Consider the following 56,257-nt stretch of genomic DNA (forward strand, 5'->3'; position numbering starts at 1 on the left):
ACCAGCCCTGAATCTCCGCCCGAAGATCAGAGCCACCGTCATCTGCATCCGCGGCAAGAGCGTGCTGCTCGTGTCGAAAGATGGCACACGCTGGGCCCTCCCCGGCGGCCGCCCCGATCCCGACGAGAGCATCGAAGACACGGCCGAGCGGGAATTGCTCGAAGAAACCGGGCTGAAGACGAAGAAGCTGGCCTTCCACTCGGAGTTCCTTGGCGCCACGACGGTCCATCACGTGTTCACGGCGACCGTGGCCAAGTCGGCAGAGCCTCGGCCGTGCAACGAGATCAAGGCCTGCCGCTGGGTCGATACTGGCGCGCTCGACGAACTCATCGTCAGCCCTACGACGCGGTACCTCGCATCTCAAGCGCTCGCATCGGAAGCGCCCAAGGCTTAGGCTCGCTCAAATCCACTGATCGTTTTCAACCGTCCGCTCGCTTGACGGCCCGTCGCCCGTGTTCACGACCCCTCGCGGCTCGATCAGCAGCATTTTGACTTCCACGCGCGGCAGGCGCGGCGGAATGGTTTGAAGACATCGTTCGCTCCGTTCGAAGATTGATGCCCTCACAATACGCAAGACCGACGGCGTTGTATTGAACGATCGTGGGTCGAACGATGGTGGGTCACGTCAACCGCGCCACGGCGCCCGCGGTCCGGAGCCAGCGCCCCGGCGTCAGGCCAAAGGCCCGGGAGAAATGGCGCGTCATATGGCTCTGATCGGCAAATCCGGCCGCCGCGCTGGCATCGGCGAGCGCGGCGCCATGGAGCAGAAGGTGGCGCACGGCATCGAGGCGTCTCATCGTCAGATACCGGTACGGGCTCGTGCCGTAGAACGTGCGAAAGTCATGCGACAGACTCCACCGATCGCGACCCGTCGCGGCTTCGAGTTCGTCAAGCGTGACGACGCGGGCGCGGTGCGCGTGCAGATAATCCCGCGCGCGCCGCGCCGCGAGGAAGTCGCCCTTCGCCGTCCGCGCGGGCGTACCGGTCGCGGCGGCAAGAGCGTTCGCCAATTCCGCCAGCGCATCGCTTTGCTCCAGCGACTCGAGCGTGTAGCCGACCGGCGGCAACAACGCATGGGTCGCCGCCGCGAGCCGCGGGTCGGTCGTGACCCCACCCTCGAGAAACGGCAGCGCGCGCCCGCCCAGCACCTCCTGAAACAGCGCGGGCTCGACGTAAATCATCCGGTATTGAAACCCTTCCTCGGTTCCAGCACGACCATCGTGAGGCTCGTCCGGATGCAAGACGATCGTGTTGCCGGGCAAACTATTCCGCTGCCCGTGCCGATAGCGGAAACTCTGCACGCCCGCGAGCGTGCGCCCGATCGCATAGGTATCGTGGCGGTGCATCGCATAGGCATTGCCGTGGAACCACGCCTCGATGCGCTCGATCCCTTCGATCGGCGCGGCGTGCTTTACCCAGTCGGACGGCAACACTGGTTTTCTTGTGGGCATGATGTTTCGACCTCCGGCCGGTAGTCTACTGCCGCAACACCGTCGAGGCATAGTGAGCGCGCCATTCTCATCGAGCAAAGGAGCGTCACGCATGCGCTTTGCAATGATTTCCGACATTCACGGCAATATCTGGGCCCTGGAAGCCGTTCTGGCCACCATTCGTGCAATGGGCGACATAGACATGATCGTGAATCCCGGCGACATTCTGTCGGGACCACTGGAACCGTCCGCCACGGCGGACCGACTGGGAGAAGGCCGCGAAGGTAGCGGGCAGGAACGGACGGCCGGATTGGGAGCGGTGGTAATTAACGGGGCGGGTATAGCCGGAGAGTTTGCATTTGCAATCCACCAAAATACAGGTATTCTGGCGCTGATTTGATATCCTCGACCATCGTGCGTGACTTGGCCCGCCGGCATCCATGGATTGCCGGATTCCTTCTGGTTGTGTTTCTGTCAGTTCAGCTGGCAACGGCGGCCTACGCCTGCAAGATGGGCGAAAGCAGGCCAACGGAACAAGCGTCGATGGAAGCCATGGTGTCCTGCGCCGATATGGCCGAACTGGATGCCACGCCGAGCGACAGCCAAAAGGCGCTTTGCATGGGCCATTGTCAGGCCGATACAAAGCACGCCGACCACGCCGCGCCGCAGATTCCCGCATTCATCCCGGTTCTCGCGAGCATCATCGTCGAGCCCACTGTGGAGGACGCCGCGCCGTTCTTCGCACTGCGCGCGAAGCACCAGCCGCGTGCGCCACCGCCTCCGCACGCCATCCTCCACTGCTGTTTGCGCACCTAGCCTCCGAAGCTACGCCACATTCGTCTCGCTCCCTGTATCGAGGGAGCGGTGGTCGTCGTTTCCGGAGGCTTTATGTCATTCCCTCGTTGCCTGAGGCTGGCGCTGTTATGTGCGTCCACCCTCGGCATGTCGGTGGCGCTTGCCGCGCCCCCGCTTGCCGCCCCCACTTTATCCATTGAAGAAGCCGCCGCGCTGGCCTCGGCGCGTGCGCAAGATGCCGAGAACTCGCACGGCGCCATCGAAGCGGCCGTGCAGCAGTCCGTCGCCGCAGGCCAGTTGCCCGATCCGATTCTGAAGGTCGGGCTGAACGATGTCCCCGTCAGCGGTTCGGACAGCGGCTCGCTGAGCCGAGATTCCATGACCACGCGGTCGATCAGCCTACTGCAGGAATTCACGCGCGCCGACAAGCGGCGGGCACGCACCGCACGGTTCGAGGCCGAGGCTGATTCCGCCGATGCGCGGCGCATCGTCGGCGTGACGAATGTTCAGCGCAGCGCCGTCGCCGCCTGGATCGATCGCTGGTACGCGGAGCGGGCGCGAGCCCTGCTTGGCCACCACGCGCACCCACTGAACCTCGCGCTCGAAGCCGCCAACGCTGCCTATCGCAGTGGCCGCGGCACGCGCGCCGATGTACTGTCCGCCCAACTGGAAGTCCAGAAGTTGCAGGACCGCGAAAGCGAAAACCAGGCGGTGCTCGATGCTGCCACTGTCAATCTCTCGCGCTGGATCGGCGCGGATGCCACACGCCCGCTCGGCGCCCCGCCGGCCCTCGGCGTCCCGGATCGTGTCGAGCAACTCGTCCGTGCGCGTTATGACAGCGTGCCGGAAATCGCCGCGGCGCAGCGCGACGTGACACTTGCAGAGAGCGAGGTACGCCTGGCGACGGAAGCGCGCAAGCCCGATATCAGCGTGGAGCTGATGTACAGCCAGCGCGGGGCGGCCTACTCGAACCTGGCGTCGATCAACGTGAGCTTCCCGGTACCGTGGGATCGTGCCAACCGTCAGGATCGTGAAGTGTCCGCGCGACTCGCGCAGGCCACCGAGGCGCGCGCCAAAGCGGAGATTGTCCAGCGCGATACCGACGCCGTCGTTGGCGCGCGCGTCGCGGAACTGCGCCGCAACCTCGAACGGCTCAAGCGCTATGACGACGCCACGCTGCCGCTGGCCAATGCGCAGGCGGAAGCTGCCCTGACAGCCTATCGCACCAACACGGGTTCGCTGCTGGCGGTGGCGGAGGCCAATCATCGCGCCATCGATACGGCACTGGAACGGCTGACCCTGGAACGACGCACGACCAGGCTCTGGGCCGAACTGACATTCCTGACGCCACTGCCCACCGCACAAACCCAACCAGCCTCCAAGGACTTCAAATGGACCCGCGACTGACACTTGCCGCTGCGTGCGTGGTCATGATCGGTGCGGCCGGGTATGCCGGCTATCGCTTCGGCGTTGCGCAGGGTACGTCGACGATGCATGGCGAACCGGCGACGGGCGCGATGGCGAAAACCGGCGATACCGATCCGCGAACGGGCAAAAAAGTTCTCTATTGGCACGATCCGATGGTGCCCGGCCAGCGCTTCGACAAGCCCGGAAAATCGCCCTTCATGGATATGCAACTCGTGCCGGTGTATGCCGACGGTGACGGCTCCGGGGACGGCGGAGTCTCCATCGACAGTCGCGTGAGGCAGAACCTGGGCATTCGCACCGCTGAGGTGAAGGCCGCTCGCATGGGAGCCACGCTCGAGGCACCAGGCAATGTCGTTATCGATGAGCGCAGCATCCAGGTGATCCAGGCTCGCACCACCGCCTTCGTGCAGCATGTGGGCGTGCGTGCCACGCTCGATGCCGTCCGAAAGGGGCAAACGCTGATCACGCTCTATGCCCCCGAGTGGGTAGCGGCGCAGGAGGAGTACCTGGCCGTCGCCCGAATGCCCCAAGCGTTGCGGGGTGACCTCGCGGATGCGGCAAAAGCGCGCATGCGGCAAGCCGGCATGACCCCGGGGCAAGCCGATGCCGTCGCCCGTTCGGGCACACTGCAGACGGGGCAAGGGATCGTCAGCCCGCTGGACGGCGTTGTCACCGAGATCGCCGTGCGCGAAGGCATGACGGTCACCCCGGGCATGACGCTTTTCCGGTTGGCGGATCTCGGTCAGGTCTGGGTGATCGCCGAAGTGCCGGAAGCGCAGGCGCGCCGTATCGCACCGGGACAATCGGTCACGGTATCGGCCACCGCCGCCCCGGGACCCGTGAACGGCAAGGTGGATGCGATCCTGCCCGACGTCAGCGCCTCCACGCGCACCCTCAAGGTACGCATCGTCCTGCCCAACCCGCAACACCGGCTGGTCCCCGGCATGTTCGCCAGCGTGCGGTTCGACGGCGGCGATCGCCAGGACGTCCTGCAGATTCCATCCGAGGCCGTGATTCGCACGGGCCAGCGCAACGTCGTGATGGTCGATGCGGGGGCGCAAGGTTATGTGGCCACGGAAATCCGCACCGGCCAAGAATCCGATGGCATGACCGAAGTCGTCTCCGGACTGACTGCCGGGCAAAAGGTGGTGACGTCGGGCCAGTTCCTGATCGATTCCGAAGCCAGCCTGCGCGGCACCTCGGGCCGGCTGGCATCGCCGGCCGATCCGTCCGCGCCCGCCGCCGCTGTGCCGGAGCATGAGGGGATCGGACGCATCGAAGCCGTGAACGCCGCGGGCCTGACCATTTCGCATGAACCGATTCCTTCGGCACAGTGGGGTGCGATGACGATGGATTTCAGCACGCATGACCCTGCGATGCTAACGGGATTGAAACCGGGCGACCGCATCCGGTTCCGCTTCAAACTGGATCGAGACGGTGCCGCCGCGCTGTCATCGGTACAGCCGACGGGGGCTGACGGAGTCAAGCCATGATCGCGCGCATCATCCTGGCGTCCATACGTCATCGCTTCCTGGTGCTGCTGGCCACGGTCATGCTCACGGCGTGGGGGCTATGGGCGGTGCGCAGCACGCCGTTGGACGCGTTGCCAGACCTGTCCGATGTGCAGGTGATCATCCGCACGCCGTTTCCCGGGCAGGCACCGCAACTGGTCGAAAACCAGGTCACCTATCCGCTGACCACGACCATGCTGTCCGTGCCGGGGGCCAGGACCGTGCGCGGATACTCATTCTTCGGGGATTCGTTCGTCTACGTCCTGTTCGAGGACGGCACCGACCCGTACTGGGCGCGATCGCGCGTGCTGGAGTACCTGAATCAGGTGCAGTCACGCTTGCCGGCAGCCGCCAAACCTGCGCTGGGGCCGGACGCCACCGGCGTCGGCTGGATCTATGAGTACGCGCTGGTGGACAAGACCGGGCAGCACGATCTCTCGCAGCTCCGCGCGCTGCAAGACTGGTTCCTGCGCTTCGAGTTGAAGTCGCTGCCCAATGTCGCCGAGGTCGCTCCCATCGGCGGGATGGTGAAGCAGTATCAGGTCGTATTGCAGCCGGACAAGCTGCGCGCCTACAACATCCCCCAGTCGAAGATCCTGGAGGCTCTGAAGGGCGCGAACCAGGAGGCCGGAGGCTCGGTACTTGAACTTGGCGAGGCCGAGTACGCGGTGAGAGCGTCGGGGTATCTGAAGACGCTCGATGATTTCCGGCAGATTCCGCTAGTGACCCGCGAAGCCAGCATTCCTGTGCGACTCGGCGATGTGGCCACGGTCCAGTTCGGTCCCGAGTTGCGGCGCGGTATCGCCGAACTCGATGGCGAAGGCGAGGTCGCCGGCGGTGTCATCGTGATGCGCTCGGGCAAGAACGCGCTGGAAACCATCGAGGCAGTCAAGGCCAGGCTCGCCGTGCTCGAGAAGAGCCTGCCGGCAGGCGTCGAGATCGTCGCCACGTACGACCGCTCGTCCCTGATCCATCGCGCGGTGGACAATCTGACGCACAAGCTCGTCGAAGAGTTCATCGTCGTCGCGCTGGTTTGTCTGATCTTCCTGTTCCACCTGCGCTCGGCACTGGTGGCCATCGTTTCGCTACCGTTGGGCGTGCTAGCCGCGTTCCTGGTCATGCGCTATCAGGGCGTCAATGCAAACATCATGTCGCTGGGGGGCATCGCCATTGCCATCGGCGCGATGGTCGACGCCGCGGTCGTCATGATCGAGAATGCGCACAAGCACCTCGAACACTGGCATGCGGACCATCCCGGCAGGGCACTCTCCGGGGAGGAGCGCTGGCGTGTGATCGGCGAATCGGCGGCGGAGGTAGGCCCTGCGCTGTTCTTCTCGCTGCTGATCATCACGCTCTCCTTTGTGCCGGTGTTCACGCTGGAAGCGCAGGAGGGACGGCTATTCTCGCCGCTGGCATTTACCAAGACTTACTCGATGGCCGCTGCCGCGGGGTTGTCGGTGACCCTGGTGCCAGTATTGATGGGATATATGATCCGGGGCAGGATTCCCAGCGAACAATCCAATCCGCTCAATCGATGGTTGATACGCGCCTACCAGCCGATATTGGCCAAGGTGCTGACTTACCCGAAGACCACGGTCGCCATTGCAGCGGTTTTGCTGGCCGCGACCGTCTGGCCGATTTCGCGCGTTGGCGGCGAGTTCATGCCGCCTCTCGACGAGGGTGACCTGCTGTATATGCCCTCCGCGCTGCCCGGCCTTTCCGCGGGCAAGGCCGCGCAATTGCTCCAGCAGACGGACAGGCTGATCAAGACAGTCCCAGAAGTTGCCACCGTGTTCGGCAAGGCGGGCCGCGCGGACTCCGCGACCGATCCCGCGCCGCTGGAGATGTTCGAAACCACGATCCAGTTCAAGCCGCGGGATCAATGGCGCGCGGGCATGACGCCGGACAGGCTCGTCGAAGAACTCGATCGCGTGGTGAAGGTGCCGGGCCTGTCGAACATCTGGGTACCGCCGATCCGCAACCGGATCGACATGCTGGCCACCGGCATCAAGAGCCCCGTGGGCATCAAGGTGGCGGGCACGGACCTGAAGGAGATCGATCGGCTTGCCACGCGCATCGAGGAAGCCGTGAAAACCGTTCCGGGTGTCACCTCTGCATTGGCCGAGCGGCTGTCTGGCGGGCGCTATATCGACGTCAATATCGACCGGATGGTGGCGGGCCGCTATGGCCTGAATATCGACAACGTCCAGAGCATCGTGTCCTCGGCGGTCGGTGGCGACAACGTTGGGGAAGTAGTCGACGGATTGGCGCGCTTTCCCATCAATGTCCGTTACCCGCGCGATTACCGCGATTCGGTGGAGCAATTGCGCGCCTTGCCCATCGTCACGGATCGAGGGCAGCAGATCACCCTGTCCGACGTGGCACGCCTCGAGGTGGTGCAAGGCCCGCCGATGCTGCGAAGCGAAAACGCGCGGCTGTCCGGCTGGATCTACGTGGACATTCGCGGACGCGACTTGCGTTCGGCGGTCCGTGACATGCAGGCAGTCGTGGCGAAGGCGGTGCCAATGCCAGCCGGCTATTCCCTCAGTTGGTCGGGGCAGTTCGAATACCTGGAGCGGGCCACCGCAAAGCTGAAGGTGGTGGTGCCCTTCACACTATTGATCATCTTCGTCCTGCTTTATCTGGTGTTCGGCCGTCTTGATGAAGCACTGCTGATCATGGGCACGTTGCCGCTCGCGCTGATCGGCGGCTTCTGGCTGCTCTATGGGCTTGGCTATAACTTGTCGGTTGCGGGCGTGGTCGGGTTCATCGCATTGGCCGGCGTGGCGGCCGAGTTCGGCGTGATCATGCTGCTTTACCTCAAGCACGCCTGGAGCGCGCGCGAAGCCAGCGGCGAGGCAAACCTCCCCATGCTGCTGGAAGCCATTCAGGAAGGCGCGGTGCAGCGTGTCCGTCCCAAGGCCATGACGGTCGCGGTCATTCTCGCTGGCCTGGTTCCGATCATGTGGTCGCATGGCACGGGCTCGGAGGTCATGCAGCGGATTGCCGCGCCGATGGTCGGCGGCATGGTGACCGCGCCCTTGCTTTCCCTGTTTGTTGTCCCGGCGGTGTACCTGCTGATACGCCAACGCCAGGCAAAACCTGGCTCCCTTTCCACCCACCCCTCGCTTCAAGAGAAAACGCAATGAAACACGTCAACACGCTCGCACTGGTTCTATCGCTGACGGCCACCTCGGCGGCATTCGCGGCCGGCCCCATGGACGGCATGGACATGAAGCCATCTGCTGCATCACCAAAGGCTCCGCAGCCTGTCGCAGCGGAAGTCAGGAAGATCGATGTCCCAACCGGGAAGGTAACGCTCAAGCACGGCCCGATTGAAAACCTCGGCATGCCCGCCATGGTGATGGCATTTCCTGTCAAGGACCGTGCATCGTTAAAGAACTTCAAGGAGGGCGACGCGGTTTTCGCTACGTTCGACAAGGTCAACGGCGAACCGGCCATCGTGGACATGAAGCAACGGTAGGCGCGGCGGGCATAGCACGAATCGCAACAGAACACTGCTCCACGTTGAGTGCAGAATTACAGGTATGCGGGCGCAAAAATGCCGCGCCAACGAGATTTATGGGAAAAGCGATGCAATCGAAGACTCATTGGGAACAGGTCTACGCGGCGAAATCGCCGAGCGACGTAAGTTGGTATCAGCCCCGCGCAACGCTGTCGCTAGGCCTGATTCAACGAATCGGCACAGGACCGGATGCGGCGATTATCGATGTCGGCGGCGGCACCTCGACCTTGACCGACGATCTGATCGGTCTCGGCTACCACAACCTTTCCGTGCTGGATCTCTCCGGCGAAGCGCTGGCCGTGGCGCGACGGCGGCTCGGCCAGAAATCTGATCTCGTGAACTGGGTTGAAGCTGACGTCACATCTGCGACCTTACCAGAGCGGTTCTTCGATGTCTGGCATGACCGGGCGGTGTTTCACTTCCTCACGGACGAGGCAGACCGCCGCACGTATGTCGAACAGGTAGTGCGAGCAGTCAAGCCGGGGGGCCACGTAATCGTCGCAACCTTTGCTCCTGATGGTCCCGCTCAGTGCAGCGGTCTTCCCGTAGTCCAGTACGACGCGGATTCTCTACACGGTGAATTCGGCCCGGCATTCGAACTAGTCGAACACGACGAAGAAGCCCACGTCACGCCGGCAGGGCGCGTCCAGCATTTCATCTATTGTCACTGCGTTAAACCGCATTGAACCGAGTCTGTAAGCACCGTCGGGACGCACGAGTCAATTCGATGCGCGTCTGGACGGGATACCGATGCCGCGTGCAGCGTGGAGCAACCCTTGGACATTCTGACCGTGCACGTCTTCGGGTAAATGCGCGGGACACGGCTCAATGCATCGACCTTGTTACCGCGCCATTGTGGGTGTCTGAAAACTGCCCGACGGCCGAGTTATCGATGCAAAATCTCAGTGCTCCCGGTGGCCGTACGCCCTCAAAACAATAGAGTCGTTGTCAGGACCGATGCATACCCCCGCTTCGATCGCCGGCCATCCTCTCCATCCAATTCATTTGCGACGATGGTGGGCGGAATCATTGGCGCGCTAGTAGCACATGGCAATGTGGAGTGGGAAGAAACCCTTCTCCCGACATACCCGGCGCACCGAGACCAATCGCGGCAGGGCCCCCGTCGTTCGTGAACCTTCGACAGCGCCCGCAAAAGCGGAGCGCTACGGCGAATTGAGGCGCTCAGTCGCCGCGCGCGCCGATGCCGTCGAGCATAGCGATTGCTTCTGGAGACAGCCTCAACGCGGCAGCGGCGACATTCTGCTGGAGGTGTGCGACCGAAGAGGTTCCCGGAATCAACAAGATGTTGGGCGAGCGTTGCAGCAGCCAGGCCAGCGCGGTTTGTAGCGGCGTCGCCCCGCACTCTGCCGCCACTCGCTCGAGCGCTGACGACTGTAGGGACGAGAAGCCGCCCAGCGGAAAGAACGGCACGAATGCAATACCGTCGCCGGCAAGCTGCGTCACGAGCGCATCGTCGGTCCGGTGGGCCAGGTTGTACTGGTTCTGGACGCATACGATATCGACGATGCTCCTCGCCTGCGCGATCTGTCTAGCCGTCGCGTTACTCAGACCGATGTGCCGCACCACGCCCTTTCGCTGCAACTCCGCTAGCGCGGTTAATGGCTCCTCCAGATCTCCCTCCGCAGGACCCATCACGTCGAACATCAGCCGCAGGTTCACCACATCCATCCGCTCCAGGCCCAGATGATTCAGATTGTCATAGACCGCCGCCTCCAGTTCGGCCGGGGCCATCGCCCGCTGCCACGAGGCATCGGCGCCGCGGCGCGCGCCGACCTTGGTGACGATGACCAGGTCGTCGCGGTACGGATGCAGGGCCTCCCGGATGATCTGGTTGGTGACGTGCGGGCCGTAGAAGTCGCTGGTATCGATGTGGTTGACGCCCAATTCCAGCGCGGCGCGCAGCACGGCGATCGCTTGCTGGCGATCTCTGGGCGGGCCGAAAACATGCGGGCCTGCCAACTGCATGGCGCCATAGCCCATCCGGGTAACTTCAAGATCGCCGAGCCGGAAATTGCCGGCGCTTTTGGCTGGTGTCATTCTTTCGCTCCTTGTGTGAACAGTTGACAGGCAGTCTAGAAGCTCGCACGCTGTCCCACAATTCGGCACAATGGAACAACCTGTGCGGAATTCAGGACAATACGAACAAACCCATGGCCGACCTTCAAGACATTGGCGCCTTCGTCGCCGTCGCCACGCATGGCGGCTTTCGTGGCGCAGCGCGCGTGACTGGAGCCAGTGCTTCGCAACTGAGCGAAGCGGTGCGCCGCCTCGAGGCGAGCCTTGGCGTGCGGCTGTTCAACCGAACTACACGCAGTGTGGCCGCCACCGATGCCGGCCAGCGTCTGCTGGAGCAACTGACACCGGCGCTTGGGGCCATTGAAACGGCGCTAGACGTGGTCAACGGCTTCCGCGACCGGCCCGCTGGGCGACTGCGGCTGAACGTCCCGTTATCTGCGTCCAAGCTGGTGCTGCCGCGCATAGTCCCCCCCTTCCTCGCCGCCTATCCCGAAATCTGCCTCGAAGTGGTCGTGGAGGACCGTTTTGTTGACCTGCTGCAATCTGGCTGCGATGCCGGTATTCGCTATGAAGAAAGTATGGAGCAGGACATGGTGGCGATTCCCATTGGTCCCAGGCGTCAGCGCATGGCGCTAGCCGCTTCGCCGACCTACATCGCCCACCATGGCCGACCGCGCCATCCCGACGATCTACGCAAGCACATCTGCATTCGCGGACGCTTTTCCAGCGGCGCGATGCCAGCCTGGTTCTTCGAGCACAAGGGCAAATCTGTGACGGTGGAGACGGATGGTCCGTTGATCGTCAATCTCGGCGCGGCCGCCGATCTGGCGGTCGATGCGGCAGTGGCCGGTGCCGGCCTGGTCTATCTGTTTGAGGAATGGTTGCAACCCTACATCGATCGCGGTGAACTAGAGCCGCTTCTCGAACGCTGGTGGCCGAGTTTCAGCGGCCCCTCGCTGTACTATCCTGGCCGCCGCTACCTGCCTGCGCCACTGCGCGCGTTCGTGGACTTCGTGCAGACTGTCCGCTGGTAGTACGCAGCAGCGTCAGGTAGGCCTAGTGCCGGCTCGCAACTAGCGGTTCACCAGCCCGCGCAGAAGGACAATCTGTTGCGATGACGAGCTGCGCAGCCACGGATTGATCAATCCGCCTGGCGTTCGTACTGGCGCCCCATGGACGGGAATCCATGAGCCTTTGCTCGCCACGCCGCCGTCATGCCAATCATCAATAGCGACGCGACCACCCAGGGGATAGAGGCAACACCCGCGGTTTCCAGCAGTATCCCGCCCACAATGCCGCTGCAGGCAAACGATAGATTGAAAGCCGTTACCAATGCGGACTGGGCAAGCTCCGCGCCTTCGCCCGCCGCATCGGCCAGCGCAGTCTGGAGGAGTGTCGGCGCCCCGCCAAAGGTGAAGCCCCAGATCGCGACGCCGACGGATGTGATTGCATATGTCTTCGCATACAATCCAAGCACCACCGAAGCGACGGCAAAAGCTCCGATCCCGAGGAGTATCAACTGGCGCAGCCACACGTCTACGAGACAGCCGGTCACCCAGATTCCGATCACGGAGAAGACGCCAAAGATCAGCAGCACAGCTTCTACATCGTGGGCAAGTCCAACGGATGCCAGGTACGGCGCAATGTATGTGTAAAGGATGTAGTGGGGGAGAATCCAGGCCATCACCACGCACAGCACAGGGCGTACCCCCTCCATCACTAGCACTTGCCGCATTGGAAAACGGTGTCCCGCCCTCTTCCCGGGATAGTCGGGAACCTTCCAGCACACCCAGGCCATCAACGCGAGCGACATCGCGGACATGATGCCGAAGATGCTGCGCCAACCGATGGCACGACTTATTCCAACGCTTAGTGGCACCCCTACCGACAACGCCAGAGGGATACCGATCATAGCTATTGCGAGCGCGCGCCCCTGCATGGAAGCGGGAGCAATCCGTCTCGCGTATGAGGCCAATTGACACCATGCGAGTCCGGTGGCGAGTCCGACGGCAAAGCGCGTAGCCAGCGTCAGCACGAAACTCGTTGACACCGCAGTGATGGCATTGCAAACAAGGAATGCCGCCAACACCAGCAACAAGACGGTCCGTCGTTTCCATCTGCGAACCATCGCGGTCAAAGGGATGGCTGCCAGTCCGGATCCTAACGCGCACGACGTCACGAGCTGGCCGGCCCACGCTTCGCTCATATGGTACCCGCTGGCTATGTCTGGGAGTAATCCCGCTGGCACGGTTTCGTTCGCTGTGGCGATGAAGCTGGTCATGGCTAACGCCAGCAATGCCGACAGAGGCAAGCGATTCGCTGCCCCACCATGTCGGATACCAAGAGTCGTTGCCCCGGAGTCGTTGTCCATCTTGCTTCCCCTCTTCTATCGATCGCCCTGATATTGGGCTTGCAGATTGGCAGTTTGCTTGATAGATATTCGATTGATAATTGGCCTGGCATTTGAATACTTTCCAAATCTGGATGAAGAATGGCAACCGATCGACTAGGTGACATGCGTCTGTTCGTGGAAACGGCGGCACTGGGAAATCTGTCCGCCGCTGGTCGCAAGCTTGGGTTCTCCCCGGCAGCAGCGAGTGCGAGGCTCAGCAAGCTGGAGGCGGCGCTTTCGACGCGGTTATTGGACCGCAATACCAGGCAGGTACGGCTGACCGAAGAGGGTCGGCTATACCTTCATCACTGCCGCATCGCATTGACAGCTATCGATGACGCGGAGGCCGCACTGAGCGCGGGCCACGGAGCACCACGCGGTAAGGTCAGGATCTCGGCTTCGGCGGATTTCGGCCGTTACATGCTGAGTCAATGGCTGGAAGCGTTCGTCCGAGCGCAGCCAGAGCTCAAACTCGCACTGAGCCTGACCGACTCCATCTCCGACTTACTGCAAGACGACGTGGATCTCGCAATCCGGTTTGGACGACCAACCAACCCTTCATTGGTCGCGCGGAAGCTGGCACCTAACTGGCGTGTGCTATGTGCATCGCCCGACTATCTCGCCAACTATGGCACGCCGCGGACCCCGACCAATCTGGACGCGCACCAGTTCGTCGTTTTGGTGACGGCTGCAGGTCCACTGAACCAATTTCGCTTCGTTTCCGACGGCCAATGCTGGGATCACACCGTCGCAATGGAGAACGCGTGGGAAACAAACGATGGTGCCATGGCACGTGCATGGACACTTGCCGGATTAGGCATAGCTCGCAAGACGATCTGGGACGCGGCAGCGGATATTCGCGCGGGCAAACTTAAGGTTGTGCTTCCGGAGTGGATCGAGGAAGAGCCCGGCATCTACGCAGTGTTCAATCGCAACCGGTATATGAGCCCTCGCGTAAGAGTATTGCTCGATTTTCTTCTCCACCGTTTCCAGGATGCGCTATCCGATGGCATCCTGGAAGGAATGCCGACGCCGTCCTCGTCGAGAGCCTGAGCCAGCTCCCGAAGCCCGTCGCCGTGGATTCCACCCATAGTGAGATTTGCGACGAGAAGCGAAGACGAGCGTCGGCCTGGCGACCCTAACCCGGAGCCGCGCCACGATTCAAGAAAGCTAACTCCGAAACGGGCGCTCTCCCGCTGCTGAGGGACGACGCTGCAGCAGATAGACACCGCACACGATGCAGCTGGCCGCGACGATGTCGACCGGACGCAGAGGCTCGCCGGCGAACCCCGCGCCGATCATTAATGCTACAACCGGCGGGATATATGTGACACTCGCCGCCGTCAATGCGCCAAGCTGGCCCACGATGTAGTAGTAAATCACATAGGCGATACCCGTGCCGCAGACACCGAGGCCGAGCACCGTGCCAACTAAAGTGCGCGGGTCATCGGCGACGCGACCTATAACGCCGAAATCGGTCAGCGCGGAAATGATGGCGAGCGCAATACCGATCTGCCACGTGCAAAGAGCAAGCGGCGACATGTCTAGTCCGGAGAGATATCGACGTGCGTACACGAACGAGCAGCCTACACTCACACACCCGAGCAACATATAGGCGACGCCCGTGAGACTGACGCCTGCAACGCTTACTCGCCATGGTTGCGCAATCAAGACAACGCCCGCGAGGCCGAAAGCTATTCCGGCCAACATCCGCGACGTCGGCTGTTCGTGCCGAAGCAAAGCCCATGTACAGAGTGCAGACACGAGCGGAATCGCACCGCTGAGCATGCCCGCGACACCGGATGGCAGCAGACCCGAGCCTTTTGCGAACGCGTAATAGTAGATGACGGTCGCCAGCAGCGACATCACCGCGAAATGGTGGATATGACGCAATTGCTGCCAGCGCAGCGCACGCTTCGCCAACGCGAACACGAGTACCGGCACGAAGCCGCAAAGCACGCGAAGGAATACGATCTGCGTCGCCGACAGGCTGACGCTAGCCCATTTCATGAACAGGAAATTGGTGCCCCAGATCAGGCCGAGGGCGGCTAAGGCAAATTTGGGAAGGTACATGGTGCGAGCACACGGTTGAATCTTACCCATTGTGTGCCCCCGGAAATCAGAGTACAAACCATTTGATCTGCCCTACGATATAGAAAAGCTGCATCATGTCCACCATTCCACCGCTGAAAGCCGTAGTTGCATTCGAAGCTTCGATGCGGCATTCCAGTTTTTCTCTCGCAGCGGACGAGCTTGGCGTGACGGCCGGCGCGGTGGGGCAGCAGGTGCAGAAGCTCGAGCAATGGCTGGGTGTGCCGCTTTTCGTTCGCCAGACACGACAGGTCACTCCCACACCAGAGGCGCGAATTTACATGGCGCAGGTACAGCCTGCGCTCGCGGAGATCGTGCATGCCAGCCGCCGCATGAGGGAACGACGGCATAATGCGGTACGACTATCGATGCCGCCAAGCTTTGCGGCCAAATGGTTCGCACCGCGCATGGCGCATTTCCTACAGCATCATCCGGGTATCTCGCTTAGCCTAAGCACTTCTACGGCCCTCGTAGACTTCGAACTCGAAGGCATCGACCTGGCCGTGCGTCATTTCAGCGGCGAAGACCCACGACTGGCGGTCCGATTGCTACGGGCGGACGAGGCACGCGCCTATTGCAGCCCCGCGTACGCGCGGAAAGCAAAACTCGGCGCTCCGGACGCATTGCTATCGGCGACGCTGCTGCACAACTCACTGCATCCGCACTGGGCGGCGTGGCTCGCCCGATACAGCGGCTTGACCGCGCGTCGCATCGGATCGATCGCTGGGATCCAGTTCGATCAGTCACTGATGGCCATCGACGCCGCAGTGCGTGCGCAGGGAGTCGTGCTGACGAGCGCGATCCTTGTGGAGGAAGAGGTGGCGAGCAAACTACTGGTTGATCCCTTCGGGGTCGGGCTGCCACTGCCGAGCGGCTACTACCTCGTCCACCCGCGCGCTGCTTCATTGAACGACGGCGCGAGGCAGCTCAGTCAATGGCTTTGCGCGCAGTTTTCCGTCTCTTGTCTTCAGCCGTCAGGAGCAGACCCTGCTGACCGTGGTTGCTAGCCTCTCACCCGCGCCGCAAGAACGAAGCCCCACGCCAAGCCAAGCAGCCCGGCGGCAATTGAGCCGATCAGCACGCCGATCTTGGCGGCACCGACGTGACTCTCGTCGCTGAACGCAAGCATGGCGATAAAAATGGACATCGTGAATCCGATGCCAGCCAGCAGGCCGATCAGCATCACCCACGGCCAAGTCACGCCCTCCGGCAGCCGGCACAGACCGAGCCTGACCACGAGCCAGGATATGGTGAAAACGCCCAATGGCTTGCCGACGCACAGCGCAACGGCGATACCCGCCGTGATTCACAGTGGTTCTGTGGCTGCGATACTCACACCGCTCAGACTCACCCCCGCATTCGCAAGCGCGAACAATGGCATGATCCCGTAGGCAACCCACGGGTGCAGGGCTGACTGCACGCGCACCACGGGCGGAAGAATCTCTCGTTGCGCGACGCGCAGTTCCTTCACGGGTTGTCCGAGCTGATGCGCATCGCCCGGCTCCGCCGCGATTTTCTCGTCCAGTTCGTTTGCCACGCGCGAGACGATGTCGATCGGGCGCTCTCGCATCGGCGTCGATGTCACTGGCGTGAGCAGCCCCAGCAGAACACCCGCCAACGTGGGATGGGCGCCCGTCTTCAGCAGCCCGATCCACACGATTGCACCGGGGATGACGTAGGCATTGGCCGAACCGATGCCCATACGCTGCAGGGAAAACACCAGCGCGACGCCCGCGCCAATGACCAGAAAGCCGGTGTAGTCCAGCCCACCCGAGTAGAAAAGCGCGATGATCAGCACGGCGACGATGTCATCGATGATGGCCAGCGTCAGCAGGAACACGCGAACATTGCCGGGAATCGACCGGCCAAGCAGCGCCAGCACCCCCACGGCGAACGCAATATCGGTCGCGGTTGGTACGGCCCAGCCATCGCGGCCTGGCGGTTCGTGATTGAGCGCGAAATAGATGCAAGCAGGCACCGCCACGCCACCGAGGGCGGCCGCGATAGGCAAGGCCGCCTGCCTGGGGTCGCTTAACGCGCCTTCATGAATTTCCCGCCGAATCTCCATCCCGACCACGAGAAAAAAGATGGTCATCAGCGCATCGTTGATCCAGAAATGCAGAGGCTGCACAAACTGAAAGCTGCCGAGACCAAGCGTCAGCGGCGTATGCCACAGGTCGTAATAGCTTCGATTGTCGGGAAGATTCGCCCACAACAGCGCGATGGCCGCGGCGACCAGCAGCACGATGCCGCTTCCGGATTCGATATGGAGAAAGCGCTCAAGCGTGGCAAAGGCACGTTCGGCAAGAAGTTGAGCGCGCGGGAGATCCCGCGGCGAAGGCGAGCGATCGTTCATGGGACGTGTGTACGCCGCGCGGCGGCCCGACCTGCGCGATTTACCTGTCCCGTTGCACCCACGCGCAACTAACACCCGTAGACGATTATAACTTCTGACTAAGCAAGTCCGAAGCGCACGACAGCGTGAATGGGCTAAATGTTGCGCGAATGACTCTTGAAGGCTAATCGTGTCCAGGTCACACCCATGTTCCTGTTCACTTGCTGAATGGACTCGGCACGGAGATTGAGAATGGGCTGCAAACCCTGGATGCGCGCGAGTTGGATTGTTTCTTCGGCCGAAACGGCAAACATGCGCCGGCCTTCGGGAACGGGTCCATGCCGCAGAGACATGATCAGAATGCCGCCCTCTCTCACAAGTGAGGCTATGTTCGGCATCGCGCGGCGCCGTTGCGCTTCATCAAGATGCATCCAGACGGCTGTTAGCATCACTACGTCAAATGTCTCGTTCCTTGAAAGCAGGATTGCAAGATCCGGGAGGCTGTCATTGATCCATTCAACGCGCGACGTTGGATGCAGCTCGATCCCGGCAACGCGCAGTTCGTCGACCGGCTCAACCGCTACGACGGTGTGACCCAACGCCGAAAGCGCCGCCGCATCCGTGCCCACTCCTGAACCAACATCGAGAATTCTTGACGGGACCCGTGGTATCAAGTGCAGGACTGGCTCGTGTCGGGCGGCAAAAGAGATGTTCCGCCATTGCTTGACAAAGGACTGCGCATTCTCGGCGTAGCCTTCTGTGCCGCTCACTTTAATGGACATCGACTACGCCTTGAATTTCACTAGTCAGGAATTCTGACAGATTGTCCCCAAACCCGGGCCTTGAGTGATGAAGGCCTGCGGCTACAACATGATGATGGAGCCGACCGACTCGATGCTGCTCAACGGTATTGCTGGCGCGCAATCGTGCATGATCGAGCAGCAGTTCAAGTATGCGCGGCCGGCTAACAGCCTGCTATGCAAGAACACGCCAGGTTTGCCCGCCTGCCACAATCGCCCCATCGACGCCGAGCGCTGTTGCGTTCGGCCGAAAGCCGCAGGTCAGCCCTGATCCGCGGCACACTTAAGTCATGACGGTAGAGAACGTCGTTCTTCCCCCCTCGGCATGGCGGGGTTTTATGTGTCCACTCCACTTATAATCCGCAACCATAGGCGGCGTACCGACCCGCGGCGCCGAGCTTCTTATCCCATTCCTGCCACCTGCCCTCTCCCATGCGCCCCTTTCGCCGACGTAGCGCCCACGCTGTTCTCTCGCTTGCGCTGACCACTGGTATTGCCATCGCGGTACCCGCGCTTCTTGTGCCCGCTGCCCATGCGCAGCCGTCGCCCGTGGTGTGGCAGATGGCCACCGAGTATCCAGCCACGTCGATGCCCGGCGAGGGGCTGAGTACGTTTGCACAGGAAGTTGCCGCACGCACGCAGGGTGCGCTGGCCCCGCAGCCAACGTTTGACGCGGCAGCGGGCTTCAAATCTGCGCAGATGCCGGCCGCGATCCGCGATGGCAAGCTGCAGGCCGGCGATGCATTCGGCGGGGCATTGGGCGAGATCGATCCGATCTTTCTGCTGTCCTCGCTGCCGTTCGTTGCCACGACAGTGGATCAGGCCCACCGACTTGCCGATCTGGCCCGCGCCGATTACGCCCGGGCCTTCGCACGGCAAGGCCAGCATCTGATCTACATCACCCCCTGGCCGCCGACTGGCTTGTGGTCGCGCAACGCGGTGGGCTCGCTCGATGCACTGCGAGCGCTTTCCGTGCGCGCCTATGACGAGACCTCGGCCGAAGTCATGCGCGCAGCCGGCGCCAAGGCGCAGAACCTGTCGTTTGCCGATGCCATGCCGCGCCTCAAGGACGGCTCGGTGAATGCCGTGCTGTCGTCGGGCGATGGCGGCGCCGGGCGAAAGTTGTGGGATTACCTGCCCCACTTCACAGCCATCGGCTATGCCATGCCGCTGTCGTTTACGACGATCAACCTCGCCGCGTGGCAGGCGCTGACGCCCGCCCAACGCGATGCCGTCGCCGCCGCGGGCCGGGCAACCGAAGACCGGCAGTGGGCGCGCCTCGACACGCGGCTGGCCGAGAACACGGCTCGCATGCGCGCCAACGGCGTCACGATCGAAGATCATCCCGCGCCAGCCGTGCAGCAGGCGCTGCGCGACGCGGGCATGAGCGCCGTGGGGGCCTGGCAGGCGCGCGTCGGCGAACGCGGCGCGGCCTTGCTGAAGACCTATCTGGGCACCGAGCCGGGGTCCTCGCGCTAGGTCGTGGAGCGCGTTCGCGGCCCAGCGCCGTTCCGGCCGGATGATGATCCGGCCGGCTCGTCCCGCCCTCTCCCTCCCGTCCTCTCCCCCCGCTCCTTCGCCTCCCCCGTCCCGGCGCCAATCGCGCACGAATCCGTACAACGATGATCGGTGGCGGAACACCCGTTTTGGGCTAGCATCGCGGGTGTCCCGATTCCGAGCTGGAGCCCATGTCATCGTCCCTATCCGGCCCCGCGCGCCTCGCGCTGGCCACCATGACCCTGATCGCGGTATCCACGGTCACGTTCGCCGCAGGCACGGCAACGTCGATCGACAAGGTCCCCGGCAAGCTGACCACGCCCGAGGGCCGCGCCGTGTTCGATCGCGAGATTCGCGGAACGCCGCAGGCGGATGGATTCGGCACGCAATTGCCCGAAGGCTTCACGGCGGCCCAGCTGGTGCGCCAGATGGTGCCCGGCGCCAACCCCGCCGCGCTGGTGCTCGCGGGCGTCAAGCCATGGCCTGGGCAGCCCGACCGGTATGTCGCCGTGGTGTGCCTCGCCGAAACACCGGAGCGCGCCACGAACGAACGCAAGTACTGGAAGGATCAGTGCCGCACCGATTCGACCGAAACATGGTTCGCGATCTTCGGGCGCGCGGCGGGCGCGGAACCGAGGCTGATCGCGCGCACGATGGAACCGGTCCGGACGCCGACCGACTGGAACGGATCGAACCTCGACGCCCCGCAAGCCATTGACGACGGCGGCGGCCCGCCAGAATCGTGGCTGCGCTTCGACCTCGCCGCCTACAAGCTCGGCGACGGCCACCCCGCGTTTGGCGTGCGCGCCGGCTGGAGCGAAGGCTACGCCGGTGGCGGCGCCTCGTTCGAGGCGCTCTACCTGTTCATGCAGGACGGCAAGACGCTGCGCCCGGTATTTGCAGCGCCGATGTCCTTCATGAAGATGATTGCCGGAGACTGGAACAAGGACGGCACCCGCAATCACGACGTCACCGACGGCAGCAATGTGCTCGTCGTCTCGGACCGCGCCACCGCGGGCTACAGGGATCTGCAACTGCGCGAACGCAAGGGGTCGTGGCGGAAGACCTATCGCTGGTCGGAGAAAGATGGCCTGTACGTGCGTCAATGATCTTGCGTGGCGGCAGGCGCCTATACGCCTGTACGCCCATGCCTGTACCTCCAAGCCAGTGCGCGATTGCAGCGCTATCCCGACATCGTCGTTGGCATGCTGCTGATCGGCCTGCTCGGCATGGGCAGCAGCGCGCTGGTGCGCGTGGCGGGCCGGCTGGTCACGCCCTGGCTGGCGGCATCGGGGAGCGCGCGATGAGGCCGTAGGCGTGCTCGGGTGGCTGCGTCACGAACCGTCCCTGCCCGCGCTGTCCGCGCTAGCGAGCAGCGACAGCGATGCCGATGTGCGCCGCGCCGCGATCGGCGCGCTCGGCTTTGCCCATGACGACAGCGTGCTGCCACCGCTGCTCGGCGCGCTGCGCGATGCGCACTGGCAGGTACGCGAGGAAGCGGCCGTGACCCTTGGCAAGCTGCGGCTGCGTGCCGCGCGCGCGGGACTCGAGGCCGCGCTCGACGACGAATACTGGCAGGTCACGCTGCAGGCCGCGCGGGCGCTGGGCCGCCTCGGCGAACGCGCCAGTGCGGCGCCGGTGGCAAGTCTGCTCGCGTTTCCGCTCAGCAACGTGCGCAAGGAGGCCGCGCTCGCGCTCGGCGAGCTGGCCGAGGCACGTGACACGGCTATCCTCGCAGTGCTCGAGGCCGCGCTGGGCGATGGCGATCCCGAGGTACGCAAGTCCGCGCGCATCGCCATCGCGCAAATTCGCGAACGAGTGTCGGCCGCTTAGGGGAGCCTTGCTGCGGGCCGCGCCCACCAACTACCGTTTCTGCTTCCGCATGCTTCCGCGTACCCTCAGCTCACGCTTTGCTGTGGCATCGAAACTTTCCGCGTAGCCAAGTCGGCGAAAGCGCTCGATCAGGAAGTCCACAAAGACGCGAGTCTTCCCAGGCAGCAAACGCCGGGACGCGTAGTAGAGCGATATCATCCCGGCATCCGCATGCCAGTCTGGAACGAGCCGGACCAGCCGGCCTTCGGCCAGATCGGCAAGGACGTCAGGCAGGGCGAGTAGGGCCACACCCAGTCCGAGGCGCGTGGCTTCGCGTACCGACGCGGGATCGTTCATCACGATGTCCTCATTCAGCGCCACTGCCGCTTGCTCGCCTTCGGGGCCGAGCATCGTCCATTTGCGGATGCGTCCAGTTGCGGTGCTTCGCATCGCGATGCCACGCAACTGTCCCAGTGCTTCGGGGTGTCCAGGTATGTCCGCGACGCCCTGCAAATACGCAGGCGAAGCCACAGCGACGATATGCGCTGGCGCAAGCCCCCTGGCGACGATACCGGGCGACAGTTCGAAGCCGCCCCCGATAGCCAGGTCGTAACCCTCATGAACGAGGTCAACCTGGCGGCTCTCGAAATGCCATTCTGGCCTGACACGCGGATATCGCCGCAGGAAGTCAGGCAACAACGGCAGGATATAGGCCTGACCCAACGTCGGACTCAGGCTAACCCTCAAAACCCCTGCCGGCTCGGCCGCGCCCGATGCGGTTTCTTCGATGGCGGACTGCAGCGTATCCAGACTGCCTCCGATCGAATCGAGAAAGCGCTCGCCTGCCTCGGTCAGCGTTATCCGGCGCGTAGACCGCTGCAGAAGGCGCACGCCGAGGTTGCGTTCCAGCATGGCGACGTTGCGGCTGACGGCAGCGGGTGTCAGTCCTAACCGGCGCGCCGCTTCAGAAAAGCTCCGCAGTTCCGCGCTCTTCGCGAAGCTTTCCAGATTGGCCAGCGTTTCCATGGATTTTCAACGATCGCTTGAAGATGGATCAAGTTTAAACCATCTAATCAAGCCGCTATCCGCGCTCTAAGCTTCGTACCAATGCAACGCCATTCAACCCGAAGACACGCAACGCACAGGAGCAAAGATATGAACACGCTGAACACTCAAATCCAAGGCCGCCCCCTGGCTGGCAAGGCCGCTATCGTCACCGGCGGATCCCGCGGCATCGGCGCTGCCATCGTTCGACGACTTGCGCGCGACGGCGCAGCCGTGGCATTCAGCTATGCCGCGTCGGCCGACCGCGCGAATGCGCTGGTCGCCGAAGTCGAGGCAGCCGGCGGCCGCGCCATCGCCTTCCGCGCCGATCAGGCGAATGCGGACGAAGTCCGGCAATTGGTCGCGCAAGCCCATGCGGCGCTAGGCCAGCTCGATATTCTCGTGAACTCCGCCGGCGTGTTCGTCACCGGCCCCGTCGACGATCCGGCCGCCGATCTCGCCGCGTTCGACCGGCAGCTCGACGTCAATGTGAAGGGCGTAGCGACCGCCGTGCGTGCCGCCGTACCCCTGCTGCGCGAAGGCGGCCGCATCATCTCCATCGGTACAACGGGCGCCGTGCATATTCCCTTTGCCGGCGCGGCGGACTATGTCGCATCCAAGGCCGCCGTGGCCGCCTATACGCGAGGTTGGTCGCGAGATCTGGGTCCGCGCAATATCACCGTCAACCTGATCCAGCCTGGCGCGATCAACACGGAAATGAATCCGGAAGACGGCCCCTTTGCCGACACGCTCAAGGGCATGGCATCGCTTGGACGGTACGGCCAGCCGGAGGACATCGCAGCCGCCGTGGCATTTCTGGCTGGCCCCGACGCGTCCTATATCACCGGTACCACGCTGAACGTAGATGGCGGCCAATCGGCCTGATCAACCAAGTCGAACCTACGTGGGAGCACGACGATGGCACAGCTTATTCGCATGTACGAGACAGGCGCACCGCAGGTGTTGCGGGTGGAACGAGAAGACCCCGGCATGCCCAGCCGCGGCGAGGTACGCATCAGCCAGGACGCCATCGGCGTCAATTTCGTGGACACCATGGTGCGAAACGGCAGCTATCCCGTGCCGCTGCCCACAGTGCCTGGCTTCGAAGGCGCGGGTACGGTCACCCACGTCGGGGCGGATGTCAGCGGCTTCGCGGTCGGCGATCGCGTAGCGTATTTCTTTGCCGCGGGCGGATATGCCAGCGAGCGACTGGTCCCGGCCGAATCTCTCATTCGGCTTCCCGACGACATCTGCACGTTCACCGCTGCAACGTTCCTCGCAAAGGGGTTCACAGCCTGGATGGCGCTGCGTGCCTTGTACCGGCTCGCGCCAGGGGAGACGGCGTTGGTCACGGGCGCATCGGGGAGCGTTGGCAGCATCTTGTCACGGTGGGCGAAGTCGCTGGGTGCTACCGTTATTAGCGTCGCTGGCTCTCAGGACAAGCTGGCGAAGGCCCGCGCCGGCTCGCATCACGCGCTATACGCCGGGGATGCAAGTCTCGACAAAAAAATCAGCGCGTTGGCGCCGCAAGGCGTGAATGTCGTGTTCGATCTGGTGGGACAGGCCACCGCGGACGTGGCTGCGCGATCCGTGCGAAGCGGCGGCACCATTGTCGCCATCGGCGGCGCCTCAGGCAGCCCACTGGCCGCATCCGCCGAGTTGGCAGAGCGCGGCGTTCACATCAAACGGGGAGGGACACCTCAGTTCGTCAATGGCGTCACCATCGGGGAGGCGTCGAGCGAGTTGTTTGCTCTGATCCGGTCTGGCGTCTTTCGGGACATCGACGTCGTTCACTTCGAGCTCACCGATGCGCCTTTGGTCCACCAGTCGATCGAACAGCGGGCTATCGGCGGCATACCGCTGCTGGTGACAAACCGCCGCCAGCTTGCCGCGATCTCGCCTTGAGCCGGCCTGCCCGAACTCTGCGTCGCATGCAACGCCAGCCGACGCGCACGGCGTCCGAGCCCATCAACGGAAGACGCTAACCGCTTCCACCAGCCGGGTTGCCTGTTGCCTGAGGCTTTCCGCCGCGGCGGCGCTTTCCTCGACCAGTGCCGCGTTCCGCTGCGTGATGTCGTCCAGTTCGCTGACGGCCTGGCCGACCTGGGTAATGCCGCTGCTTTGTTCGTTGGTCGCGGCGCTGATATCGGCGATCAGATCGGAGACGCGCTTCACTTGAGCGACGATGTCGTCCATCGTCTTGCCAGCCCCGTCCACCAGCTTTGCACCGGAGTCGACCTTTCCGACGCTTTTGCTGATCAGCGCAGCGATCTCCTTCGCCGCGCCGGCGCTGCGCTGCGCCAGCGCGCGAACCTCTCCGGCGACCACCGCGAAGCCTCGCCCCTGCTCACCGGCACGCGCGGCCTCTACCGCGGCATTCAGCGCGAGGATGTTCGTCTGGAAGGCGATTTCATCGATGATGGCGATGATGTCGGCAATCTTTTGCGAACTGGCCGTGATCTCGTGCATCGTGGTCACGACCTCGGACATCGCCTGCCCGCCCCTGGTTGCCGCCACGCTCGCCGCTTCCGACAACTGCGTTGCCTGGATCGCGGTTTCCGCATTGCTCTGCACGGTTGCGGTCATCTCCGTCATGGACGATGCGGTGTCCTGCACGTTCGTCGCGGCCTGCTCGGTGCGCGACCTCAGATCGTGGTTACCTTGAGCGATCTCGTTGCTGGCCGACTGAACATTCAAGACTTGTCCGCTGACGTCGTCAATCAGCCAGCGGAACATCAGGCCCAGCTGGCTGATGGTCCGCAGCGTCATGCCAATTTCGTCGACGCGATCGATGGGATCGACCTTCTGGCTTTCCCCTGACGCAACCCGCAGCGCCTCATCTCGCATCCGCTCGAGCGGCCGCGAGATTTGCGCTTCGAGCCACATGGAAACGAGTAGCGCGCAGCATGTCACCACGGCCGCCAAGCCTCCGAGGGCCACGTCGGCCACGCCCAGTGCCCATGCGCCGATGATGATCGAAGGGACCATGATCATGAGCGCGGAACGGATCCGCCAGCGCACGCTCATGGTCTGGAGTGCGGACAGCCAACGCGTGGGACCGGTCCTGACGATCAGGCCCTTATGAAAGCGAATGCCGCCGGCATTGCCTTCACGAAAGCGGCGATATAGCGTGTCGGCCTGCTCGATCTCCGCCGCCGTCGCTTTGGTCCGTACGGACATATAACCGACCGGCCGGCCATCGCGAATGACGGGAACGGCGTTGGCGCGCACCCAGTAATGGTCGCCATTCTTGCGCCGGTTCTTGACGAGCGCGGTCCAGGGTTCCCCGCCCTTGAGGGTGGACCACATGTCGGCGAAAGCTTCTTCCGGCATGTCGGGATGACGCACGATATTGTGCGGCTGGCCCTGAAGTTCGTCGGCCCCAAAGCCGCTGACCTCGACGAAGGCGCTGTTCGCGTAGGTGATGTGGCTACGCGTGTCCGTCGTCGACATCAGCGTCGCGTTGTCTGGCAGCTCGAATTCGCGTTGGGTGACAGGTTGATTGTTCTGCAAAGATGTAAGCCTATTCAATGGTCCGACTCGGCGCGCCAACTGCTGAAGTTTTCGCGCCGATACCCATATTTACGGTGTGGGAATACGGATCTTTAGGCTTGTACGTGTTTCTGCGCGTCGATCTCCGGCAGTGCCTTACCACATCACGCGCACACCGAGCCTGGCGCCGATCGCATTGCTGTCACCGAAATCCTGCACGCTGGTGCGAGCAAGCAGTTCGCCATAGACGGTGTATCGGTCATCGTTCCAGTTCATCGATGCGCCGATGCCAAGGCCCGCCCACAGCGCCTGCTCCTTGCTTACCACGTTGATGTCGGCAACACGTGCCGACGTGCCGTGCAGGAAGTCGTAGTACAGGTTCGTGATGCCGTAGACGTGCGAGCGGCTGGTCTTGCCGTTGGCGGCCGTCCACTTGGTCTCGTGATCGAGGGACACTCCCAGGCGCGAGACCAGGCTGTTGCCGTTGTCACGCGATACGTTGGCGCCGTACTGGTCGGTGAACGCGTCGAAGCGGACCTGCGACCAGGCCAGTTGTGCCTGCGGCGTGATCGACCAGTTGCCGCCCAGCGGGAGCTGGTGGCCGGCTTCCACGCTGGTGGCCACGCCACTGCCGCGATTGCCGTTGGCCAGCTTGGCAGAGAGCGTCGTCGATCGGATATCGGTGTCGTACCACGTCAGCGTGGCACGCGCATCGACATACGAACCATTGGTGCCATACCACGTAGCCGTGCCGCCGAAACCATACCCCGTTGCATCGATCGCGCCGTTGCCGAACATCGACGACACGTTGGAGTTCGCAATGCCGTAGTGGAAGGTCGGGCCGACGACCAGCGTGCCGGCGTCGTTCTGGATCACAGGGGCGTCCACACCGCCCTCGAACTTCCACATGCGCACGTTGTAGCTGGCGCTGGTGGCGCTGGTGGACGGATCGATATGGCTGTTCGAGCCTTCCACGCGCGCCCAGGCGCCGCGACCGATGACAGGCTTGCCGGCGTCCTGCTCGGCCGGCACCGAGGCATTCGGCGACCACGAACGGTTGCCCACGCGTTGCTGCAGCGTGCCCAGTTCGTTGAAGCGCTGCATGACGCTCGAATAGGCCTCGTACAGCGGCACGGTCGGGGCCAGCAGGGGCGCGGCAGCCGTGGCGGAACCCGAGGGGCCCACCGTGGACGCGTCGACCAGCGACGAGCGCAGATACCAGTCGCCATCGGTCGGCGTCGAGACGCCATTCTTGACCAGACGGTAGCCGTACGCACCTGCCACCACGGCCTGTTGGCCGTTGAAGGCGTAGTCGCCCGCTAGCGTGAAGTTGCCGTTCGACGCGCCTTGCACATCGATGACCTTGATGCCTTCGACGGTCGGAGCACCGGTGCCGCCAACCTTCACGGCCCTGACGATGCTGGTGCCCGAGGTGTCCCCGGTCACGACCAGTCTCCCGGTCGCGGAACCATCGCCGCCATACACCGTGTTCACGCGCACAATACCGCTATTGCCGATGTAGTTGCCGGCAATCGTCAACATGCCCGAGCCACCGCCCGGTGTGACCGTGCCAGCGTTCGTGACGTTGCCGAAGATCGTGCCGGTCCCGGAGAGCGTACCGGCCGCGTTCACGGTCACGGGGCTGGTAATCGAGCCGTCGATGGCCAGCGTGCCGAGGTTGACAGCGGTCGCACCGGTGTAGGTTTGCGCGGTGTTGAACACCGTCGTGCCCGTGCCGTTCTGCGCCACCCCACCGGCACCCGAGATGAGGTTGCCGAAGGTGTAAGTGTCCGAGCGGTTGAACGCCAGCGTGGCGCCGTCGTTGACGACGACGTTGCCGGCCAGGCTGCCGCTGGTGCCGCCATTGCCGATCTGCAGCGTCCCCTGGTCGACCGTCCATGGCGTGGTCATCGTGCCCGTGCCGATCAGGGACCAGGTGCTTGCGCCCGTCTTCGTGAGGCTATCGAAGTAGCGGTACTGGGCGGTGTCGCCGATGGTCGAGACATCGAATACCGCGTGGGTGTCGCCACCCAGGCGGAACGCGTCGTTCGCGCCCGTCGCGCTGGCGATGACATTGCCAACGATGCTCGAACCCGCCTGCAGTTCCAGCGTGGCACGGCTGGTGGCCGTGCTGCCGAACTGTATCGCGGTGTCCGCGCCTTCGCCGGCCCGGATCGTGCCCGAATTCACGAGGGTGACGGCCGGACTCGCCGACGCAAGCATTGCTGCCGCGCCTCGACCGCCCTCGATGAGTCCGCTGTTCTCGACGGAGTACGTGCCGCCTGTGATCCTCACGGCGTACCCGCCGCCGGACCCGCCGCTGAGATCGCTGCCACCGCGAATCGTCCCCTGGTTCAAGAGGCTGGTTGCGCCAGTGACGGCCGTGAACGAGATACCCGCACCCCCCACGCCTCCAACAGCGTCGCCACCCGCGATCGAGCCCGACGCAGCATTGACGATAGTGCTATTGCCAAGGGCGCTCACCCCTACGCCGCCAGTCCCGGTAACAGCCGCTCCACCCTTGATGGAACCGTTGTTGTCGAGCGTCCCGACGTTTATCAGAAAGCCGATCGTACCGTTTCCGGTGGTACTGGTTTGCGCACCACCCGTGACTGAGCCATTGGTAATGGCGGTCCCACTAGTTTGAGCGAGAGCGCCCGTCGGCGCGGCGCCGGTCGTACCGACGTACGTCCCCGTGTACGTTCTGATAGACCCACTGCCTGTGAAATTGCCAGCTCCAACACCTTTCGTCAAAACGTAGCCTTGCGTATCGAAGATGATCGGCTTGCTCGGCCCTGTAAAGGTCGCTGTGCTCGTCAGCGTAACGTTCGTCGTCAATCGAATGGTGGACGTGGGATCGCCATCCGAAGCAGCGGCTGCGAGTGCGGCGCGCAATTCGGCGTCGCTGCTGACGAGATACTCCGCTGCCGATGCGCCAAGCGGAAACAGCAGCGCAACGGCAACGGTGATGGACGACACTTTCGGCGCGCGCACATCGGCGCGTCGCATTCCGCGACAAGAAAAGGACTTCATGCAAACACCCCGTGTTTGTGGTTTGTATTGTTTTACTTACATGTACGACGGGGCGAATGATAGATCACGTGGCGGTGTTATGTAAGCCGGGGTCGCGTTGGAGCGCTGTGCACCGCAGTACTGGTCAGGGCTGTTGGTACAGCCATACCGAGCCGTCGGCGAATGTAGCGGCGATGCGGACCTTTCCATCCGCGTCAACGGCGCTCACGAAATCCGTGGGCGTCGAGCCCATGGGCAACCCGACCGTCACCGTAGCGTTGGTGTCCAGCTTGCGCAGACTGAAGGACGACGCGGACAGCCCTACGATGACATTCGGAACGGCGCGCAATTGCACAAACGCCGGGGGCAAGTTCCACAGGCTCGCGTAGGACGCGCCGGGAAATGGTCGGCTGACGATGCCCAGACTGGCCGCGTAGCCATAAACCCGACCCGATTCATCCGCGACATCCGCGGCGACCTCGCCCAGGCTAAGCGTCGCAGGCGACGTGTACGTGTAGGCGAGCATACCGCCATCGTCACGAAGTACCTCGTTCACGCCGTCATTGTGGAGGGCCATGCCGCGGTCCCCGCTCGCAAATGGACGGGCATCGAGAATGGGAGCCACCGTCGCGACAGGAAACGAAGGGGTCGCCGCGCTGCCCACTCGTTGCAGCCAGTACTGCCACGAATTGGCGCACCACCCCATGGACGCGATGCCGATGCCATCGGTGGTCTTTACAAACGAACGTCCGCCCGAGGGCGCACAGCCGCGCAACGCGACGTCCGTCCTCAGACCCGCCAGATCCGCATCCATGTATCCGAAGGGCGTGCTGACGTCATCCTGACCCAGCTGCACCATGAGCGACGAATTCGCCGGATTCGTCGCCGCCGCGAGCCAGATGCCATTTGCGGTGGCCGGCAACGAGGCGGTCGGCTCGGTCGGGGTGCTACCGTTAGCTCCAAAGCGCTCCAGCCGCGCGGGATGCGTACCGTCCGCGGTCAGGCGCCACACACGCGTGCCATCGATCGCCACCCTGACGATGGAGGGGTTCGCGATGGGCGCGTCCGGCAAACGCGTCCACAGCCCAGGCGATGACAATGGCAGCGAGCTGCTGTTGAAGCGGCCATCCGGGTAAGTTGCCGTCACCGTGAGCGTTGCGGTGTAGGCGGCCGCCTGTGCGGCATCCATGCCGATGGTCACGCTGCCACCGCTGCCGATACTGACGATCGAAGCCGCCGAGCCGCTTTGCTGGATCGACCATGCCAGCGTTGCCTGGCCAGCCAGGTTGGCGCCTTGTGCATCGGTGAACGTTGCCGTCACGGTGCCAGTGTGGCCAGGATTGATACTCAGCGAGGACACCGAGAATCCGATCGCCGGAAGCGGCACCGCCGGGCGCGTGAGCGCCGTGTTGGCGCAGAGCCGGTCACCGGCTGGCGTGCTCGAGCACGCGGTGAGCTGGCCCGCTGCCGCGAGCGTCCCGGTGGTCGAGACCTTTGCCGACCGGCTATCCGAAGCAGGCGTCACCGCGAAAGCGCTGTTGTCGGTGGACCAGGACCAATCCTTCAGGTCCGCGACGCCATCGACACCGTCCGAACGCCGCACGACCGCCGTGACGGCTTGTGCCGCTGCGCCGGTATTCAACGTCAGCGTGGAGGGCGATAACGTCAATGCATACGTCTTTGCCGCTGCCGGCTGCACGGACAGATGGGTGGTGCTGCTCGCCTGCGTGCCATCGGACAGGGTTGCCGTGGCGACGATATCCGCCTCCCCCGCAGCGAGCAGCCGGACCGTGGCATAGATACCCACCGGCCGCGTCACGCTCGCGGCCGCGGGAGAGATGTCCGCGGCCGACACCACCGTCGCAACGGCATCGTTCGACGATGCCCATGCGAACTTTGCGCCCTGGACTTCCTGCCCGTTCTTGTCCAGCAGCGTAGCTTTGAGTGTCAGCGTGCCGCCCTGCGCCGGTGCCGCTGTTCCCGTGTCCACCACGAGGCGGCTTGTGGGCGCCTGCGTGGCGGCGGGCGCTTGCGCGTCGTCTCCGCCGCAGGCGGAGAGCAGGCTCGTTGCAACGACGAGCGACAAAAACCAGGACGCGCGCCCGCGCACGCCAGCGTGAAGACCGTGGGACATGTTGACCTTACCCGTTTGATATTTGTGAGCGCATATCGCCCGCCGCTGCAGGCTGCATGGGCGTCCGGTGTACCGGGTAAAGGCAATACATTCGGGCGAATCTAGCAATGGGGGCTTGCGCCTTCAACCCCCACTGCCGGACTATCAAGTTATGCGCGGCGATGCCGTTAATTCAGGCCGACCATGCCGCTATGGTCCTGCCTCGATGGTCTGGATCGCGCGACCCCCAATCGTCATACGCCGCGCTACACGGTAGGAACTGTGCCGCCGTCAATCCGATACTCGGTCCCCGCGATCGAAGCGGAGCGCGGCGATGCCAGGAAGGCGATCAAATCGGCAACCTCTTGTGGTTTGGCCGGTCTGCCCACTGGAATCCCTCCCAGCCAGTCCATGACGAGCTTCTTGCCACCTTCGTAGTCCGTTCCTGCCTCCGCACCCATCCGCTCGGCGAACGCTACGGAAGCCTCCGTCTCGATCCAGCCCGGGGCAACACTCAGCACGCGGACGCCCTTTGGCGTTACCTCTCTCGCCAGCGCCTTGCTATACGTGGTCAGGGCCCCTTTCGCTGCGGCGTAGGCGGTTGTAGATGTGTGCAGAGGCAGCACGCGCTGGATAGAACTGACATGGATGATGACACCGGAACCCTGAGCCAGCATGCTCGGCAGCAATGCACGATCCAGACGCACGGCAGGCATCAGGTTGAGATCCAGCTCGGCGAACCAGTGATCGTCGCTGATTGCAGCGAAACCGCCAGCGGGAGTCTTTGAGCCGCCAAGCACGTTGATCAGGATGTCGATTCCGCCCCAATCCCGCAGAACGGTCTGGGCAAGGCGACTGGTGCCTTCCGCCGTGGACAGGTCGGCAGCGACGTAGTTGACCCCGTCAATTTTTTGCTCGGGGATGGTGCGCGCGGATGTCGCTACCCGGGCGCCCGCCTCGGCGAGGGCTTTCACGACTGCGGCGCCAAGGCCGAGTGTGCCGCCGGTCACGAGTGCCCGCAGGCCATTCAGATGCAGGTCGAAGCTCATACTGTTTTCTCCATAGAGGGGATATGAATTCAGTCAGGATGCCCACTACGTGCTCATTAGAGAATCGTCTAGAATCCGAATAACCTGTTCATTTATCAGTGCATAATCCTCCGCGGTGATTCGGATACCGCCACAGAGTGAGACCTATCAATGAAAACAATTTCGCATCATGCGCGGGTCCGACTTTGCTGAGTTGAAGGCCTTCGTCGCAGTCGTTGAGCGTCAGAGCTTCGCCCGTGCGGCAGAGCATCTGGGCCTATCCCCTTCGGCACTCAGCCAGACCATCCGACAGCTCGAAACCCGCATCGGCGCACGTCTTCTCCATCGCACGACGCGAAGCGTTGCGCCGTCGGCAAGCGGTGAGCAGTTGTACCGGCGTATCGCTCCTTTGTTTGCGGAGATGGCGGCTGCAGTCGCTGAAGCGAGTGAGGCGACAGGACAGATGAGCGGCACGCTTCGCATCAACACGCTGGGGATCGCGGCAAGAACCATCATTGCCCCGCGGCTTTCACGCTTTTATCGCGCACACCCTGAAGTGGTTCTCGACATCGTGGTCGATGACTCGCTGGCGGATATCGTGGCGGGTCGCTTCGACGCGGGCATCCGCGTGGGTAATCGCCTTGAGAAGGACATGGTGGCCGTCCGCCTCACGCCTGACCTGAATATGGTTGCCGTGGCATCCCCTGACTATCTGGCGCGTCGAGGCACACCTAAGTCCCCTGCCGATCTGCATCACCATACATGCATCAATTGGCGCCTCCAGATGGACGGCAAGCACTATCGCTGGGAGTTCAAGAAGCGAGGGAAACAACTTGAAGTTGCCGTGAACGGCCCTGTCATCACCAATCATGCTGACGTTGGAATCGCTGCTGCCCTGAACGGGCTCGGCATTGCCTATCACCTCGAACGAGACGGCGTGGGCGAGCATCTGGCCCAGGGACGACTAGTGCAGGTCCTTGCGGACTGGTCGATTTCGCGCCCGGGGCTGTACCTTTACTATCCGAGCAGGCAACATCGCCCCGCCCTCCTCGGCGCGTTCATCGACTGCCTCCTGGATCGCAAGCCGTTCGATCAGCCCTAGGCGTTATCTAGCGATTGCAGACATCCGGCCCCATTGAAAAGTCCTGGTTGATTGTCTTTCAACCCTGCGCGCATTGATCTCGGGTGCAGTCGGGTCAGAATTTCGGGAAACCCCATGCAAGTCCCATGCAAGTCATATCGCAGCCGATAGGAGATACCCGCATATGGCATTTCCCAGTTTGCAGCCTTTTCGCGCCGGCCTTGTCGCCGTGGCCATTTTCGCCAGCTTCGCTCTAACGTCGCGCCCGGCCAGCGCCACCGAATTCGCAAGCGCCGGAGATCGCAACAAACACATCGTCAGTGAAGCGTTTGACCGTTGGGCAAATGGCGGCGGCGGATTCTTCGATGAACTCCTGGCAGAGGATGTCATCTGGACGATCAAAGGTTCGAGTCCCAGCGCGGGGACGTTCCGGGGGCGCGCCGTCTTTATCGACAAGGCCGTGCGTCCATTCCAGTCTCGCCTGTCGACCCCGGTACGTCCCGTGCGCAAGCAGGTGTGGGCGGAGGGCGAACATGTGGTCGTCCAATGGGACGGAGAAGGCATGGCGCGTGACGGTGTTCCCTATCGCAACAGCTATGCCTGGATCCTGCGCATGCAAAGCGGTAAAGCCGCGGAGGTCACGGCGTTCCTCGACCTCGCCCCCTACGACGAGGTGCTACGCCGCGTTCCGGAACCCGTGAGCGGTGCGCCACGGTGACATCCGACATGGCTATGGAGATGCGTCCTGGCCGCTAGTGACGACGGCCTTCGTCACCGAGTACGTCGTCTCAACGGCCGTCGATGCCACGCTTACGGCTGCGGAACCCGCAGTGCTCGCGACCGACACGGCGGCACTTCCCACAGCGGCAGTCGCGCTGATGACAGTGCATCCGGTCATCGTCCATGTAGCAATGCATAGGACCCAGCCGGTACACAACCGACTGAGACGCGAACATCCGCCACTCGATGCACCCATGAATCTTCCTGTGCGAGGCGATGCGCTGATTGCAGGGAGGCCTCGCGCCTCGAGAACCGGCACTCCCCGATGAACCGTCCCCGATCAACACAGCGCATGCATGCCCGGTACGGTCCGCGACCGGCAGGCGCCGGAAATGGCGAAGATTACACCAGTCGGCGCGCCGGAGCTCCCATGAGGCCGTCACCTGGCCCCCGCGTACACCTTGGGTCGGCGTCGTGCCCAAGGCCTGGCCTGTTCCAGCTGCGACGCGAGCCGTAATAGTAGCGCTTCGCGCCCAAACCCGGCCGCGAACTGCATGCCGATCGGCAAGCCGGTCGTTGGATGCGTTTCAAGCGGAACGGACGCGGCGGGGACGCCGGCGACGTTGAACGGCGGTGTGAACGGCGAATGTTGAAACACGCGCTGCGTCCACGCCAGACCGGTCATCGCCTCGGCGCCCGCATCATACGTCCCGATTGCGGGTGGCATCTGCGGCAAGGTAGGTGTGAGCAACACATCGACCTCCTCGAACCACGCGCCGACCGAGCGCGAGACCGTGTTGCGCATGGCGAGTGCCGCGGCAAAGTCCGAAGCCTTTCCCTCCTTGCCATAGCGGAAACAGGCGAGCGTCGCCGGCTCTAGCGTCGTCTCGTCGACCGGACGACCGGTCGTGGATGCCAGGCCTTCGATCCAGCCGACGAGCGTTGCCGTCCATATGGTCGCGTTCATCTGCACGAATGCGTCCCAGGAAATGCCAAGGCCAGGCGTCGGCTGGACTTCGAACACGGTGTGGCCAAGATCCTCAAGAAGACGCGCGGTCGATAGCGTCGCCGCCGCAATGACCGGGTCGGTGCGTTCACCGTTCCACGGGTCGAGCAGCATGCCGATCTTCAGCTTGCCCGGGTCACGGCCGACTGCCGACAGGAAGCTCCGCGCCGGCGCCGCGGTGACATACGGGTCGCCGATCGCATGGCCGTGGATCGCGTCGAGCAGCGCGGCGCTGTCGCGCACGCTGCGGCTGACGCCCAATTGCACACCGAACCCAGCGAAGACCTCGTCCAGCGCTGGTCCGTTGGAGCTCCGGCCACGGGTCGGTTTGAGGCCGAACAATCCGTTGTAGGCAGCCGGTACCCGAATAGACCCTGCGGCATCGGTCGCATGAGCGAGCGGGACCACCCCGGCAGCGACCGCAGCGGCCGCACCACCGCTCGAGCCCCCCGCGCTCAGCGCCGGTTGCCACGGGTTACCGGTCGCTCCCTGCAGCACCGATTCCGTCGTGGTGCTAAATGCCATCTCCGGTGTCGCGGTGCGGCCGATCGTGACGAGCCCCGCGGCGCGGAAACGCGACATCAGCCACGAATCCTCGGCGGCAACGATGCCCTGTGCGAGCCGGCTACCCAGCTCGAGCTTCTTGCCTCGCATGCTCACCGCCAGGTCCTTGATCAGGAACGGCACCCCGGCCAGCGGCCCACCCTTTACGTCTCCGCTGCCGCCTTCGTTAGCGGGCCAGCTCTCGACGACGGCGTTGATGTCGCCGTTGACGCTGTCGATAGCCTCACGCGCAAGGTCTACGAGCTCCGCGGACGTGACATCGCCCTTCGCGACGAGCGCGGCCAGTCCAATGGCATCGTGTGCCGTGTATTCACTCAGATTCATGTTTTCCTCCCGTTCAGATGGAGGAAACGATAGGTCAGATCGAGCCGATCGATTAGGCCGTCAAACTGATAAGGATCGGTCCATCAATGAGACAATCGCAAACGATCACCTTTCATGACATTCATCGCGCACGGATTCCCGATGACCCGAGATCTCAACGACACGCTCATCTTTGTCAGCGTCGTGCAAACGGGAAGTTTCACCGCAGCGGCGGTCGCCCTGCAGATTCCCAAGGCAACGGTAAGCAGGCGCGTGCGCGCGCTCGAGGCGCATCTGGGCGCCGCCCTGCTGCACCGAACCACACGAAAGCTGCGCGTCACCGAGGCAGGCTCGGCTTATTACGAGCAATGCCACGGAATCGCCAGACAACTCGACGAAGCGGAGAACGCCGTACAGCAAATACGTGGGGCGCCCGGAGGCTGGCTGCGCGTAACGCTCCCCTATTCGTTCGGCGCGACATGGATTGCGCCGCTCATCGGAGGTTTTCGCGCGCGATACCCCGACGTCCGCATCGAAATTGTGGCGACGCACGTGCCGCTCGACCTGCTGGACGCGAACGTCGATGTCGCGTTGCGCCTCGGTGCGCTCCCCGACTCCAGCCTCGTGGCGCAACGGCTGGCGAGTTTCCCCACCTCCCTCTACGCCAGCCGCGCGTATATCGACCAGCATGGCGCGCCGGAGAGTCCCAACGATCTGCACCTCCACCCCACGCTCGCGCTGCATCAGGCGCGGACCGACAAGGGATACGTATGGCCGCTGCGCAAGCCGGGACGAAAAGCGAAATACTTCGCGCTGGATCCGGTGATCGTTGCAAGCGATCCCGTGTTGCTCGTGGACGCCGCCCGCGCGGGTAATGGCGTATTGCTGGCGATGGACGCCAGCATGGCACCCGAGGTCGCTGCCGGGCGTCTATGCAAGGTGCTGCCAGAATGGATCGGCCCGCCTCAAGACTTCAATGCGCTGTACCCGCGCGAGCGCGCGCCATCGCCAAAGCTCCGAGCGTTTCTGACCTACCTGAAGACGCAACTACGCTTCCCGCTCGCGTGACGGACCCATGCTTGTGCCGGTAGACATCGCCCGTGACGATGCCTTCAGGCACCGGCATCCCGAGTGTCCCGCACTACCGTCCGGAAGCCGATGTGGGAGGCGCATTGGCTTGGCAGGAATCTGCCGACCGAAGCCTGGCCGCGCTGCAGCAGCCTGCGCCAGTCGGAGCCGGTGAGCGGGTCAGCATCTCGCCTTCTTGGCCTGCCCCGGCGGACAGCCGCCATTTCCCTTGCCGCGGCCCGTGTAGTACTTCTCGCCTTTGGGTCCATTGTGCTTGCGCCAGTAAGCCGGGTCGCGATACGCCTCCCCGTCCCAGTAATAGCCTCTGCTATCGCGGCTGCCGAAGCTGATGACGACCGCCGGCCCCGGGATACCTGGAGCGCCGATGGCGACGTTGACATCGGCCGCGCCGGCAGTCCACGCGCTGCAGGCGAGCACGCCAGCAAGAACGGTTTTCCTCATCGAAGCTCCTCGATCTAAGTGGTAAGCGTGGCGTGAATCTTATCAGCGGGACAACACCCGCGGCGTACCTGTCCACCCCTCTAGGGTATTCCCGCAAGATGGTCTGGTGTTTGATACGGATGTGCGCCACGACGACCGTCCCGGCGTGAGTCTGTCACAGTCTGATGTGTCTCGTTCGTTGTTACGACTGGTTGCAATGCCGTTCCCATCTCCAGGTCGAGGCTGCTCTATGCTTCGGCTCCATCGTCGAGCCGAAAAGGAGAGGTAAAGGATGAAAACCAAGACCCAGATCAGTCTGAAGGCGATGCTGGCGGTAATGCCATTGCCCTTCATCGTTGCCGCATGCGGCGGCGGAGACGGAGGCGACAATACGGCAAGTCCGGCAAACACCGGCACCCTGCATGTCGCCATGACGGATGCGCCGTCCTGCGGCTTCGATCATGTGTACGTGACGGTCAACAAGGTACGCGTCAACAGCAGCGGCAATGCCGGTGACAACGACGGCGGCTGGACCGAAATCGCACTACCGACGCCGCAGAAGGTGGACCTCCTGTCGCTCACGAATGGCGTCCTCTTCGACATCGGCCGCGCGCCGCTGCCCGCCGGTCAGTACCAGCAAGTGCGGCTGGTGCTGAATGCCAATCAGGGCAACACCCTCGCCAACTCCGTTGTGGTGTCCGGCACGACCAACGAGGTGCCACTGGCAACGCCGAGCGCCGCGCAGAGCGGATACAAGATCATCCAGCCCTTCACCGTAGCCGCCAACACGCTGGTCGACCTGATCCTTGACTTCAACGCATGCAAGTCCATCGTCCAGCAGGGCAACGGCTCGTACAGCCTGAAGCCGGTGATCACGGCAACGCCGCTGACGGTGAGTGGCGCCATCTCGGGATTCCTGCCCCCCGCCCAGGCTGGCACAACGGTCTACGCCGAGCAGAACGGACAGATCATCCGCGGCACCGTGGCCGGCACGGATGGGAAGTTCGTGCTGACGCCGCTCATCCAGAGCAGCACGAATGGCGCCTATGACGTGGTGGTGGTGGACAACAAGCTCCCGTCGGGCCATGCGACGGGCATCATCCGCACGGTGCCGGTGACGGCGAGCGCGACGACCGCGGTATCGACCTCGGCTGCTCCGATCACGCTGCCCGCCTCCACGACCAATAGCGTCTCCGGCACGTCGACGCCCTCGGCACAGGCGTCCCTGCGAGCGCTGCAGACCATCGGCTCGGTCTCATACGAGATCGCTTCCGTGAACGCCAACCTCGATACCGGCGCATATGCCCTGGCACTTCCGGCGGCGGCGCCGCTGGTCGGCAACTACACCCCCGCGCTGCCGATCGCATTGTCCGCCGCGCCGGTCGCGGGCCAATACTCGGTACAGGCGACCAGCGCGTCCGGCGCGGTCCAGAGCAGCAACACCAGCGTGCTCAACGGCAGTCAAACCGTCAACTTCAGTTTCTAACCAGAGAAGGGGCGCCCGCCCCTGCATGACATGAAATATCTCGTCCTGATGTTCACGCTAGGCGCAACGCTGCTCGGCGGCTGCGCATACTACGTACCCGACCCCTACCCCGGCGGCCATCCGCAGGGCGGACCGGGCAACAATTTCTGCCCGCCCGGCCAGGCAAAGAAGGGCAACTGCTGATTGCATCGCGCCAGGCAACAAGGCCGGCCTGCAGGGGCTGGCCTTGTTCTTCCCCTCGATAAGTGAGAACGAGAATTCTCGCGATCAGTGCAACATTTCGTAACGCGCCAGCCCGCGCGCCGAGCATTCAGGATGTCGGCCTCGCAACGCCGCCATCAGAACCGATACCCCACCCCCGCCAGAAACACATCGGTGTCCCGGTCATACCCCGTGACGGTCCGGTTCCACGACACCCGCCCAAGCCAATGTTCACTGATTCGGTAGCTCGCCGACATCGTCAACAGCCCGGACCAGCGTGACGGGTCCCCTGTCGCGCCCTGCCCGCGCTTGCTGAGGTCGATGGCATAGTACGGACCGGCGCCGACGCCAAGCGTCAATGCATCATGGAAGAACGCCCGTTCCAGCCATAGCTGCGCCGCCACGCCGTTGCGGCGCAATGCCGAATTTTCGCCTTCGTTGATGTAGCTCACCGTGCCTGACACATAGCGAGCCAGGCCGCGGCGGTACTCGACGGCTTTGGCGAACGAGGATTCCGAGTCGAATGTGTTCACGATGGTCTGCCCCAGGAACACCGTGATCTCGTTCTGCGTGACGTTGTCCAACCGCGATGGCGGCGGCACGACGGGACCGCCGCGGTCGCCGCGGTCCAGCTGATAGCCCACGCCGATCAACAGCGTGTTCGTCTTGATGCTCGATGGCGTCTGCGCGCGGTTGTAGCGTGCCTGCACCATCCACGGACCGCCATTGACGTACCAGGTGGCCGCCACACTGGCCAGCAGGCCCCAGCCGTGATGATCGTCGGAGCTGCCGTCGTCGTTGCGGTCCGTCGTATCGAAATATCGATACGGACCCGCGCCGATGGCCAGATTGAAACGGCGATCGGCAAACGGGTAACGCCACCAGAGCTGAACGCTATGCCCATCCCGATGGTGCTTCGTGACGTGCCCCTCGTTGAGGTAGGAAAACGAGGCGTACCAGTTCTCCGCCAGATTGTGCTGATAGCTGTAGCTATAGCCGTAGCTGGTTTCGCCGCCGGCATCCGTACGCTGCAGGCCGCCCAGAACGAGCGCTTCCTGCGCGTGCACCTGCGCGATTGATGCTGCGCACACCAATACGGCAGGCACGCACAGGCTTCGCGCCCGTGCCACACGCGTGAGGAAAGACATGGAGGGATGGCCGGCTGTGGAGCTGATTCAGCTTAGCAACAAGGGCCGGTGCCCGCCACGCGCCAAAAGGATGGGACCTTACGGTCGGCTCGGGAAGATGCCTTGCGTGCAGATGACGTAGTACAGGCCGGTCGGCTCCAGGGCCCGCAGATCCGGCAGACGGAAGTTAGTGACGCCGTCGCCGCCAAACTTGGTGCCCAGCAGTGCGAAGAGAGCCTGATTGCTCTGAATGCTCATGACCCGCCCGTCGGCACGCATGCCGCCCGCCGCGAAGCTGGTGGCGGACAGCCACACCGTCGCCATCGTGCAGTCACCGCCGGTGCCGTCGCCTACGGTAGTGTCGGGATTGCCCAGGCCGGGAATCGTGCCGGCCGGACCCGTGGCGCCCGTTGCGCCGGTGGAACCGGTCGCGCCCGTGGCACCCGTTGCGCCCGTGGCGCCCGTGGCGCCGGTGGGCCCGGTGGCACCCGTCGCGCCCGTGGAGCCAGTGGCCCCAGTCGCGCCCGTCGCGCCGTTTGAACCGGTTGCGCCGGTGGGGCCGGTGGCGCCCGTCGGACCCGTAGCGCCTGTGGCACCCGTGGCGCCGTTAGCGCCGTTAGCACCCGTGGCACCTGTAGCACCCGTAGCACCGGTCGGCCCCTGCGGCCCCGTCGCGCCGGGCGACCCATCCACGCCGTTTGCGCCCGTCGCGCCGGTGGCACCCGTTGCGCCCGTGGCACCCGTTGCTCCAGTGGGGCCCACCGGACCGACCTTGCCCTGCGCCACATCGCTCGATAGCGCGGCCAGCGTCGAATTGGCCTGCTTGAGCTTGGCCGCAATCTCTTCCAGGCGATCGTCGTACTTGTCGCCGTTGCGGGGATTGAACTTCTGATTCAGCAGATTCAGCGAATCGGCGTCAACGCCGAGGGACGCCAGACGCTGCTTGACCTGCGTGATGGCAAGCGCCAGCTTGTCGCTCGCAGCCGCGGCGGACACCGTCGAGAAACTGGTGAAAAACGCTTCGGTATCCGCATTGCCGGACGCGGCGGCAACGACGAGTTCGGTAATCGGCGTGACGTTGGTCGTGCCGGCCGTTTCGATGTACGAATGCAACACTTCGCCCGTGGCAGTGGTCACGCGCAACACGCACGGCAGGGCCAGATTTGCCGTGGTAGCGCTCCAGCTGCCATCCGTGCCGGTGGTCACGGTCGCTTGACCGCTGACGCATTTGATCGTCAGCGCGGCGTTGGTGATCGGCGCACCCGTAGCCGCCGTGCCCGAAATCGTCGCCGCAGGCAGTACCGTCGGAGTGCTTGCGCTGGTTCCTGTGCTGTCATCGCCGCCGCAGCTTGCAAGAAGTACAGCCGTGGCAATCGAAAGGGCGGCAGCCCATTGTCGTTGTTTCATTTTTCCCGTTCCCGTCAAAGATTGATAGATTTCGAAGACCCGACCTCCGGCGCGGTGATGTGGACCGCTGCGCGTGGCGGCCAGCATGTTATCGATGATCGGTTCAAACGGGGCGTTGCATTTCGCCCCCACGTCGGAGGGGCAGACAGACTGCACGCGCGATTCGCGCGGGACCGGCAAAGCGGGTATCCTTCGCCCGGATTTTTGCCACTCGGAGAGTCTGACGTGCCCCGCATCTGCCTGAACATGATCGTCAAGGACGAAGCCCCGGTGATCGAACGCTGCCTGGCCAGCGTGAAGCCGTGGATCGACCATTGGGTCATCGTGGACACGGGCTCGGGCGATGGCACGCAGGACACGATCCGCCGATTCATGGCGGACGTGCCGGGCACCCTGCATGAACGGCCATGGCGCGATTTTGCGCACAACCGCAATGAGGCCATGGCGCTCGCCCGCATGGCGATGACGGGCGCGGACGATTACGTGCTGTGTATCGATGCCGACGAGACGCTCCACATGGAAGCTGGCTTCGCGTGGCCCGACCTGCAGGCCGACGGCTACCAGTTTCGCTGCGAGCTCGATGGCTGGCTCTACCTGCGCAACGCGCTGGTACGCGCGCGTCAGCCATGGCGGTGGGAAGGCGTGCTGCACGAATTCCTGACGCAGGACGTGCCGCATTGCTGGGAGGCGCTGCCTCACGCCACCATCGTCGTGTCGCGCGACGGCGCACGCGCGCGCGATCCGCAAACGTACCTGCGCGACATCGAGGTATTGGAGAAGGCAGTTCGCGATGCCCCCGATAACACGCGCTATCGCTTCTATCTCGCGCAAAGCTATCGCGATGCGGGCAAGCTTGAAGAGGCCATCCACCACTACGAGGCACGCGCCGCGATGGGCGGCTGGGAAGAGGAAGTCTGGTACGCGTGCTTTCAAATCGGCGCGCTGCGAGAACGCCGCGGCGACGCGCGGGAGGCAGTTCAGTCAGCCTATCTCGATGCCTATCAGCTCCGCCCCACGCGCGCGGAGCCGCTCTGCGCGCTGGCGCGCTACCACCGGCTGCGAAGCGAATACGCGCTTGCCCACCTTTACGCGCAACAGGCCGCCGCGGTGCCGCGCCCAGCCGACTCGCTGTTCATCGACAATTCCGTCTATGCCTGGCGCGCACTGGATGAACTCGTCGTCAGCGCGTATTACGTGGGCGCCATCGAACAGGGCCGCGACGCGCTGCAGCGGCTGCTTGCGGACGGGCAATTTCCCGAAAGCGAACGCGGCCGCATCGAGGGCAATTGCCGGTACTTCGGTCTCTGACAGCGTTGGTCGTCCGGCACGCTCGTTGCTCTCCCGCCTCAGTGAGGCTCGGCCTCTCAACGCTTAGGAGAGTCAGATGGCGGATAAGCAGCAACAAGACGGCGGTTCAGGGAAAGAAGGCAAGCTGAACCCAATCGAACTTCAAAAGGCCCTGAAGGGCATGGATTACCCTGCGAACCGGGATGCGCTAGTGTCGCTGGCGCAGAAGAACGGAGCGAAGGACGACATCATTGAAGCCCTCGGCCGTATCCCGGACCGCGATTATGAAGACCCGGCCCAGGTTTCCGAGGCCGTGGCGCATCACTAGTCTCCTGCATCCGGGGCCATGCGATACGGACCCGGTGCAGAAGAGGTCGCCATGTTTTTCAATGGGGACGCAAAAGTTACTGTAGGCGTCCTCGGCCTCTGCCCTCGGCCGAGTAGTGTTGGCACCGTACGAGTGGCTCGCCGCGATCAGTTGCCGCTGGCGACGCGCGTGTCCAGCGATCGTCGAAGCGCTGCTTCAGATGTCCTGCCTCTCATCACGCCGGCAGCCGGTGGACATCATGGAAAGCGTCCGACATCTTCGACTCATCACGGAAGACGGTGCGCGTCAGCGCCTCGGAGGTCGACCAGAGCCGAGCCGCGGCGCCGATATCCAGCGCTTGCGGAGGAATGGCCGCGGAGGTCGGATAGCCCCGCATTTCGGCGAGCCCGTCGGGGCCATAGTAATTCCCACCGCGCGCCAGCGGCGAGGTCGCCGCGAACAGTGTTGGCAACGCGCCCTGCTCCGCTGGCTGAAACAGGAACCACATGAAACGGCGAACCATGCCGGCGACGCTCCATGCCCCCGCGCCATTAGGCAGCAGGTCCGTGCGGGAGATGCCCGGATGGGCGGCGATGCTCTGGATGTTCCAGCCGGCGGCATCGCTGCGGCGCTGAAGCTCCAGCGCGAACATCAGGCACGCGAGTTTCGATTGGCTGTAAGCCGACATCGGCCTGTAGCTGCGCTCCGCCTGCAGATCGCCGAAGTCGATCGCTCCGGCCCTTGCCGCAACGCTCGACAGGGTAATGACGCGCGCCTGGTTGCTGTTGCGCAGCAGAGGCAGAAGCTGCGCGGTCAACGCGAAGTGCCCCAGGTAATTCGTGCCCCACTGCAACTCGAAACCGTCGGGCGTCGCCCGTCGCGTCGGCGGCGTCATCACCGCCGCGTTGTTGACCAGGATATCAAGCTTGCTTCGAGAATTGCGCAGGCCTTCCGCGAAGAGCTGTATCGACGCGAGGCTGGCAAGGTCCAGCAGGCCGAATGCCACATTGGCGCCCGGAATTTTCCAGCGGATCTCGTTCACGGCTGCCGCCCCTTTGGCGGGGTTTCGGCCGGCAATGATCACGTCCGCACCCGCACGAGCCAGTGCAAGCGCATCCTGGAATCCCAGGCCACCAGTGCCCGTGACGACCGCTGTGCGGCCGCGTTGGGAGGGGATGTCGGAAGCTGTCCAATGGGTCATGGTTCTTGCCTGTAGAGGGTGTGGAGGGCTACACTGGGTGCACACATTCATTTACTGAGTGCGAATATTATTGCACTGAGTGCAGTATTGCAAGAACCCAAAAGATGCCAGGAAAGATGACTGTCGTGGGCGCTCCGAGATCGGAAGGCTTGCGGGAAAGAAAGCAACGTGAAACGCGGCAGCGAATCGCGGAGGTCGCGCTGCGCATGTTCCTCGCCGATGGCTACGAAGGCACGACACTGGACGCGATTGCGGATGCGGCAGGAATCTCCCGCCGCACCTTCTTCTCGTACTTCAAGTCGAAGGACGACATCATCCTGTTCGGACTGGAGGCCGATTCAGCCGAGTTGATCGCGGATCTGCTCAAGACATCGCCCGACGTGGCGCCGTTGGACGCGGTGCGCGACGTGATGGTCAAACGCATTGCGCGCTATACGACCGAGGAGATGACGGCCATCGACAACCTCATGCTATCGAGCGAATCGCTGCTCGCACGCAAGCAAGCGTTCTACGTGAGGCAGGAGCAGGCGCTGTTTCTCGCGCTGCGCGAGGTGTGGCGACAGCCCGAACGGCAGACGACGCTTCGGATGATTGCCATGGCTTCCGTCGGGGCCCTGAGGCTTGCGCTGCAAGCGTGGCGAGAGCAGACCGGCGCGCGAAAGCCGGCGGCAAAATTTCTGCAAGACGCATTCGAGAGTCTCCGGGCGGGGCTTTGAGGAGATGCCGGCTGGGGCGGCCTCGTGACGCCGGGCTATCGGTCCGCCAAGTTCAACCCCCCTTATCCAACCTCAACTCACCACGCTGGACGCGCCAATCGCCGATCCCAGCGCGCGCAATGCTCCGCGTTCGTCGTTGTCGGTGACATGCGCTTGCAGGACGAGCGCTCGCCTCGGCAAGGCGGGCACTCAGAATCGGCCCCGTCTGCAGCGCCGCGCCCGGCTGAGGGCAACAGACCACAGGGGTTCGGATGTCAGATGTCCAGCAACGCAGGGGAAATGCCAAACGCTGCGGCGAGCTTTTCGCGCGTTGCCTTGCGCATCCGCCCTTTGCCGTTCTCCTGTTCGGCGTACGCTGGCTGACTGATACCGAGACGCGATGCGACTTCCTTCTGCGTCAACCCCAGATGCTCACGCCACGCGCGCGCGGGAGACACGTCGTCTACGAGCAGCATGCGTGCGACCTCGTGGGGCACCCCGTCCTTGTCCTGCGCGCGTTGCTTGATGTAATCCGCATAGGGGATCACGACGAACGCAGGCTGCCCCTTGTCGTCGTGGATGATTTGCACGTGCGGCATCATGTCCATGGCATATTTTTCCTTGTTCCCGCGGCAATGGAACGCCGTCGCGCCCACCAAGATTTTTTGCTTCCGACAACGTACGGCACCAAGCCGCGCCTGTGAATGCGACGATTCTCAAATTCGGATGCAAGGACGTGGGCAATGAATGAGGGGTGGCTCACCCCTCCGCAAACACCCCCAGCTTAGGAATCTCCTCCCGCAGATAGGCAATCAACGCCCGTGTTGCCATCGATGGATGCAGGTTCGGCGTCGTGATGATGTACAGATGGTGGCCCAGTCCCTCGGGCGCCCATTCGGGTAACACCGGCACCAGCGTGCCGGCCCTGACATCCTCCCATCCCGCATAGGCGGGCAGCAGCCCTACCCCATGCCCGCCCTGCGCGGCGCGCAGGAGGAAACGGAAATGTTCCGACTGCAGATGTGGGGCGATGTCGATCGTTTCACGGACGCCCGCGCGTTCGATGACCAGCCGGAAGCGGCGCGACGAGTATGGCGGGCACAGGAAGTGGCAGTGCGCCAGATCGGCCGGCGCCTCGATGGGGGCAATGCTCGCGAGATAGGACGGCGATGCGAGGAGCCGCCACGGCGTTGCGCAGACCTCCCGCGCCACGACGTCGAGGGGCGGGTTCGACGTGACCCGTAACGCGACGTCGATCTCGTCGGCGATCAGGTTCGTCACACGGTTGGCGAAGAACACGCGTAACGAGATGCCCGGATGCAGCGCCGCGAAGTCCAGGAGCAGCGGTGCGATGTAGGCATCGCCGAGTCCCGTCGGCACACTCACCCTGACGTGTCCGCGCAGCGTCTTGCCGAGGCTGTCGATCTCCGCCTGCGCGGCGACGGCTTCCTGGAGCATGCGCACGCCGTGCTCGTACAGGGTCTGCCCCGCCTCCGTCGTCTCCAGACGGCGCGTGGTCCGCCGCAATAGTTGCGCACCGGCCTGCTCTTCCAGCTGGCCCAACTGCCGGCTGACCTGCGAGCGCGTCACGCCGCGCCGGCGGCCCGCTTCGGCCAGCGTGCCGGCATCGACGATCTCGACAAAGGACTGAATGAGGTGCAGATCCATGCTCGCGCAAAGTCATTGTCACGTATGACGCAACATTGTGGTGCGCGCTTGCCGTATTGTCGATGCGGGATTGCCCCCGCTACATTTCCCACATTGCCGGCATCAGACCGGCACCACGGAGACAAGCGGATGGCCGCAGACCTTTGGTTTGAATCGCAGCATCGCGCGGGGGACGACATCGTCGCCCGCGGTAACAGACTGGCCGGCGGATGGCGCCGGCTGGGGCTCGAGGAAGGCAACGTCGTCGCGCTCCTGCTGCGCAACGATCCCGTCTTTGCCGATGCGATCGCCGCCTGCCGCGTGGCAGGCATCTACTACTGCCCCATCAACTGGCACTTCACCGCCGCGGAAGTCCGCTTCGTCCTCGAAGACAGCGGCGCCCGCGTGCTGCTCGTGCACGCGGACCTGCTGGATGCCGTGCGCGCCGCCGTGCCGCCCGGCGTCACGGTGTTTGCCGTCGGCGGCACCGATCCCGATGCGATCGAGTACGAGCCATGGCTCGCCGCGCAACCGCCGTACGATGGCCCGCGCGTCGCACCGCGCGGCCACCTCGCCTACACCTCGGGCACCACCGGCAGGCCCAAGGGCGTGCTGCGCGAACCGTTCCCCCTCGGCACGATGGACGACCAGCTCGCCCGCATGCGCTCGGTCGTCGCGCAGTCGATCGGCATCGTCCCGGGGTGCCGCGCGCTGATGTCCGCGCCGCTCTATCACAGCGCGCCAGGCGTCTTCATCCAGCAGGCCTTGCAAATGGCCGAGCGGCTGGTGCTCACCGCGCGCTTCGACGCCGAACAGGTGCTCGCGCTGGTCGAGCAGCATCGCATCGATGTGCTCTACCTCGTGCCCATCATGTACGTGCGGCTGCTCAAGCTGCCGCCGGAGGTCCGCGCCCGCTATGACCTCTCCTCGATTCGCTTCGTCGCGTCGACGGGCTCGCCCTGCGCCCCCGAGGTCAAGCGCGCGATGCTGGAGTGGCTCGGCCCGGTGATTCACGAAACCTACGCATCGAGCGAGGCCGGCATGGTGACCGTCGCCACCCCGGCCGATGCTGCCGCCCGCCCCGGCACCGCGGGCCGTCCCATCGATGCCGCGCAGCTGCGCATCCTCGACGCCGATGGCAATGCGTGCGCGACCGGCGAAGTGGGTCTCGTGTACGTACGGCAACCCGCGTATCCGGACTTCACCTACCTGAACAACGACGCCGCACGCCGCGCCATCGACCGCGACGGCCTGATCTCGCTCGGCGACATGGGCTATGTCGATGCCGACGGTTACCTGTTCATCTGCGATCGCGCCTCCGACATGGTGATCTCAGGCGGGGTCAACATCTATCCGGCCGAGATCGAGCATCAGCTCGTGCGCTACCCCGGCGTCGCCGATTGCGCGGTGTTCGGGGTACCCGACGACGAATACGGCGAACGACTGCACGGCGTGGTCGAGCCTATGCCCGACACCGCGATCGATCCCGCGGCCGTGACCGAGTGGCTGCGCGAGCGGCTCTCCGGCTTCAAGGTCCCGCGCACGATCGAGATCGCCCGGCTGCCACGCGACGAGACCGGCAAGCTCGCCAAGCGCAAACTGCGCGATCAGCATTGGGCCGGCCGCGGTCGGCGCGTCTGACGCCGCGTTTGACGGCACGAAGACATAACAAAACAGAAGAAGGAGACAACATGCCACGATCCCCGTTCCGCATTGCCGCGGCGGTAGCCGCCATGGCCGCGACCATGACACTCGCGCACGCCGGCCCCTTCCCCGAGCGGCCGATCAAACTGGTGGTCCCCTACACCCCCGGCGGTTCCTCCGACCAGTTCGGCCGCGCGCTCGCGGAAGGCATGTCGAAGGACCTGAAGCAAACGGTGGTCGTGGAGAACCGCCCCGGCGCCAACACGATGGTCGGCGCGCAGAGCGTGGCGCGCGCGCCCGCCGACGGCTACACGATGATCATGGCGTCGAGCGCCAGCATGGTGCTGAACCCGATGCTCTACAAACGCACGGGGTACGATCCCAAGGACTTCAAGGTGTTCCTGATCGGCACCGAAGTGCCGCTGGTCATCGTGACGAACAATCAGGTGCCCGCGTCGAACACGCGCGACTTTGCGAGTTACGCGAAGGCGGCCAACGGCAAGCTCAACTATTCCTCGGTAGGCCTCGGCAATCCGCTGCAACTCGCCACCGAGATGCTCAAGGCCGAACTCGGCATCGAGATGACGCACGTCCCGTACAACGGCAGCGCGCCGGCCCTGTCCGCGCTGCTGGCGAACGACGTGCAGCTGATGGTCGATGTCGTCAGCACCTCGCTGCCGCACATCCGCGCGGGCAAGCTCAAGGCGTTGGCCGTCACGTCACGCGCGCGGCTCGAGGTTCTGCCCAATGTGCCGACCATGGCCGAGAGCGGCTATCCCGATTTCCACGCCGCCACGTGGTTCGGCCTCGCCGTGCCCGCGCAAACGCCCCCGGATGTGGTGCCGCGCCTGCAAGCGGCCGCAACGCAGGTCCTCGGCGATGCCCAGTTCCGCGGAACCTTCGCCGCCCTCGGCCTGGTCGTCCAGCCACCGCGCACGCAGGCGGAGGTGGACCGCTATGTCGCCGCCGATCGCGAGACGTGGGGCAAGGTTATCCGCGCCAACCGCATCTCGCTCGATTGAGCGCAGCCATCAGGCGGGCAACAGCCCGGCCGCCCGATAGTTGTCGATCAGCGTATCGAAGAGTTTGATATCGGCGCGGCCGCGTGCCATGAGCTGGGCGCCCGCCACCGCGGCGAAGATCGCGTGCGCGCGCTTCTTCGCATCCCTGGTGCCGACGATGCCGGCATCCACCAGCGTCTTGGCCAGCCACGCGACATTCACGTCGGTGAATGCCTGCACTTCCGTCTTCACGACGTCGGGCAGATCGTCGTACTCGGCCGTCATGAAGCTGCACAGGCAGATGCGGTTGTCATTCTCGAGCGATTTGCGAAACAGGCTCGGGTACTTCCGCAGGCGATCCGCCATATCCGGCGTCTTGGCCGACAGCGCATCCAGCGCCACCACCGTGTCCTCCCAGTACCGCCTGGCCACCGCGGCAGCAAGATCAGCCTTGCTGGGGAAATGGTGATAGAGACTGGCCGCCTTGATGCCCACCTCTTCCGCGAGCGCCCGGAGGTTCAGCCCGCCATAGCCATGCGCCTGCGCAATGCGGGTAGCGACCGCCAGAATCCTGTCGCTGGAGTTTGAGGTGGCCTGATGTTGCACGATGTGCCTCGATGGAATGTTCAAAGACAGCCCGAGCGGGAGGGCGATGAGCGCGATTATAGCGCTCCGCCCTCACACTAACAAACGCTCGGTAGCCGTCACATCGAGGACGGAATATCGCCTTCCGCCTGCCTTCTCTTTACCGCGCGGCGGGTGCCGCGGCGTTGCCTGCGACCGGCGGCACGCTCGGCGAGCGTTGTTCCATGAAGAAGGCCCCGCGCAGCTTGCTCGTGGTCACGCGCGTGCTTTCGTCCACCGCGCGCATCAGATTCTCATAGTCCGGCGACTGGTCCCAATCGCCATTGGCGGCGACGATGGTTTCCACGTCTTCGTACCATTCGAGCCGGTTCGTCGACAGGTCGACGAGTTGGCCTCTCAGCGCGATGTATGCCTGCGGAGGTTCCGTCGGGATGAAGCCGTAGTACGTCCGCTTGGTGCCGAGCGCCCGCGCGGTGATCAGTAGCAGCTTGTCGGCGTTGTACTTTTTGGCGAACGGCCGGTAGTCGCGCAGCGCAATCCCGTCACCGGAGCCTTCGACGAACTTCGGCATGTCTTCGGTCACGAGCGGTTCCTGGATCATCACCACCTTCATCTGGCGCGATTCGAGGCCCTTGCGGAAGTCTTCCGGCAGGCTGCTCACCATCGTGAAGTCCTGGCGCTGCAGGCGCTCGACGATGGCCGCGGCGTTGGCGCGATTGATCGCGACATCGAGCAAGCCCTGGTTACCGAGCATGCGCTGCCCCGGCTCCGGCAGCTTCTCGATGGCGACAGCCACCGTCTTCTCTTTGTTGTTGAACAGCGCACTGGTGGCGGGAATCGGCTTTTGCACCGTGGCGCACCCAGCCAGAATGCTCGCGCCGAGCAGCAGCGCGGCAGCCTTGATACGACCCATGAAACATCTCCGTTCTTGTGGATAGACACGGATCGCATAACGGCACGGAGGCGAGCATCTGAAGCCCCATTCAAGTAGGGTAGACACCCGCCGGAGGGTTTACGCCTCCTGCAACGCCCACGCGGGATAGTCGTTGTACCCTTGCTCGGCGCCGCCGAACAACGCGCCGCCGTCGAATCTCGCCAGCGGCAGTCCTTCGGCCATGCGGCGCGGCAGGTCCGGGTTGGCGACGAAGGGCCGGCCGAATGCGACGAGGTCCGCGTAGCCCTTGTCCAGTACCCACTGCGCCCGCGTCTGGTCGTAGTTGCCGGCGACGATGATGGGGCCGGCGAAGCGCGCGCGGATGTCGCGGCGGAAGGCTTCGGTGAATACGGGCGCATCGTCCCAGTCCGCTTCCACGAGATGCAGATATGCAATGCCCTTCCCGTGAAGGTAGCCCGCCGCCTCGAGGATCGTGGGCAGGATGTCGGGGCACGCCATCCCCCGCGCGGTCAGGAACGGGGCGAGCCGGATCGCGGCGCGGTCCGCGCCGACCTCCTCGATCACGGCGTCCATGACGTCCTTGAGAAACCGCAGGCGATTCTCGCGCGAGCCGCCATACGCATCGGTGCGAACGTTCGACGTGGTCCGCAGGAACTGGTCGACGAGGTAGCCATTGGCGCCGTGGATCTCCACGCCATCGAAGCCCGCCTCGATCGCGCGGCGTGCCGCGCGCCGGTAGTCGTCCACGATCGCATGAATCTCGTCGATGCCCAGGGCACGGGGCGTCGGGCATGCGTACATGCCGCCTTCCCCGGTGGCCGGATCGACCATCCAGATCGACCCCTCGAACGGCACGGCCGATGGCGCGACAGGCAGCTCGCCGCCGTGGAACACGGGATGCGACATGCGGCCCACGTGCCAGAGCTGCAGGAAGATGCGTCCCCCTGCCCGATGCACGGCGCGCGTGACGAGGCGCCAGCCCTCGACCTGCGCATCGCTGTAGATACCCGGCGTGAACGAGTAGCCTTTGCCCTGCGGCGAAATCTGCGTGGCCTCCGACACGATCAGGCCCGCGCTTGCGCGTTGCGCGTAGTACGTGGCGTTCATCGCGTTGGGCACGTCGCCAGGCTGCGAACTGCGGGCGCGCGTCATCGGTGCCATCACCACGCGGTTGGGCAGTCGCAGATGGCCCACCTGCACTGGCGAGAAAAGGGTATGCGTATCGGACATGGTCGTCTCGTGTTCAGTTGATCAGCGCGCCGCCGTCGATATCGATGATGGCGCCGGTCATGAACGGGTTATCGATTGCGAGCAGGTAACCCTGCGCCAGGTCTTCCGCACGGCCGTAACGGCCCACAGGCAGGCTGGTCGCCGCGCGGTCCAGCATGGCGCTCCGCGCGGCCGCATCCATGCCCGCATAGGCCTCCGTATCGGTGAGTCCTGGACTCACGACGTTGACGCGGATCGGCGCCAACTCGCGCGCGAGGATCTTGGCCACGGCTTCCAGTGCCGCGTTCATCGCGGTCTTGACGATGGTGCCGGGGACGGTGCGACGCGCGAGGAAGCCGCTGGTGAGCGTCAGCGTGCCGCCCGGGCGCAGATGCTTCGCGGCGGCCCTGGCCACGGCGAGGGTGCCCCAGAACTTCACGTCGAATGCCGCCTTCGCGTCCGCCAGGTTCACGTCGGCCAGCTTCCCGCCCGGTGCCTGCGAGCCTGCCGTGAAGACGACGTGGTCCACGGGTCCGAGCTGTTCGAAGTAGCGCTCGACGGCGGCCGGATCGGCGATATCGAGGCCGTTGCGGCGGCTGGCCACCAGCACGCGGCCGGGGCGTTCGCTCAGAGCGTCCGCCACGGCGCGGCCGATGCCGGTCTGGCCGCCGACGATCACGGAAACGGTTTGGTCGGTGAAGTGCATTGCGATCTCCTGGAAGCGATGGAATCAGGCATGGGTTGCTTGGCAACGACTGTAGATCTTGTGAACAATCTTGATAATTGGTTAAATTCGTAAATCATATTTCGGGGATTCCGAAAGATGCTCGACAACCTTCATCTGTTTCTGACGATCCTCGAGAAAGGCGGGTTATCGGCTGCTGGGCGGGAGCTAGGCTTGTCGCCCGCCTCCGTGTCCGAACGGCTGTCCATGCTGGAGAGCTATTACGGCGTCACGCTGCTGACCCGCACCACCCGGTCGATCAGCCTCACCGACGAGGGCCGCACGCTGGCCGACGGCGCCCGCCGGTTACTGGCCGAGGCCGACGAACTCGAGAGCCGCGTGCGGCGCGGCGCCGAAACGATCTCCGGTCCGGTGCGGCTGAGCGCGCCAGTGGACCTCGGTCAGACCCGCATCGTGCCGATCGTCGATCGCTTCCTGGATGCGCATCCCGATGTGACGGTCGACCTCAACCTTACCGATAGCTTCGTGGACCTCGTCGGCCAGGGCATCGACTTCGCCGTGCGATATGGCACGCTGGCCGACAGCACACTCAAGGCGAAGCCGATCGGCGAGAACCGGCGCGTCGTCTCCGCCTCGCCCGCATATCTCGCGCGCCATGGCACGCCTGGACACCCCGACGACCTGCCGCACCACGACTGCATCGTGATGCGCTTCGGCATCAATAGCGACCGCGTGTGGCCGTTTCGCGTCGAGGGCAAGCCGCATGCCGTCACCGTGCGCGGACGGCGGATCGCCAACACCGGGGACCTGGTCAGGCGGTGGGCGCTGCAAGGCCACGGGCTCTGCATGAAATCGGTCTGGGACATTCAGGAGGACCTCGATGCCGGCCGGCTGATCGAGGTCCTCGCACCGTTTTCCGCGGGCCGCACGGCGCTGCAGATCGTATATCCGCCGACGCGCGTGCAGCCGCGCCGGGTCCGTGCATTGATCGATACCATCGCCGGCGAACTCGCGGGCGGGGCGGCCGGCTGATGCCCGCGGGGTGCAACAAGAGAGGGATCGCCCTCACCCGTAGACGATCTCCGGCGTCCACGCCTCGCGCGGCTCCGCATGCAGTTGCCAGAACGCATCGGCCACGGCACGCGTATGGACGGAGTCCGGGCTGACCGGAGTGCGGACCGTTACCGCCGCGAGGTGGATGCCAAGCGCCTGCATCGGCTCGAACAGCGACAGGGCCGCGGCGCGCAGGCCGGCCTTGCCCGTGCTGAGCGTCAGGAATTGCGGCGACGGATGGATGCCGAGCCCGCCTCCCGTCACGAAGAGGCTGCCGCCGCCGTTCTGCCCGATCGCCTCGGCGCCCGCGCGCATCGCCACGAGCGCGCTCGTGAGATTGACGTTCATATCCGAGATCAGCGAATCGACGGATTCGTCCGCGAGCGTGCGCGTCTGCAGCTCACCGTCGGCGCCGTAATGCAATACGCCCGCGTTGTAGTGCAGCACCGAGAGGGTATCCCGGTGACGCGCGATGAGCGCGGCCACCGAGCGCGGGTCGGATGCATCCACGGTATCGAACGCGAGGCCCGCGCATCCGGCCGCCTCCGCATGTCGGCGCAACCGTGCCGGATGGCGCGAAGCCACAACGACGCGGTATCCCTCGCGCGCAAAACGCTCGGCGGTCGCGAGACCGATACCCGGTCCGGAGCCGATCTGCAAAAAGGTCATGGTCATGTCGATGCCCCTTTCTTGTGGATGGATCAGCCGACCACTTCGGCAAGTTCGATCAGGTTGCCGAAAGGATCCGCGATGAAGGCCAGCTTGCGGCCGATCGCGGGCAGCTCGAACGGCGCCGTCACGATCTGCACGCCCCGGCGGCGTAGCTCGGCGACGGTAGCGTCCATGTCTTCCACGTTGATGCAAAAGTGGTGATAGCCGGCGAGGCGCAGGCTGTCGCCGAGGTCGCTGTACACGGGCTTGGGAATGGGCAGCGGATCGCCATCGCCGAGGATTTCGATGAAGAAGGCGTCGTCGTTGGCGGGCGCCAGGTACGCGAGACGTTGGTCGGCATACGTCCAGCGGTGCACGACGCGGAAGTCGAGCATCTCGGTGTACCACTGCACGGCGGTGTCGAAGCTCGGTACGCGCACGGCGACGTGGTGGCCCTTCATCGAAGCGAGCGGGCTGCGGGGATTGACGGCGGGAATGGTCACGACGGACATGGTGAAACTCCTCTGATTCAGGTTCGATGTGCAACCGCATCGGTGCGGCTGCGGTGATCGAAGCGTAGGTCCGCGAGGGCCGATAGAGAATCGACGAAGGGTTGTTGGAATATGAGCTTCAGGTTCATAATCGCCGTCGAACACATTCATCGCCGCCGACCGATCCAGAGATGCCCGTCACGCGAAAGCCATTGCCCCCTGCCCCCGGGACCGTCAGCCTGCCCGGCCTCATCGCGTTCGAGAGCGTGGCCCGCCACCTCAATTTCACGCGTGCGGCCGCGGAGATGGAGATCACGCCAACGGCCATCTCGCGCACCATCAAGCTGCTGGAGGCGTCGATGCGGGTCCGGTTGTTCAATCGGACCACCCGCAGCGTGTCGCTGACGGAAGCGGGCACGCAACTGTTGCAGACGCTGGGGCCGGCGCTCGACCAGATTCGCCGCTCGGTGCAGGAAGTGGGCGATGCGTCCGGGGCGGCGCGCGGGCAGCTGCGGATCAATACGTCGTACGTGGCCCATGCCACGCTGATCCAGCCGCATCTGCGCGAGTTCCTGACCCGGTATCCGGAGCTTGCCGTCGAGGTCAGCGTCGAACACGGGCTCACCGATATCGTCGCCGGTGGCTTCGATGTGGGCATCCGGCTTGGGCGTGCCTTGCAGAAGGACATGATCGCGGTGCCGATCGGGCCGCCGCAACGGCTGCTCGTCGTGGGCGCACCGGCGTACGTCAAGGCGCGCGGCAAACCCAGGCGGCCGGACCAGTTGCTTCAACACGATTGCATCCGCCAGCGCATCGGCAATCGCGGGCAGTTCCTGCCATGGGAATTCCGGGTGGGCAACGAACCGCTGACCATCGATATACAGGGGCGCCTCGTCTTCAGCGAGATGCGCAGCGCGCTCGAGGCCGCGTGCGACGGCAACGGCCTGGCCTTCGTCTTCGAGCATTTCGCGCACAAGGCCCTGGAGGACGGCCTCGTCGTCCCGCTTCTGGAAACCTTCACGCGTGCGCGCGAACCGTTCTACATGTACTACCCCAACCGCGCGCAGATGCCCGGCAAACTTCGTGCGTTCCTGCAGTTCTTTCAGGACAAATCCCGGGCCGCGGCGTGAGGGGCATGCCGTCGCGCGTTATGCCGCTG

Annotated in this window: 52 protein-coding genes and 4 pseudogenes (1 of these 56 running past the window's edge); 31 read left to right on the forward strand and 25 right to left on the reverse strand. The window is 64.1% G+C overall.

Annotated elements, in window-relative coordinates; genetic code table 11:
- Positions 1-394, forward strand: the 3' portion of a protein-coding gene (locus tag KHP16_RS20550; protein ID WP_115954371.1) for an NUDIX hydrolase. Its footprint begins 17 nt before the window's first position; the window shows 394 of its 411 coding nt (coding positions 18-411); the start codon falls outside the window, past its left edge; the stop codon is at positions 392-394.
- A 6-nt stretch (positions 395-400) separates the two neighbouring features.
- Here KHP16_RS20550 and KHP16_RS28425 read toward each other — a convergent pair.
- Both KHP16_RS28425 and KHP16_RS20555 read right to left on the reverse strand, forming a co-directional pair.
- A pseudogene (locus tag KHP16_RS28425) lies at positions 401-496 on the reverse strand (cupin domain-containing protein); the annotation flags it as partial.
- 124 nt (positions 497-620) lie between these two features.
- The gene (locus KHP16_RS20555; RefSeq protein ID WP_211961008.1) at positions 621-1,451 is read right to left on the reverse strand and encodes an AraC family transcriptional regulator; all 831 of its coding nucleotides are present in this window, start codon (positions 1,449-1,451) and stop codon (positions 621-623) included.
- 91 nt (positions 1,452-1,542) lie between these two features.
- Between KHP16_RS20555 and KHP16_RS28645 the strand changes: the two genes are divergently transcribed.
- From KHP16_RS28645 to KHP16_RS20590, 7 genes are all read left to right on the forward strand, one after another.
- Entirely contained in the window at positions 1,543-1,830 is a 288-nt protein-coding gene (locus KHP16_RS28645) for a metallophosphoesterase family protein (protein ID WP_211961009.1), read from the forward strand.
- On the forward strand, positions 1,827-2,246 hold the full coding sequence (locus KHP16_RS20565) for a copper resistance protein (RefSeq protein ID WP_244835924.1): 420 nt from the start codon (positions 1,827-1,829) through the stop codon (positions 2,244-2,246). The genes KHP16_RS28645 and KHP16_RS20565 overlap by 4 nt, the downstream gene beginning before the upstream one ends.
- Positions 2,247-2,318: 72 nt before the next feature.
- Positions 2,319-3,632 (forward strand): TolC family protein, encoded by a 1,314-nt coding sequence (locus KHP16_RS20570; protein WP_211961164.1) that lies wholly within the window; start codon positions 2,319-2,321, stop codon positions 3,630-3,632.
- Positions 3,617-5,146, forward strand: coding sequence for an efflux RND transporter periplasmic adaptor subunit (locus KHP16_RS20575; protein WP_211961010.1), 1,530 nt, complete (start codon positions 3,617-3,619; stop codon positions 5,144-5,146). Before KHP16_RS20570 ends, KHP16_RS20575 begins: the two co-directional genes overlap by 16 nt.
- Positions 5,143-8,313: an efflux RND transporter permease subunit gene (locus tag KHP16_RS20580; RefSeq protein WP_211961011.1), complete on the forward strand. Its 3,171-nt coding sequence runs from the start codon at positions 5,143-5,145 to the stop codon at positions 8,311-8,313. Before KHP16_RS20575 ends, KHP16_RS20580 begins: the two co-directional genes overlap by 4 nt.
- A complete protein-coding gene (locus tag KHP16_RS20585) occupies positions 8,310-8,648 on the forward strand; it encodes a copper-binding protein (RefSeq protein ID WP_109584054.1) in 339 nt (112 codons plus the stop codon). Before KHP16_RS20580 ends, KHP16_RS20585 begins: the two co-directional genes overlap by 4 nt.
- A 110-nt stretch (positions 8,649-8,758) precedes the next feature.
- Positions 8,759-9,376, forward strand: coding sequence for a class I SAM-dependent methyltransferase (locus tag KHP16_RS20590; protein WP_211961012.1), 618 nt, complete (start codon positions 8,759-8,761; stop codon positions 9,374-9,376).
- Between the two features lie 496 nt (positions 9,377-9,872).
- Here the strand turns inward: KHP16_RS20590 and KHP16_RS20595 are convergent, their stop codons facing one another.
- The gene (locus tag KHP16_RS20595) at positions 9,873-10,748 is read right to left on the reverse strand and encodes an aldo/keto reductase family oxidoreductase (protein WP_211961013.1); all 876 of its coding nucleotides are present in this window, start codon (positions 10,746-10,748) and stop codon (positions 9,873-9,875) included.
- A gap of 113 nt (positions 10,749-10,861) precedes the next feature.
- Between KHP16_RS20595 and KHP16_RS20600 the strand changes: the two genes are divergently transcribed.
- Entirely contained in the window at positions 10,862-11,761 is a 900-nt protein-coding gene (locus KHP16_RS20600; protein WP_211961014.1) for a LysR family transcriptional regulator, read from the forward strand.
- A 107-nt stretch (positions 11,762-11,868) separates the two neighbouring features.
- Here KHP16_RS20600 and KHP16_RS20605 read toward each other — a convergent pair whose 3' ends face one another.
- Positions 11,869-13,098, reverse strand: a complete 1,230-nt coding sequence (locus KHP16_RS20605; RefSeq protein WP_211961015.1) for an MFS transporter — start codon at positions 13,096-13,098, stop codon at positions 11,869-11,871.
- 120 nt (positions 13,099-13,218) lie between these two features.
- Here KHP16_RS20605 and KHP16_RS20610 point away from each other — a divergent pair, with 120 nt between their 5' ends.
- The gene (locus KHP16_RS20610; protein ID WP_211961016.1) at positions 13,219-14,172 is read left to right on the forward strand and encodes a LysR family transcriptional regulator; all 954 of its coding nucleotides are present in this window, start codon (positions 13,219-13,221) and stop codon (positions 14,170-14,172) included.
- A gap of 117 nt (positions 14,173-14,289) precedes the next feature.
- On the opposite strand, the gene KHP16_RS20615 is transcribed toward KHP16_RS20610, so the two are convergent.
- Positions 14,290-15,192: a DMT family transporter gene (locus KHP16_RS20615; protein ID WP_211961017.1), complete on the reverse strand. Its 903-nt coding sequence runs from the start codon at positions 15,190-15,192 to the stop codon at positions 14,290-14,292.
- A 95-nt stretch (positions 15,193-15,287) separates the two neighbouring features.
- On the opposite strand from KHP16_RS20615, the gene KHP16_RS20620 reads away from it, so the two are divergent.
- Positions 15,288-16,217: a LysR substrate-binding domain-containing protein gene (locus KHP16_RS20620; RefSeq protein ID WP_211961018.1), complete on the forward strand. Its 930-nt coding sequence runs from the start codon at positions 15,288-15,290 to the stop codon at positions 16,215-16,217.
- Here KHP16_RS20620 and nhaA read toward each other — a convergent pair.
- Positions 16,214-17,566, reverse strand: a pseudogene (gene nhaA / locus KHP16_RS20625) (Na+/H+ antiporter NhaA). The gene KHP16_RS20620 and the pseudogene nhaA sit on opposite strands and share 4 nt — an antisense overlap.
- 134 nt (positions 17,567-17,700) lie before the next feature.
- Complete coding sequence (locus KHP16_RS20630; protein ID WP_211961019.1) at positions 17,701-18,327, reverse strand: class I SAM-dependent methyltransferase; 627 nt, start codon at positions 18,325-18,327, stop codon at positions 17,701-17,703.
- A gap of 64 nt (positions 18,328-18,391) precedes the next feature.
- On the opposite strand from KHP16_RS20630, the gene KHP16_RS20635 reads away from it, so the two are divergent.
- The 5 genes and pseudogenes from KHP16_RS20635 to KHP16_RS20655 form a co-directional block, all read left to right on the forward strand.
- Complete coding sequence (locus KHP16_RS20635) at positions 18,392-18,616, forward strand: hypothetical protein (RefSeq protein ID WP_211961020.1); 225 nt, start codon at positions 18,392-18,394, stop codon at positions 18,614-18,616.
- 161 nt (positions 18,617-18,777) lie between these two features.
- On the forward strand, positions 18,778-19,824 hold the full coding sequence (locus tag KHP16_RS20640; RefSeq protein ID WP_121492460.1) for a TRAP transporter substrate-binding protein: 1,047 nt from the start codon (positions 18,778-18,780) through the stop codon (positions 19,822-19,824).
- A 209-nt stretch (positions 19,825-20,033) separates the two neighbouring features.
- Complete coding sequence (locus KHP16_RS20645) at positions 20,034-20,951, forward strand: hypothetical protein (RefSeq protein ID WP_244835925.1); 918 nt, start codon at positions 20,034-20,036, stop codon at positions 20,949-20,951.
- Positions 20,952-21,008: 57 nt separating this feature from the next.
- Positions 21,009-21,149: pseudogene (locus KHP16_RS20650) on the forward strand (ABC transporter permease); the annotation flags it as partial.
- Positions 21,142-21,675: pseudogene (locus KHP16_RS20655) on the forward strand (HEAT repeat domain-containing protein); the annotation flags it as partial. The pseudogenes KHP16_RS20650 and KHP16_RS20655, both read left to right, overlap by 8 nt.
- Positions 21,676-21,705: 30 nt before the next feature.
- Here the strand turns inward: KHP16_RS20655 and KHP16_RS20660 are convergent.
- On the reverse strand, positions 21,706-22,680 hold the full coding sequence (locus KHP16_RS20660) for a LysR family transcriptional regulator (RefSeq protein ID WP_211961022.1): 975 nt from the start codon (positions 22,678-22,680) through the stop codon (positions 21,706-21,708).
- A 129-nt stretch (positions 22,681-22,809) separates the two neighbouring features.
- Here KHP16_RS20660 and KHP16_RS20665 point away from each other — a divergent pair, with 129 nt between their 5' ends.
- Positions 22,810-23,583: an SDR family oxidoreductase gene (locus KHP16_RS20665; protein ID WP_121492457.1), complete on the forward strand. Its 774-nt coding sequence runs from the start codon at positions 22,810-22,812 to the stop codon at positions 23,581-23,583.
- 33 nt (positions 23,584-23,616) lie between these two features.
- The gene (locus KHP16_RS20670) at positions 23,617-24,603 is read left to right on the forward strand and encodes a zinc-binding dehydrogenase (RefSeq protein ID WP_211961023.1); all 987 of its coding nucleotides are present in this window, start codon (positions 23,617-23,619) and stop codon (positions 24,601-24,603) included.
- A 63-nt stretch (positions 24,604-24,666) separates the two neighbouring features.
- On the opposite strand, the gene KHP16_RS20675 is transcribed toward KHP16_RS20670, so the two are convergent.
- Positions 24,667-26,211: a methyl-accepting chemotaxis protein gene (locus KHP16_RS20675; protein ID WP_244835926.1), complete on the reverse strand. Its 1,545-nt coding sequence runs from the start codon at positions 26,209-26,211 to the stop codon at positions 24,667-24,669.
- Between the two features lie 135 nt (positions 26,212-26,346).
- Positions 26,347-28,485 carry an autotransporter family protein gene (locus tag KHP16_RS20680; RefSeq protein ID WP_211961024.1) on the reverse strand — a complete coding sequence of 713 codons (2,139 nt, stop codon included), beginning with the start codon at positions 28,483-28,485 and terminating at the stop codon, positions 26,347-26,349.
- A gap of 481 nt (positions 28,486-28,966) precedes the next feature.
- Between KHP16_RS20680 and KHP16_RS20685 the strand changes: the two genes are divergently transcribed.
- Positions 28,967-29,308, forward strand: a complete 342-nt coding sequence (locus KHP16_RS20685) for a hypothetical protein (protein WP_183084816.1) — start codon at positions 28,967-28,969, stop codon at positions 29,306-29,308.
- A gap of 39 nt (positions 29,309-29,347) precedes the next feature.
- On the opposite strand, the gene KHP16_RS20690 is transcribed toward KHP16_RS20685, so the two are convergent.
- A complete protein-coding gene (locus tag KHP16_RS20690) occupies positions 29,348-31,336 on the reverse strand; it encodes an Ig-like domain-containing protein (RefSeq protein ID WP_211961025.1) in 1,989 nt (662 codons plus the stop codon).
- 245 nt (positions 31,337-31,581) lie between these two features.
- Positions 31,582-32,364, reverse strand: coding sequence for an SDR family oxidoreductase (locus tag KHP16_RS20695; RefSeq protein WP_211961026.1), 783 nt, complete (start codon positions 32,362-32,364; stop codon positions 31,582-31,584).
- A 169-nt stretch (positions 32,365-32,533) separates the two neighbouring features.
- On the opposite strand from KHP16_RS20695, the gene KHP16_RS20700 reads away from it, so the two are divergent.
- Positions 32,534-33,445 (forward strand): LysR family transcriptional regulator, encoded by a 912-nt coding sequence (locus KHP16_RS20700; protein ID WP_109584038.1) that lies wholly within the window; start codon positions 32,534-32,536, stop codon positions 33,443-33,445.
- Positions 33,446-33,608: 163 nt separating this feature from the next.
- The gene (locus KHP16_RS20705) at positions 33,609-34,142 is read left to right on the forward strand and encodes a nuclear transport factor 2 family protein (protein ID WP_211961027.1); all 534 of its coding nucleotides are present in this window, start codon (positions 33,609-33,611) and stop codon (positions 34,140-34,142) included.
- A 441-nt stretch (positions 34,143-34,583) separates the two neighbouring features.
- Here the strand turns inward: KHP16_RS20705 and KHP16_RS20710 are convergent, their stop codons facing one another.
- A complete protein-coding gene (locus tag KHP16_RS20710; RefSeq protein WP_211961028.1) occupies positions 34,584-36,038 on the reverse strand; it encodes an amidase in 1,455 nt (484 codons plus the stop codon).
- Positions 36,039-36,152: 114 nt separating this feature from the next.
- Between KHP16_RS20710 and KHP16_RS20715 the strand changes: the two genes are divergently transcribed.
- On the forward strand, positions 36,153-37,085 hold the full coding sequence (locus KHP16_RS20715) for a LysR family transcriptional regulator (protein ID WP_244835927.1): 933 nt from the start codon (positions 36,153-36,155) through the stop codon (positions 37,083-37,085).
- Positions 37,086-37,265: 180 nt separating this feature from the next.
- On the opposite strand, the gene KHP16_RS20720 is transcribed toward KHP16_RS20715, so the two are convergent.
- Positions 37,266-37,547, reverse strand: a complete 282-nt coding sequence (locus tag KHP16_RS20720; protein WP_115954349.1) for a DUF2502 domain-containing protein — start codon at positions 37,545-37,547, stop codon at positions 37,266-37,268.
- 271 nt (positions 37,548-37,818) lie between these two features.
- On the opposite strand from KHP16_RS20720, the gene KHP16_RS20725 reads away from it, so the two are divergent.
- Both KHP16_RS20725 and KHP16_RS20730 read left to right on the forward strand, forming a co-directional pair.
- Positions 37,819-39,012: a DUF4382 domain-containing protein gene (locus tag KHP16_RS20725; RefSeq protein ID WP_211961029.1), complete on the forward strand. Its 1,194-nt coding sequence runs from the start codon at positions 37,819-37,821 to the stop codon at positions 39,010-39,012.
- A 30-nt stretch (positions 39,013-39,042) separates the two neighbouring features.
- On the forward strand, positions 39,043-39,195 hold the full coding sequence (locus KHP16_RS20730) for a hypothetical protein (RefSeq protein ID WP_211961030.1): 153 nt from the start codon (positions 39,043-39,045) through the stop codon (positions 39,193-39,195).
- Positions 39,196-39,350: 155 nt separating this feature from the next.
- On the opposite strand, the gene KHP16_RS20735 is transcribed toward KHP16_RS20730, so the two are convergent.
- Positions 39,351-40,361 carry an outer membrane beta-barrel protein gene (locus KHP16_RS20735; RefSeq protein WP_115954347.1) on the reverse strand — a complete coding sequence of 337 codons (1,011 nt, stop codon included), beginning with the start codon at positions 40,359-40,361 and terminating at the stop codon, positions 39,351-39,353.
- A 78-nt stretch (positions 40,362-40,439) separates the two neighbouring features.
- Positions 40,440-41,747 carry a tail fiber protein gene (locus tag KHP16_RS28585; protein WP_211961031.1) on the reverse strand — a complete coding sequence of 436 codons (1,308 nt, stop codon included), beginning with the start codon at positions 41,745-41,747 and terminating at the stop codon, positions 40,440-40,442.
- Between the two features lie 225 nt (positions 41,748-41,972).
- Here KHP16_RS28585 and KHP16_RS20745 point away from each other — a divergent pair, with 225 nt between their 5' ends.
- Positions 41,973-43,055: a tetratricopeptide repeat-containing glycosyltransferase gene (locus KHP16_RS20745; protein WP_244835929.1), complete on the forward strand. Its 1,083-nt coding sequence runs from the start codon at positions 41,973-41,975 to the stop codon at positions 43,053-43,055.
- 76 nt (positions 43,056-43,131) lie between these two features.
- A complete protein-coding gene (locus KHP16_RS20750) occupies positions 43,132-43,362 on the forward strand; it encodes a DUF2795 domain-containing protein (protein ID WP_109584030.1) in 231 nt (76 codons plus the stop codon).
- Positions 43,363-43,576: 214 nt separating this feature from the next.
- On the opposite strand, the gene KHP16_RS20755 is transcribed toward KHP16_RS20750, so the two are convergent.
- Positions 43,577-44,542 (reverse strand): SDR family oxidoreductase, encoded by a 966-nt coding sequence (locus KHP16_RS20755; RefSeq protein WP_211961032.1) that lies wholly within the window; start codon positions 44,540-44,542, stop codon positions 43,577-43,579.
- 116 nt (positions 44,543-44,658) lie between these two features.
- On the opposite strand from KHP16_RS20755, the gene KHP16_RS20760 reads away from it, so the two are divergent.
- Positions 44,659-45,258 carry a TetR/AcrR family transcriptional regulator gene (locus KHP16_RS20760; RefSeq protein ID WP_259463792.1) on the forward strand — a complete coding sequence of 200 codons (600 nt, stop codon included), beginning with the start codon at positions 44,659-44,661 and terminating at the stop codon, positions 45,256-45,258.
- 254 nt (positions 45,259-45,512) lie between these two features.
- Here the strand turns inward: KHP16_RS20760 and KHP16_RS20765 are convergent, their stop codons facing one another.
- Positions 45,513-45,845, reverse strand: a complete 333-nt coding sequence (locus KHP16_RS20765) for a helix-turn-helix domain-containing protein (protein ID WP_211961033.1) — start codon at positions 45,843-45,845, stop codon at positions 45,513-45,515.
- A 151-nt stretch (positions 45,846-45,996) separates the two neighbouring features.
- Positions 45,997-46,905: a LysR family transcriptional regulator gene (locus tag KHP16_RS20770; protein WP_109584027.1), complete on the reverse strand. Its 909-nt coding sequence runs from the start codon at positions 46,903-46,905 to the stop codon at positions 45,997-45,999.
- A 129-nt stretch (positions 46,906-47,034) separates the two neighbouring features.
- On the opposite strand from KHP16_RS20770, the gene KHP16_RS20775 reads away from it, so the two are divergent.
- Positions 47,035-48,525, forward strand: coding sequence for an acyl-CoA synthetase (locus KHP16_RS20775; RefSeq protein ID WP_211961034.1), 1,491 nt, complete (start codon positions 47,035-47,037; stop codon positions 48,523-48,525).
- Positions 48,526-48,575: 50 nt separating this feature from the next.
- Positions 48,576-49,550: a Bug family tripartite tricarboxylate transporter substrate binding protein gene (locus tag KHP16_RS20780; RefSeq protein WP_211961035.1), complete on the forward strand. Its 975-nt coding sequence runs from the start codon at positions 48,576-48,578 to the stop codon at positions 49,548-49,550.
- A gap of 9 nt (positions 49,551-49,559) precedes the next feature.
- Here the strand turns inward: KHP16_RS20780 and KHP16_RS20785 are convergent, their stop codons facing one another.
- The 4 genes from KHP16_RS20785 to KHP16_RS20800 all read right to left on the reverse strand — a co-directional run bounded on the left by KHP16_RS20785 (position 49,560) and on the right by KHP16_RS20800 (position 52,924).
- Positions 49,560-50,135 carry a TetR/AcrR family transcriptional regulator gene (locus KHP16_RS20785; protein WP_121492407.1) on the reverse strand — a complete coding sequence of 192 codons (576 nt, stop codon included), beginning with the start codon at positions 50,133-50,135 and terminating at the stop codon, positions 49,560-49,562.
- A 139-nt stretch (positions 50,136-50,274) separates the two neighbouring features.
- Positions 50,275-51,027 (reverse strand): hypothetical protein, encoded by a 753-nt coding sequence (locus tag KHP16_RS20790; protein ID WP_109584023.1) that lies wholly within the window; start codon positions 51,025-51,027, stop codon positions 50,275-50,277.
- Between the two features lie 99 nt (positions 51,028-51,126).
- On the reverse strand, positions 51,127-52,239 hold the full coding sequence (locus tag KHP16_RS20795) for an alkene reductase (protein WP_211961036.1): 1,113 nt from the start codon (positions 52,237-52,239) through the stop codon (positions 51,127-51,129).
- Between the two features lie 13 nt (positions 52,240-52,252).
- Positions 52,253-52,924, reverse strand: a complete 672-nt coding sequence (locus tag KHP16_RS20800; RefSeq protein WP_115954339.1) for an SDR family oxidoreductase — start codon at positions 52,922-52,924, stop codon at positions 52,253-52,255.
- Positions 52,925-53,041: 117 nt separating this feature from the next.
- Here KHP16_RS20800 and KHP16_RS20805 point away from each other — a divergent pair, with 117 nt between their 5' ends.
- On the forward strand, positions 53,042-53,935 hold the full coding sequence (locus tag KHP16_RS20805; protein WP_109584020.1) for a LysR family transcriptional regulator: 894 nt from the start codon (positions 53,042-53,044) through the stop codon (positions 53,933-53,935).
- 33 nt (positions 53,936-53,968) lie between these two features.
- On the opposite strand, the gene KHP16_RS20810 is transcribed toward KHP16_RS20805, so the two are convergent.
- Both KHP16_RS20810 and KHP16_RS20815 read right to left on the reverse strand, forming a co-directional pair.
- Positions 53,969-54,631, reverse strand: a complete 663-nt coding sequence (locus KHP16_RS20810) for an SDR family NAD(P)-dependent oxidoreductase (protein ID WP_211961037.1) — start codon at positions 54,629-54,631, stop codon at positions 53,969-53,971.
- A gap of 26 nt (positions 54,632-54,657) precedes the next feature.
- Positions 54,658-55,119, reverse strand: a complete 462-nt coding sequence (locus tag KHP16_RS20815) for a VOC family protein (protein WP_109584018.1) — start codon at positions 55,117-55,119, stop codon at positions 54,658-54,660.
- Positions 55,120-55,289: 170 nt separating this feature from the next.
- Between KHP16_RS20815 and KHP16_RS20820 the strand changes: the two genes are divergently transcribed.
- Positions 55,290-56,228, forward strand: a complete 939-nt coding sequence (locus KHP16_RS20820) for a LysR family transcriptional regulator (protein WP_211961038.1) — start codon at positions 55,290-55,292, stop codon at positions 56,226-56,228.
- Positions 56,229-56,257: the final 29 nt, after the last annotated feature.

This window comes from Cupriavidus plantarum (assembly GCF_905397285.1).
GTDB classification, from domain to species: Bacteria; Pseudomonadota; Gammaproteobacteria; order Burkholderiales; family Burkholderiaceae; genus Cupriavidus; species Cupriavidus plantarum.

What these genes read in the sequence shown, in the direction of transcription:
- KHP16_RS20555 (WP_211961008.1), bottom strand. Translation starts at nt 1,451, where the DNA reads ATGCCCACAAGAAAACCAGTGTTGCCGTCCGACTGGGTAAAGCACGCC.
- KHP16_RS28645 (WP_211961009.1), top strand. Translation starts at nt 1,543, where the DNA reads ATGCGCTTTGCAATGATTTCCGACATTCACGGCAATATCTGGGCCCTG.
- KHP16_RS20570 (WP_211961164.1), top strand. Translation starts at nt 2,319, where the DNA reads ATGTCATTCCCTCGTTGCCTGAGGCTGGCGCTGTTATGTGCGTCCACC.
- KHP16_RS20575 (WP_211961010.1), top strand. Translation starts at nt 3,617, where the DNA reads ATGGACCCGCGACTGACACTTGCCGCTGCGTGCGTGGTCATGATCGGT.
- KHP16_RS20580 (WP_211961011.1), top strand. Translation starts at nt 5,143, where the DNA reads ATGATCGCGCGCATCATCCTGGCGTCCATACGTCATCGCTTCCTGGTG.
- KHP16_RS20585 (WP_109584054.1), top strand. Translation starts at nt 8,310, where the DNA reads ATGAAACACGTCAACACGCTCGCACTGGTTCTATCGCTGACGGCCACC.
- KHP16_RS20590 (WP_211961012.1), top strand. Translation starts at nt 8,759, where the DNA reads ATGCAATCGAAGACTCATTGGGAACAGGTCTACGCGGCGAAATCGCCG.
- KHP16_RS20595 (WP_211961013.1), bottom strand. Translation starts at nt 10,748, where the DNA reads ATGACACCAGCCAAAAGCGCCGGCAATTTCCGGCTCGGCGATCTTGAA.
- KHP16_RS20600 (WP_211961014.1), top strand. Translation starts at nt 10,862, where the DNA reads ATGGCCGACCTTCAAGACATTGGCGCCTTCGTCGCCGTCGCCACGCAT.
- KHP16_RS20605 (WP_211961015.1), bottom strand. Translation starts at nt 13,098, where the DNA reads ATGGACAACGACTCCGGGGCAACGACTCTTGGTATCCGACATGGTGGG.
- KHP16_RS20610 (WP_211961016.1), top strand. Translation starts at nt 13,219, where the DNA reads ATGGCAACCGATCGACTAGGTGACATGCGTCTGTTCGTGGAAACGGCG.
- KHP16_RS20615 (WP_211961017.1), bottom strand. Translation starts at nt 15,192, where the DNA reads ATGTACCTTCCCAAATTTGCCTTAGCCGCCCTCGGCCTGATCTGGGGC.
- KHP16_RS20620 (WP_211961018.1), top strand. Translation starts at nt 15,288, where the DNA reads ATGTCCACCATTCCACCGCTGAAAGCCGTAGTTGCATTCGAAGCTTCG.
- KHP16_RS20630 (WP_211961019.1), bottom strand. Translation starts at nt 18,327, where the DNA reads ATGTCCATTAAAGTGAGCGGCACAGAAGGCTACGCCGAGAATGCGCAG.
- KHP16_RS20640 (WP_121492460.1), top strand. Translation starts at nt 18,778, where the DNA reads ATGCGCCCCTTTCGCCGACGTAGCGCCCACGCTGTTCTCTCGCTTGCG.
- KHP16_RS20645 (WP_244835925.1), top strand. Translation starts at nt 20,034, where the DNA reads ATGTCATCGTCCCTATCCGGCCCCGCGCGCCTCGCGCTGGCCACCATG.
- KHP16_RS20660 (WP_211961022.1), bottom strand. Translation starts at nt 22,680, where the DNA reads ATGGAAACGCTGGCCAATCTGGAAAGCTTCGCGAAGAGCGCGGAACTG.
- KHP16_RS20665 (WP_121492457.1), top strand. Translation starts at nt 22,810, where the DNA reads ATGAACACGCTGAACACTCAAATCCAAGGCCGCCCCCTGGCTGGCAAG.
- KHP16_RS20670 (WP_211961023.1), top strand. Translation starts at nt 23,617, where the DNA reads ATGGCACAGCTTATTCGCATGTACGAGACAGGCGCACCGCAGGTGTTG.
- KHP16_RS20685 (WP_183084816.1), top strand. Translation starts at nt 28,967, where the DNA reads ATGATCGGCTTGCTCGGCCCTGTAAAGGTCGCTGTGCTCGTCAGCGTA.
- KHP16_RS20690 (WP_211961025.1), bottom strand. Translation starts at nt 31,336, where the DNA reads ATGTCCCACGGTCTTCACGCTGGCGTGCGCGGGCGCGCGTCCTGGTTT.
- KHP16_RS20695 (WP_211961026.1), bottom strand. Translation starts at nt 32,364, where the DNA reads ATGAGCTTCGACCTGCATCTGAATGGCCTGCGGGCACTCGTGACCGGC.
- KHP16_RS20700 (WP_109584038.1), top strand. Translation starts at nt 32,534, where the DNA reads ATGCGCGGGTCCGACTTTGCTGAGTTGAAGGCCTTCGTCGCAGTCGTT.
- KHP16_RS20705 (WP_211961027.1), top strand. Translation starts at nt 33,609, where the DNA reads ATGGCATTTCCCAGTTTGCAGCCTTTTCGCGCCGGCCTTGTCGCCGTG.
- KHP16_RS20710 (WP_211961028.1), bottom strand. Translation starts at nt 36,038, where the DNA reads ATGAATCTGAGTGAATACACGGCACACGATGCCATTGGACTGGCCGCG.
- KHP16_RS20715 (WP_244835927.1), top strand. Translation starts at nt 36,153, where the DNA reads ATGACATTCATCGCGCACGGATTCCCGATGACCCGAGATCTCAACGAC.
- KHP16_RS20720 (WP_115954349.1), bottom strand. Translation starts at nt 37,547, where the DNA reads ATGAGGAAAACCGTTCTTGCTGGCGTGCTCGCCTGCAGCGCGTGGACT.
- KHP16_RS20725 (WP_211961029.1), top strand. Translation starts at nt 37,819, where the DNA reads ATGAAAACCAAGACCCAGATCAGTCTGAAGGCGATGCTGGCGGTAATG.
- KHP16_RS20730 (WP_211961030.1), top strand. Translation starts at nt 39,043, where the DNA reads ATGAAATATCTCGTCCTGATGTTCACGCTAGGCGCAACGCTGCTCGGC.
- KHP16_RS20735 (WP_115954347.1), bottom strand. Translation starts at nt 40,361, where the DNA reads ATGTCTTTCCTCACGCGTGTGGCACGGGCGCGAAGCCTGTGCGTGCCT.
- KHP16_RS28585 (WP_211961031.1), bottom strand. Translation starts at nt 41,747, where the DNA reads ATGAAACAACGACAATGGGCTGCCGCCCTTTCGATTGCCACGGCTGTA.
- KHP16_RS20750 (WP_109584030.1), top strand. Translation starts at nt 43,132, where the DNA reads ATGGCGGATAAGCAGCAACAAGACGGCGGTTCAGGGAAAGAAGGCAAG.
- KHP16_RS20755 (WP_211961032.1), bottom strand. Translation starts at nt 44,542, where the DNA reads ATGACCCATTGGACAGCTTCCGACATCCCCTCCCAACGCGGCCGCACA.
- KHP16_RS20760 (WP_259463792.1), top strand. Translation starts at nt 44,659, where the DNA reads ATGACTGTCGTGGGCGCTCCGAGATCGGAAGGCTTGCGGGAAAGAAAG.
- KHP16_RS20765 (WP_211961033.1), bottom strand. Translation starts at nt 45,845, where the DNA reads ATGGACATGATGCCGCACGTGCAAATCATCCACGACGACAAGGGGCAG.
- KHP16_RS20770 (WP_109584027.1), bottom strand. Translation starts at nt 46,905, where the DNA reads ATGGATCTGCACCTCATTCAGTCCTTTGTCGAGATCGTCGATGCCGGC.
- KHP16_RS20775 (WP_211961034.1), top strand. Translation starts at nt 47,035, where the DNA reads ATGGCCGCAGACCTTTGGTTTGAATCGCAGCATCGCGCGGGGGACGAC.
- KHP16_RS20780 (WP_211961035.1), top strand. Translation starts at nt 48,576, where the DNA reads ATGCCACGATCCCCGTTCCGCATTGCCGCGGCGGTAGCCGCCATGGCC.
- KHP16_RS20790 (WP_109584023.1), bottom strand. Translation starts at nt 51,027, where the DNA reads ATGGGTCGTATCAAGGCTGCCGCGCTGCTGCTCGGCGCGAGCATTCTG.
- KHP16_RS20795 (WP_211961036.1), bottom strand. Translation starts at nt 52,239, where the DNA reads ATGTCCGATACGCATACCCTTTTCTCGCCAGTGCAGGTGGGCCATCTG.
- KHP16_RS20800 (WP_115954339.1), bottom strand. Translation starts at nt 52,924, where the DNA reads ATGCACTTCACCGACCAAACCGTTTCCGTGATCGTCGGCGGCCAGACC.
- KHP16_RS20805 (WP_109584020.1), top strand. Translation starts at nt 53,042, where the DNA reads ATGCTCGACAACCTTCATCTGTTTCTGACGATCCTCGAGAAAGGCGGG.
- KHP16_RS20810 (WP_211961037.1), bottom strand. Translation starts at nt 54,631, where the DNA reads ATGACCATGACCTTTTTGCAGATCGGCTCCGGACCGGGTATCGGTCTC.
- KHP16_RS20815 (WP_109584018.1), bottom strand. Translation starts at nt 55,119, where the DNA reads ATGTCCGTCGTGACCATTCCCGCCGTCAATCCCCGCAGCCCGCTCGCT.
- KHP16_RS20820 (WP_211961038.1), top strand. Translation starts at nt 55,290, where the DNA reads ATGCCCGTCACGCGAAAGCCATTGCCCCCTGCCCCCGGGACCGTCAGC.